Source organism: Cellvibrio sp. KY-GH-1 (assembly GCF_008806975.1).
Classification (GTDB): Bacteria; Pseudomonadota; Gammaproteobacteria; order Pseudomonadales; family Cellvibrionaceae; genus Cellvibrio.
The window spans coordinates 4416967-4474637 of record NZ_CP031728.1 but is presented as its reverse complement, the minus strand read 5'-3'; the positions used below and the strand labels follow the sequence as shown (position 1 = coordinate 4474637).

The 57671-nt window shown below is 48.2% G+C and carries 46 protein-coding genes (1 of these 46 running past the window's edge); 17 read left to right on the top strand and 29 right to left on the bottom strand.

The genetic code is table 11. From position 1 onward, the window contains the following. Positions 1-355 precede the first annotated feature (355 nt). The gene (locus tag D0C16_RS18825; protein WP_151033785.1) at positions 356-1237 is read left to right on the top strand and encodes a hypothetical protein; all 882 of its coding nucleotides are present in this window, start codon (positions 356-358) and stop codon (positions 1235-1237) included. Positions 1238-1427: 190 nt separating this feature from the next. Next, positions 1428-1664, top strand: a complete 237-nt coding sequence (locus D0C16_RS18820) for a DUF2789 domain-containing protein (protein ID WP_151033784.1) — start codon at positions 1428-1430, stop codon at positions 1662-1664. A gap of 5 nt (positions 1665-1669) precedes the next feature. On the opposite strand, the gene D0C16_RS18815 is transcribed toward D0C16_RS18820, so the two are convergent. Then, positions 1670-2161, bottom strand: a complete 492-nt coding sequence (locus D0C16_RS18815) for a TIGR02444 family protein (protein ID WP_191968550.1) — start codon at positions 2159-2161, stop codon at positions 1670-1672. A gap of 49 nt (positions 2162-2210) precedes the next feature. Between D0C16_RS18815 and abc-f the strand changes: the two genes are divergently transcribed. Then, complete coding sequence (gene abc-f / locus D0C16_RS18810; RefSeq protein ID WP_151033782.1) at positions 2211-4127, top strand: ribosomal protection-like ABC-F family protein; 1917 nt, start codon at positions 2211-2213, stop codon at positions 4125-4127. Positions 4128-4177: 50 nt separating this feature from the next. On the opposite strand, the gene D0C16_RS18805 is transcribed toward abc-f, so the two are convergent. After that, the gene (locus D0C16_RS18805; protein ID WP_151033781.1) at positions 4178-4741 is read right to left on the bottom strand and encodes a hypothetical protein; all 564 of its coding nucleotides are present in this window, start codon (positions 4739-4741) and stop codon (positions 4178-4180) included. A 243-nt stretch (positions 4742-4984) separates the two neighbouring features. Further along, entirely contained in the window at positions 4985-5635 is a 651-nt protein-coding gene (locus D0C16_RS18800) for an exopolysaccharide biosynthesis protein (RefSeq protein ID WP_225318756.1), read from the bottom strand. Between the two features lie 113 nt (positions 5636-5748). On the opposite strand from D0C16_RS18800, the gene D0C16_RS18795 reads away from it, so the two are divergent. Next, a complete protein-coding gene (locus D0C16_RS18795) occupies positions 5749-6903 on the top strand; it encodes a GNAT family N-acetyltransferase (protein ID WP_151033780.1) in 1155 nt (384 codons plus the stop codon). Positions 6904-7016: 113 nt separating this feature from the next. Then, positions 7017-8495, top strand: a complete 1479-nt coding sequence (locus tag D0C16_RS18790) for an IS1182 family transposase (protein WP_225319008.1) — start codon at positions 7017-7019, stop codon at positions 8493-8495. A gap of 91 nt (positions 8496-8586) precedes the next feature. On the opposite strand, the gene D0C16_RS18785 is transcribed toward D0C16_RS18790, so the two are convergent. From D0C16_RS18785 to glnA, 5 genes are all read right to left on the bottom strand, one after another. Further along, positions 8587-10077 (bottom strand): methyl-accepting chemotaxis protein, encoded by a 1491-nt coding sequence (locus tag D0C16_RS18785; protein WP_151033779.1) that lies wholly within the window; start codon positions 10075-10077, stop codon positions 8587-8589. A 302-nt stretch (positions 10078-10379) separates the two neighbouring features. Beyond that, positions 10380-11816 (bottom strand): nitrogen regulation protein NR(I), encoded by a 1437-nt coding sequence (gene ntrC, locus D0C16_RS18780; protein ID WP_151033778.1) that lies wholly within the window; start codon positions 11814-11816, stop codon positions 10380-10382. Beyond that, complete coding sequence (gene glnL, locus D0C16_RS18775) at positions 11800-12876, bottom strand: nitrogen regulation protein NR(II) (RefSeq protein ID WP_151033777.1); 1077 nt, start codon at positions 12874-12876, stop codon at positions 11800-11802. Before glnL ends, ntrC begins: the two co-directional genes overlap by 17 nt. A 153-nt stretch (positions 12877-13029) precedes the next feature. Then, complete coding sequence (locus tag D0C16_RS18770; protein WP_151033776.1) at positions 13030-13566, bottom strand: DUF4124 domain-containing protein; 537 nt, start codon at positions 13564-13566, stop codon at positions 13030-13032. Positions 13567-13699: 133 nt separating this feature from the next. Next, positions 13700-15100 (bottom strand): type I glutamate--ammonia ligase, encoded by a 1401-nt coding sequence (glnA, locus tag D0C16_RS18765; RefSeq protein ID WP_151033775.1) that lies wholly within the window; start codon positions 15098-15100, stop codon positions 13700-13702. A gap of 570 nt (positions 15101-15670) precedes the next feature. On the opposite strand from glnA, the gene D0C16_RS18760 reads away from it, so the two are divergent. The 6 genes from D0C16_RS18760 to D0C16_RS18735 all read left to right on the top strand — a co-directional run bounded on the left by D0C16_RS18760 (position 15671) and on the right by D0C16_RS18735 (position 22640). Continuing rightward, a complete protein-coding gene (locus tag D0C16_RS18760; protein ID WP_151033774.1) occupies positions 15671-16879 on the top strand; it encodes a cation:proton antiporter in 1209 nt (402 codons plus the stop codon). Between the two features lie 131 nt (positions 16880-17010). Continuing rightward, positions 17011-18486 (top strand): tRNA uracil 4-sulfurtransferase ThiI, encoded by a 1476-nt coding sequence (gene thiI, locus D0C16_RS18755; protein ID WP_151033773.1) that lies wholly within the window; start codon positions 17011-17013, stop codon positions 18484-18486. 252 nt (positions 18487-18738) lie between these two features. Continuing rightward, complete coding sequence (gene typA / locus D0C16_RS18750) at positions 18739-20487, top strand: translational GTPase TypA (RefSeq protein WP_255482112.1); 1749 nt, start codon at positions 18739-18741, stop codon at positions 20485-20487. Positions 20488-20590: 103 nt separating this feature from the next. Then, on the top strand, positions 20591-21133 hold the full coding sequence (locus D0C16_RS18745; RefSeq protein ID WP_151033772.1) for an NUDIX hydrolase: 543 nt from the start codon (positions 20591-20593) through the stop codon (positions 21131-21133). A gap of 39 nt (positions 21134-21172) precedes the next feature. Beyond that, the gene (locus tag D0C16_RS18740; protein ID WP_151033771.1) at positions 21173-21979 is read left to right on the top strand and encodes a sulfite exporter TauE/SafE family protein; all 807 of its coding nucleotides are present in this window, start codon (positions 21173-21175) and stop codon (positions 21977-21979) included. Between the two features lie 4 nt (positions 21980-21983). Next, positions 21984-22640, top strand: a complete 657-nt coding sequence (locus D0C16_RS18735; RefSeq protein WP_151033770.1) for a hypothetical protein — start codon at positions 21984-21986, stop codon at positions 22638-22640. 81 nt (positions 22641-22721) lie between these two features. On the opposite strand, the gene D0C16_RS18730 is transcribed toward D0C16_RS18735, so the two are convergent. Further along, complete coding sequence (locus tag D0C16_RS18730) at positions 22722-23417, bottom strand: PEP-CTERM sorting domain-containing protein (RefSeq protein ID WP_151033769.1); 696 nt, start codon at positions 23415-23417, stop codon at positions 22722-22724. Between the two features lie 145 nt (positions 23418-23562). Then, positions 23563-24582, bottom strand: a complete 1020-nt coding sequence (gene hemH / locus D0C16_RS18725) for a ferrochelatase (RefSeq protein ID WP_151033768.1) — start codon at positions 24580-24582, stop codon at positions 23563-23565. Positions 24583-24669: 87 nt separating this feature from the next. Here hemH and D0C16_RS18720 point away from each other — a divergent pair, with 87 nt between their 5' ends. Both D0C16_RS18720 and D0C16_RS18715 read left to right on the top strand, forming a co-directional pair. Beyond that, a complete protein-coding gene (locus D0C16_RS18720) occupies positions 24670-25044 on the top strand; it encodes a thiol-disulfide oxidoreductase DCC family protein (RefSeq protein WP_151033767.1) in 375 nt (124 codons plus the stop codon). 2 nt (positions 25045-25046) lie between these two features. Then, a complete protein-coding gene (locus D0C16_RS18715; RefSeq protein WP_151033766.1) occupies positions 25047-25352 on the top strand; it encodes a DUF6482 family protein in 306 nt (101 codons plus the stop codon). 26 nt (positions 25353-25378) lie between these two features. On the opposite strand, the gene D0C16_RS18710 is transcribed toward D0C16_RS18715, so the two are convergent. The 4 genes from D0C16_RS18710 to D0C16_RS18695 all read right to left on the bottom strand — a co-directional run bounded on the left by D0C16_RS18710 (position 25379) and on the right by D0C16_RS18695 (position 28470). After that, positions 25379-25768, bottom strand: coding sequence for a gamma-glutamylcyclotransferase (locus D0C16_RS18710; RefSeq protein ID WP_151033765.1), 390 nt, complete (start codon positions 25766-25768; stop codon positions 25379-25381). Between the two features lie 54 nt (positions 25769-25822). Beyond that, entirely contained in the window at positions 25823-26950 is a 1128-nt protein-coding gene (locus D0C16_RS18705) for a PQQ-dependent sugar dehydrogenase (protein WP_151033764.1), read from the bottom strand. Positions 26951-27131: 181 nt separating this feature from the next. Further along, positions 27132-27725: a DNA-3-methyladenine glycosylase I gene (locus D0C16_RS18700; protein WP_151033763.1), complete on the bottom strand. Its 594-nt coding sequence runs from the start codon at positions 27723-27725 to the stop codon at positions 27132-27134. Between the two features lie 19 nt (positions 27726-27744). After that, complete coding sequence (locus D0C16_RS18695; RefSeq protein WP_151033762.1) at positions 27745-28470, bottom strand: YafY family protein; 726 nt, start codon at positions 28468-28470, stop codon at positions 27745-27747. A 245-nt stretch (positions 28471-28715) separates the two neighbouring features. Here D0C16_RS18695 and pip point away from each other — a divergent pair, with 245 nt between their 5' ends. The 4 genes from pip to D0C16_RS18675 all read left to right on the top strand — a co-directional run bounded on the left by pip (position 28716) and on the right by D0C16_RS18675 (position 32053). Further along, positions 28716-29687, top strand: a complete 972-nt coding sequence (gene pip / locus D0C16_RS18690; protein WP_151033761.1) for a prolyl aminopeptidase — start codon at positions 28716-28718, stop codon at positions 29685-29687. 243 nt (positions 29688-29930) lie between these two features. Continuing rightward, positions 29931-31127 carry an AraC family transcriptional regulator gene (locus tag D0C16_RS18685; RefSeq protein ID WP_151033760.1) on the top strand — a complete coding sequence of 399 codons (1197 nt, stop codon included), beginning with the start codon at positions 29931-29933 and terminating at the stop codon, positions 31125-31127. Between the two features lie 21 nt (positions 31128-31148). Then, positions 31149-31589, top strand: coding sequence for a D-aminoacyl-tRNA deacylase (gene dtd, locus D0C16_RS18680; protein WP_151033759.1), 441 nt, complete (start codon positions 31149-31151; stop codon positions 31587-31589). A gap of 41 nt (positions 31590-31630) precedes the next feature. Further along, positions 31631-32053 (top strand): GNAT family N-acetyltransferase, encoded by a 423-nt coding sequence (locus tag D0C16_RS18675; protein ID WP_151033758.1) that lies wholly within the window; start codon positions 31631-31633, stop codon positions 32051-32053. Positions 32054-32129: 76 nt separating this feature from the next. Here the strand turns inward: D0C16_RS18675 and D0C16_RS18670 are convergent, their stop codons facing one another. The 15 genes from D0C16_RS18670 to D0C16_RS18600 form a co-directional block, all read right to left on the bottom strand. Further along, entirely contained in the window at positions 32130-34730 is a 2601-nt protein-coding gene (locus tag D0C16_RS18670) for a hypothetical protein (RefSeq protein WP_151033757.1), read from the bottom strand. 75 nt (positions 34731-34805) lie between these two features. After that, positions 34806-37967, bottom strand: a complete 3162-nt coding sequence (locus D0C16_RS18665) for a TonB-dependent receptor (RefSeq protein ID WP_151033756.1) — start codon at positions 37965-37967, stop codon at positions 34806-34808. A gap of 592 nt (positions 37968-38559) precedes the next feature. After that, the gene (locus D0C16_RS18660) at positions 38560-39090 is read right to left on the bottom strand and encodes a glutathione peroxidase (protein ID WP_370458190.1); all 531 of its coding nucleotides are present in this window, start codon (positions 39088-39090) and stop codon (positions 38560-38562) included. Between the two features lie 295 nt (positions 39091-39385). Beyond that, the gene (locus D0C16_RS18655; RefSeq protein ID WP_191968547.1) at positions 39386-41005 is read right to left on the bottom strand and encodes a glycosyl hydrolase family 18 protein; all 1620 of its coding nucleotides are present in this window, start codon (positions 41003-41005) and stop codon (positions 39386-39388) included. A 611-nt stretch (positions 41006-41616) separates the two neighbouring features. Further along, on the bottom strand, positions 41617-43131 hold the full coding sequence (locus tag D0C16_RS18650) for a tryptophan halogenase family protein (protein WP_225318755.1): 1515 nt from the start codon (positions 43129-43131) through the stop codon (positions 41617-41619). Positions 43132-43162: 31 nt separating this feature from the next. After that, complete coding sequence (locus tag D0C16_RS18645; RefSeq protein WP_151033754.1) at positions 43163-44179, bottom strand: cupin-like domain-containing protein; 1017 nt, start codon at positions 44177-44179, stop codon at positions 43163-43165. Between the two features lie 53 nt (positions 44180-44232). Then, positions 44233-45741, bottom strand: coding sequence for a tryptophan halogenase family protein (locus D0C16_RS18640; RefSeq protein ID WP_151033753.1), 1509 nt, complete (start codon positions 45739-45741; stop codon positions 44233-44235). 159 nt (positions 45742-45900) lie between these two features. After that, positions 45901-49188: a TonB-dependent receptor gene (locus D0C16_RS18635; protein WP_191968546.1), complete on the bottom strand. Its 3288-nt coding sequence runs from the start codon at positions 49186-49188 to the stop codon at positions 45901-45903. A gap of 162 nt (positions 49189-49350) precedes the next feature. After that, positions 49351-49887, bottom strand: coding sequence for an AraC family transcriptional regulator (locus D0C16_RS18630; RefSeq protein WP_151033752.1), 537 nt, complete (start codon positions 49885-49887; stop codon positions 49351-49353). 172 nt (positions 49888-50059) lie between these two features. Then, a complete protein-coding gene (locus D0C16_RS18625) occupies positions 50060-52516 on the bottom strand; it encodes a family 20 glycosylhydrolase (protein WP_151033751.1) in 2457 nt (818 codons plus the stop codon). Between the two features lie 30 nt (positions 52517-52546). Beyond that, a complete protein-coding gene (locus D0C16_RS18620; RefSeq protein WP_151033750.1) occupies positions 52547-52936 on the bottom strand; it encodes a RidA family protein in 390 nt (129 codons plus the stop codon). 223 nt (positions 52937-53159) lie between these two features. Beyond that, positions 53160-54623, bottom strand: coding sequence for an amidohydrolase family protein (locus D0C16_RS18615; protein ID WP_225318754.1), 1464 nt, complete (start codon positions 54621-54623; stop codon positions 53160-53162). 27 nt (positions 54624-54650) lie between these two features. Beyond that, the gene (locus D0C16_RS18610) at positions 54651-55523 is read right to left on the bottom strand and encodes a MurR/RpiR family transcriptional regulator (RefSeq protein ID WP_151033749.1); all 873 of its coding nucleotides are present in this window, start codon (positions 55521-55523) and stop codon (positions 54651-54653) included. Between the two features lie 100 nt (positions 55524-55623). Continuing rightward, complete coding sequence (locus D0C16_RS18605; RefSeq protein ID WP_151033748.1) at positions 55624-57003, bottom strand: GntP family permease; 1380 nt, start codon at positions 57001-57003, stop codon at positions 55624-55626. A gap of 9 nt (positions 57004-57012) precedes the next feature. Further along, a protein-coding gene (locus tag D0C16_RS18600; RefSeq protein ID WP_151033747.1) for an amino acid deaminase crosses the window boundary here: on the bottom strand, positions 57013-57671 show its 3' portion. It continues 649 nt past the right edge of the window; the window shows 659 of its 1308 coding nt (coding positions 650-1308); its start codon lies off the right edge, out of view; the stop codon is at positions 57013-57015.

Below are 57671 nucleotides of genomic sequence, written 5' to 3'. Positions count from 1 at the left end.
CTCAAGCCCCGGAAGTGTGGGCTGTTGCCCATTTGCACGATTCACGCGTAAATGCTGGCGATTGCTTATTAGTGCCTCCTTGCGCTCCAAATTCAGGCGCTTATGACCCCAATACTGGAATAAAAGTTCAACATCCAGCGGATCAGTACAGCGGGCATAAAGCAAACAGCAGCTGGATAGAAATATTGTTATTTAAATACCGGATTGCTTGCCCGCAGGAATACACTTTTTGATAAGGCACAGCTACAATTCGCCCGAAATGTATTCCGCTTAGTTCCGGCATTCTTTTTTATTTTCCGACGCATATTAATTTCTGACGCGCTCCTCTAACGCACTTATTGAACAGGTACTTTTTATGGCTGCCTCCAAAACCCCAAAAAATTCTGTTGCTGATCTGGAACAGCAAATTGCCAAGGTCACCGCTGCACTGGAAAAAGCGCGTGGTCAAGAACTGGCTACTGCGAAAAAAACGGTCGCTGCAGAGCAAAAAAATGTCGCTGCAACTGAGAAAAAGCTAGCGGCACTGTCAGCCAAAGACGCCGGCAAAGCCAAGTCCCAAATCGCACAATTAAAGAAAGACTTGAGTGTACAAAGTAAAAAGTTAGCGGATGCGCAAGCACAAGTAGACGCTTTCACTGCACAAGTGAGCGCTGCCGCTGAAGTAGCCAAGCTGTTGGCTGAAGCAGCCAACAGCAAACCCGGCAAAGCAAAAAAATCAGCAACCAAGAAGACCTCCCCAGAAAAAGTATCAAATGAGAAAAAAGCGGCTAGCGAAAAACCAGTCAAGAAAGAAAAAGCCGAAAAGAAAGCTGGATCAGTTAAAACTAAAAAAACAAAAAAGACTGCTACAGTTGAAGCACCTCAAGCCGCCGCAGAAGTGAAAGCCAAACCAGTCAAGGTGGCGAAGCCCAAAGTGGCAAAAGCTAAACCAGTAGTAACCGCTGCGGAAGCTCCCATTGCTGCAGAAGCAGAAGCCAAACCAGTCGCTGAGAAAAAGGTTGCGAAAAAGCCAGCTGTTAAACGAGCGCCGAAAAAAGCAGCGCCTGCGCCAATAGAGGCAGCGCCGGCAGCACCGATAGAAGCGCCTGAGGTAGAGGCGTCCGTAGTTGCAGCACCGGCAGAAGCCGTTGTGGTCGACGCTCCCGTGGTGGAAGCTCCTGTAGAAGTTGTAGAAGCCGCACCAGCACCTGTTACCGAAACTCTGCCCTTTGATGATGATCAAGGCGCATTAAGTTAAGCGAACACTCCATGAGAGTCATTCAAGGCTCTCTAACCACCCAATAAAAAAGCGAGCCTTAAACAGCTCGCTTTTTTATTGGGTGTTTTGCTGCTTTAAGCATTTTTTATAAGAAGAAAAAATTGCAATCTTCAGAGTGCTGATTCAGGCATACTTCTATAACCCCTCATCGCACAACGAGGCGTATACCATGCATACAGCTACCCCTAACATGCCCGAACTCTTCGCTCAGTTGGGCTTGGATAACAGCAATCTAGCCATTGCGCGCTTTATCCAGTTTCATTATCTGCCGCCGCAAACAGCCATAGTGCAGGCTCCCTTCTGGTCTAGCTCACAGCGACGCTTTCTGGATGAATGTCTGGAGCAAGATTCGGAGTGGTGTGAGCTGGTGGATCAATTGGATTCGCGGCTGCGGCGTCATCACTAGCGTTATCAGTTAATGATCAATTCCAGCAGTGCATCGATAAGAGCTTCACTGCATGGCAAAGTGCGCAAATACACGCGCAGGTTGTTTGCCATTACCGATGCATTGTCGGGTGCACTTTGCTCAAGGCGTCCGGAAACGGATTCCAATAACTGCTGTAAATGCTTTTCGGCAAGTAGCTCCGCTTGCTTTATCTGGGTACGCACTGCCTCTATCGAATTGTCCTCAGTGCCGAATTCAACTTTGAGGCGGCGCCGTAACTGGCGCAGAGGCAGTATGTAATGCTGATCCCAAGCGTGAACTTTCCGCTGCGCCTGCGCTAAATGCGCGGCATCCAGTAATTGCCCACGAAAGCCAAGCCACAACGTCCAAAACACAATATTTACGTTGGCCCCGTGCTCATCCTGCAAGCGTAAACACAGGTCGCTAACGCCCTGGCGAGCATAGTGATGCAGGGAAAACGCCCATAGGTCACAGTTGGGAAGGAGGGGTGAAGACATACAAATTCCGCTGGCAGGATCTTGCTCCAAGTCTGCTAGAATGCGCGCCATGATTCAATTACAGAATGTCTCCGTCCAGCGCGGTGCCAAATTTTTATTGGACTCCGCCGAACTTACTATTTATCCGGGCCAGAAAGTCGGTTTAATCGGCGCCAATGGCTGCGGCAAATCCACCTTGTTCCAGTTATTGCTGGGTAGCCTGCACAGTGATACAGGCTCAGTCGACATCCCCAAAAACTGGCGCATAGCCCACATGGCGCAGGAGGTTGGGCACACCAATCGCAGTGCGCTGGATTATGTGCTGGATGGCGACAGCGAACTGCGTCGCCTGGAGCAGGAAATCGAACTGGCCAATAGCAAGGGCGACGGTGAAAAACTCGCGCATTTGTATAGCGAGATGGAAAATATCCACGCCTACACCGCGCCGTCACGCGCACAACAATTGTTAAATGGATTAGGATTTTCCGCCGGCGACGATCAGCGCCCGGTGACGGATTTTTCCGGCGGTTGGCGCATCCGCCTCAACCTTGCGCAGGCACTTATGTGCCCGTCAGATCTGCTACTACTCGACGAACCGACCAACCACCTGGATCTGGACGCGACCCTCTGGCTGGAGGAATGGTTAAAGCGTTACCCGGGCACGCTGATTATCATCTCGCACGACCGCGATTTTCTCGACAATATTGTCGATAGGATCGTCAGTATTGAGCAGCAAAAACTGGAAAATTATTCCGGCAACTATTCTGCCTACGAGCGCCAGCGCGCTGAAAAATTGGCGCAACAACAAGTAACTTACGAAAAACAACAAGCGCGTATTGCGCACGTCGAAAACTATATTCGCCGCTTCCGCGCGCAAGCAACCAAAGCGCGTCAGGCCCAGAGCCGCATTAAAGAGTTGGAGCGCATGGAAAAAATTGCGCCCGCGCACATAGATTCGCCCTTCACATTTACCTTTAGCTGTCATGACAAGATGTCTACTCCGCTGGTGCATATCGCACGCGGCGAAATTGGCTATCCAGGCAAAAGCGTATTAAAAAATGTCGAATTGGCGATTCGCGCCGAAACGCGTATTGGCTTGCTCGGGCCCAATGGTGCGGGTAAATCCAGCCTGGTAAAAACCCTTGCCGGCAGCTTGCCGCTATTAGCAGGTGATCGCACTAACGGCGAACACTTTAAACTGGGCTATTTTGCGCAGCATCAACTCGAATCGCTCGATATGAATGCATCGCCTGCCCTCCATGTGCAGCGCTTGTCCCCTAGCGCACGCGAGCAGGAAATTCGTGATTTCCTCGGCAGTTTTGATTTTCACGGCGACCGCGCCTTTGAACCTATTACGCATTTTTCCGGCGGTGAAAAAGCACGTTTGGCACTGGCATTAATTGCGTGGGAAAAACCCAACGTCCTCTTACTCGACGAACCCACCAACCATCTGGATCTGGAAATGCGCCATGCATTGACCATGGCACTGCAAGAGTTCGAAGGCGCAGTGATTGTCGTTTCGCATGATCGCCATTTGCTGCGCAATACCGTCAATGAATTTTTGCTAGTGGCAGATGGAAAGGTCGAAGAATTTGATGGTGATCTGGAAGACTATTACAAATGGTTGTTGCAACAGCGACAACAAGCGGCGGCACAAGAAAAACAAGCGGCCGTATTGGAAAAGTCGGCCAATAGCGACGGCGACAAACTGGATAAAAAAGCCCAGCGCCAACAATCTGCCGCGCAGCGCGCGCAATTAAAACCACTCACCAATAAATTAAAATCACTTGAAAGCCAAATGGAAAAACTCCAGGCTCGCTTGGCAGACGTTGAAAACCAATTAGGTGATAGCGATATTTACGACGAAAAAAATAAAAACAAATTGCGTGATTTATTGGCGGAGCAAAGCAAGCTGCAAACGCAACTGGAAGAAACAGAAGAGAATTGGTTACAGGTTAGCGAAGAACTGGAAGCGGCCAATCAATAAAAAGTGGAAACAAAAAAGCCAGCAGTCGCTGGCTTTTTTGTAACGCGGTTTTAGAAATTCATTCGTACGCCCAACGCAATTTCAGAGGCTTCAGAACCAATACCTACGTCACCGGTTACCGAAAATTGTGACGAGAACCAATAAGCCAAACCGCCACCCAATACGGTATTCCCATCGTGCGCAGTATGATGAGAAAGCTCTACTTTGGCTTCAACATTGTTATTGATAAAGCCACGAACGCCTCCTGCAACCACCAGCCCTGAATCACTTTCGCCGTGATCCACTGAAACATTTTCAAAACTCAGTGCGCCGTACATACTCGAATCAGCCCCAAACAAAGCGTGATAGCCAATACCAGCGCTGATCGTTTGGGAACCGCAGCGGCCACCACTCACATCACTGAGCGACCCCAGTGCAAAGAAGTCATCGTTTAATTCCAGACTGCCACTTAAACGCAAACCATCCTGGTTACAATCGTAATTGTCCACATCCTGATCAACAAATTGCAATGCTGCATAGTTATAGCTAATGCCAGGCGCAGCCATTGTGCCTGCACTGAAAGTTAATCCGGCAGCTGCAAGTAACAAGCTGATTTTTTTGAAAGAATTGGTCATGATTTTATCTCCAGTAAGGTCTTCCAGCGGAATACTAGTTTTGTTGAATGAATAGATCCTGAACACAGGATCGCGGAAGAATGAGTGCGCGCATTATCAGACTAAGTTGGGATTTGATGAGTGCGTTAGTTCTCGAATACAAGCAGGGTTATTTCAATTTTTGTGGAATTTTTTGATGCACGCCGTAAGCCTTGGCGCTCAGTTTTCAATTAATAAAATGGGTATTGGTTGTAAAAAAATGAACTAGACCAGTTTATCCAGCATCGCCACTACTGTTTGCACGGCAATCCATACCAGCCCGCTGAGAAAAAACCAAGCCGCAATACCAATGCCTATTCCAACCAATACACAAACACCATCGCTTTCTATGAGACCTAGCGCGATAAATAAAATCCCCAGCGCAGGGAGCAAGTTCCCCAGAGGAATAGGTAAAGCCAGTAGGAATGCCAACAGCACGCAAAATGCACCCAACCATCGCTCGGCATTACTCTGGGTTAGAAAGGTGATGCGCGGCTTCATCAGCTTTTCAATTCGCTGCAGCCAGGGAATGACTTTCCGGATTAATGCCTGAAAACTGACAGTAGGGAGCGAACTATCCGCTATCCAGCGAGGCAGATACACTTTTTTCTGCCCGAGCGCCATCTGCACCGCCACAAATAACATCGGCAACCCCGTGATGGTAGACACGCCGGGAATTCCGATGATAGGAAGTGAATTTGGTAGGGCGAAGATCAGTAGAATAAACCCGAAGGAGCGCTGCCCAAGGGACTCAGTAATATCGCGTACGCGCACGCGCTCATTGCTGAAATTTTCAGCAAAGCTCAATAACAGGGTGGATAAGCTGACGCTGGCATGACGCTGGGTCGTTTCGCCGGTCTGGTGTTCGGAAGGCATTAAGCAACCAAAAGTAATCGAAGTAGCGTGATTTTACTGTAGTCACAATTACAAAGACTAGCGTAGTGCTACTCAGTTGCGTAACTTTACGCAAATGTGATGCAAACGGGAAAATGATTGTGCAGATTCGTTTTATTGACTCTATTCACCAGCTAAAAGCGCAAGACTGGAACCAACTGTGTGACGATGGCTACCCATTTTGCCGCTTTGAATTTCTGGCCGCACTTGAGGACTGCGGATGCACAACGACCGCATCTGGCTGGAAAGTCGCCCATGCGCTAGTGTATGAGCAAGGGCAGCTCATCGCCGCGCTACCTGGCTATGTGAAAACCCACTCCTACGGTGAGTATGTATTTGATTGGGCGTGGGCCGATGCCTATAACCGCTATGGTTTTAGTTATTACCCCAAGTGGATCAATGCCATTCCTTTTACGCCTTGCTCAGGCCCCCGACTGTTAACCCGCGGAAAAATAACCGAAGCTTTAATCGATGCTCTGAGTCACGCACTGAGCCAATTCTGCACATCCCATAGTTATTCAGGTTGGCACTGCCTATTTCCCTCCGCCGATCTTAGTGAGTTATGGACAACGACGGGCGCCGCGCAGCGGGTCGGCTGCCAATTCCATTGGATTAATCATAGTTACGCGAGCTTCGATGATTTTCTCACACGTATGGCATCGCGCAAACGCAAAAATATTGTGAAAGAACGCCAACACGTCAGAGCACAAGGAATTAGTTTCAACGTGAAAGAAGCAGCACAAATAACGGCTGCCGATATGGAGCTATTTTATGCACTCTATCGCAACACTTATTTAAAACGCAGCGGGCACAGCGGTTATTTGTCGCAAGATTTTTTCCTGCGCCTGGTAGAAACCTTCAGTGAATGTTTGGTTTTGGTTTGCGCTGTCGTGCAACGCGCAGAGCATGATCCAGTTATCGCTGCTGCACTTTTCTTTCGCGACCAGCAAACTCTTTATGGTCGCTACTGGGGCTGTTTTGAGGAATACCAATTCCTCCATTTTGAAACCTGCTACTACCAAGGCATTGACTATGCCATCGCTAATCACCTGCGGCGCTTTGATGGAGGCGCTCAAGGTGAGCATAAAATCGCACGCGGATTTGAACCAACAATGACCTTTTCCAATCATTACTTACAAGCAGAAGAATTTCGCCCAGCGATTACTAACTTTTTACAACAAGAAGCGAGGCAAATTCAGCAGTACATAGTAGACGCGCGGGAGCTATTGCCATTTAAACGGGAGCACTAGCTTTTCTCAATAATAAAAAAACGGCGCATGAGCGCCGCAGACCGCTGACAAACCCCTAGCCAAAAGCTGGGGGTTTGCGTTTAATGGCAGCACACTTTCTTGTGATGACTGCCATGCTCAAAGAACCTGCGCCGCGCCAACACACACTGGAAATGGTGATCCTTGAGGATCTCGTTCCGGCTGACCATCTACTGCGCAAAATCGACAAGTACATCAACTTCGAATTTATCCGCGACCAAGTCCGCCATTTATATTGCGATAACAACGGCCGCCCTGCAGTTGATCCGGTGTTGTTATTTAAAATGCTGTTTATTGGTTATTTGTTTGGTGTGCGCAGCGAGCGGCAGTTAGTGCGCGAGGTGCAAGTGAATGTGGCATATCGTTGGTTTTTGGGGTTGAGTCTCACGGATAAAATCATTGATGCCTCCACCTTTAGCCAGCAACGTCGGCGCCGGTTTTTAGCGACTGATATTGAGCAACAAATTTTTGATGAGATTGTTCGCCAAGCAATTGGCCACGGCTTGGTGGGCGGCGATGTGCTTTACACCGACAGCACCCACATGAAAGCCAATGCCAATAAAAAGAAGTTTGAAATTCACACCGTCACGCAAACGCCGACGGATTATTTAACCGCGTTGGAAGTGGCGATTGATGAAGACCGAATTGCCAACGGCAAAGCCCCACTAAAAGAAAAAGCGGGCGATACCGAGCCAAAAACCCGCGACATTAAAGTCAGCACCACTGATCCCGATAGTGGTTATTTAACACGCGAAGGCAAGCCCCAAGGATTTTATTATCTCGACCATCGCACCGTGGATGGTAAATACAACATCATCACGGACACCCACGTCACACCGAGCAACGTGCATGACAGCAAACCTTATTTGGCACGCCTGGATCGCCAATTAACGGCCTTCAATATTTATCCGTACACGGTGGGATTGGATGCAGGCTACAAAACTGCAGGCATCTGCAAAGGTTTGGAAGATCGCAATATTGAGGGCGTTATTGGCTATCGCCGCCCCAACAAAGCGGAAGGCTTATTTGCCAGGCGCAAATTTGTGTTTGATGCCGATCAGAATCATTACACCTGTCCGGCGGGTCAGTTGATTTCATATAACACCACCAACCGATTGGGCTATCGCGAATACCGCTCCGATTCAGAGCAATGCAAACGCTGTCCGTTTTTGGATCAATGCACGCGCAGTCGCAACCACACCAAAGTCATCACACGCCATGTGTGGCAAGACAGTGTGGAGCGCACTGATGCGCGACGACTCACCGAGCAAGGCAAACGGATTTATCAACGCAGAAAGGAAACGGTGGAGCGCAGCTTTGCCGACGCGAAACAATTGCACGGTCATAGATATGCACGTTATCGCGGCTTGCGTCGCGTGAGTGGCCAGTGTTTGTTGGCGGCTGCGTGCCAGAATATGAAGAAGATAGCGCTGTTGCTGGCGCGTTTTTATAATCCATTGGTGGTGTTAGGCCTTGTTCAAGCGCTGTGGATACTTATATCGCGTTTTATCGAGAAAAATGAACGGATTGGAAATCAATCGCCAGAAATGCGGTTGATGCACAGCGCGAGCTAAAAAAATAAAACCCCACTTTTTTAGGGTGGGGTTTGTCAACGATCTGCGGCGCATGAGCGCCGTCGTTATTGTTGAACTGTAACAGCAATATTTACACTTTAAAGCTATCAATTTGCTTTTTCAGTTCGCTGGTTTCATTGATTAACTGGCTACCGCTGTGATTAACAACCTGCGCGTTTTCCACCACATTTTCTGACAAGCCATGAATGGCAGTGATGTTTTTGCTCACTTCATTCGCGACAGAACTTTGCTCATGTGAGGCGGTGGCGATTTGGTGGTTCATGTCGTTAATGATACCGATATTTGCGCGGATTTTATCTAATGCACCACCAACTTTGGAGGCGGTATCAATAGTCTCACGCGCTGACGCGGTGCTGGTGTTCATCGCTTGGTGAGCCTCATCGGCAGCGCGTTGCAATTGCACGATGATCGATTCAATTTCTTCAGTGGATGAGCGGGTTTTTTGCGCAAGTGAGCGAACTTCATCCGCAACTACGGCAAAGCCACGACCCTGCTCACCCGCACGCGCAGCCTCGATTGCCGCGTTGAGCGCGAGCAGGTTGGTTTGCTCGGCGATGGTTCTGATTACCTCCATTACCGACCCGATATTGACCGAGTTATTTTTTAATACCTGAATTTTTTGCGCAGTAGATTCTATTTGCCCGGTTAGGCGATTCACATTTTCGAGTGACAGATTAACGATGGTGTTACCTTCTTCCGCCAAAATACTGGTGGCATTGGTACGCTCGGCGGTGTCCCCCGCGTGACGTGCGATTTCTGTTGCAGATGCCGATAGCTCTTCCACAGCGGTTGCTACCAATTCAATTTCGCGCAATTGCTGAGAGGTGGAGTTTACGGTGCTCTCGGTTGCGCTACTCATTTTATTAACGTTGGTGCGCACCTTATCGTTCACTAGTACTACGTTGCGAATGATAGAGGCAATATGCTCCATCACCAGATTAAAATTGTGTGCAAGCGCGGCAATTTCATTTTGACTGTCAGTCGGTAAACGACGAGTAAGGTCACCACCACCACCCGCAATGGACGCGAGTGAGCGAGTTACTTCATCTACTGGAGCCAACACCAGACTGCGAATCAACACATAAACAGTCACCAGACTCGCAACCAACAGTGCCAACACCGTCCAAACACTCGTCCACACTTGCTGGATTAGCGTCTTCTGCAATTCCTGAGTGGAGAAACTGATGTCATAACTCCCGATAGTATTGCCGTTGTAAACAATAGGCACGGCTGCACGGGTAATCTGGTGTTCGCTGCGGTCATCATCTGCTGCCTTGGCGAGTGATTGCCCGCGATGATCAACAACGCTGACGGTAGTGACCAACGAAGTATTTACCAGAGATTTGGCAATAGCTTCAATCTGTTGGAAATCGTATGCAAATACCGCCTCCAATATTGAGCTGTTGGTCAGCTCGATCATCGCTGCTGTCTCTGCTTCCAATTCTTTTTCCAAATCACTGGATGCAATTTTGTAATTGGTGAACGCCACCAATACGGCAATGGCAACCATCACAATGGTTAATACCATCATTAGTTTGGTAAGTAATGATTTTTGTACCATGTTTTCCCCCGAAAGCATTCGGATTCAGTTTTTATTAGCATCAATTGTTGTTGGCGGCAGTTCAGTCAATTTCTTGAATCGATTGAGCGACTACCGACCCCGTGCCGTGTGTACGGTGTTACAAACTTGGGGTAATAAGGCTGTAGTAGTGGTTGCCAAGTCAGGTTCGCTACCCGGTTAGCTGAGTATAGACACAGGTTTTAAAAGCTGCCCTATGGAAAGGTAAAGAAGTTTTATGCGCCAACGGCGAGGTGATGCGAGCCTGTAGTCAGGCTCGCGGAAGGGATAAAAGAAAGGAGAGTTTAGTCGTCAATATCATTGTCGGGGTCGTTACCGCCGGCCATACCCAGCTCTTTCAGCTTGCGCGTAAGGGTGTTGCGCCCCCAGCCCAACAGATTTGCGGCATCGCGCTTACGCCCGGCAGTGTACTTGAGAGCCGTCTCGATCAATGCGCGCTCAAACGTAGGCACGGCCTCACTGAGCAACTGGTGTTGACCGCGGGTGAGCGCTTGGTCCGCCCAATGACGCAAGGCCTTTTCCCAATCGTCTGCGGGGGTACTTGTTTCTTTGTTTTCCAACAGTTCAGGCGGCAGATCTTCCACATGAACCTCGCGACCCGAGGCCATTACGGTGATCCACCGGCAGGTATTCTCCAGTTGGCGCACATTACCGGGCCATTGCAACGAGCAGAAGTATTCTTCGGTTTCAGGCAATAGCACCTTGGGATCAACGTTCAATTCGGTCGCGGCCTTGTGCAGGAAAAAGCGCGCCAACTTGGGAATATCTTCACGGCGATTGGCCAGCTTGGGGATATGAATGCGAATTACATTCAGACGATGGAATAAATCCTCGCGGAACCGGTTGTCTGCCACCAGGGTTTCCAGGTTTTGGTGGGTAGCGGCGATGATGCGCACATCCACTTTAACCGGAGTGTGGCCGCCCACTCGATAGAACTCGCCGTCCGCCAATACGCGCAACAAACGGGTTTGAGTTTCCGCCGGCATATCACCGATTTCATCAAGGAACAACGAACCTCCGTTGGCCTGTTCAAAGCGCCCCTGACGCTGTGCGGCGGCACCGGTAAAAGCGCCTTTTTCGTGGCCGAAGAGTTCAGATTCCATCAAGTCTTTAGGAATTGCCGCCATATTCAACGCAATAAACGGCTCATTGCGTCGCGGACTGTGACGGTGAAGCGCACGGGCTACCAGTTCTTTACCAGTGCCGGATTGACCATTGATCAATACCGTGATGTTGGATTGCGACAAGCGGCCAATCGCGCGAAAGACTTCTTGCATCGCTGGGGCTTCGCCAATGATTTCAGTGTTGGTTTCCACACTGTTTTCCGGCGCGTGCTCGCTTTTCTGCTCTTGAGCATGGGCAAGTGCGCGTTGGGTAACAGCCACGGCGTCGTCCACATCAAAAGGCTTGGGCAAATATTCGAAGGCTCCGCCCTGATAGGCAGCGACTGCGCTGTCCAGGTCTGAATGGGCAGTCATGATGATAATTGGAATCTGCGGATGGGTATTGTGAAGATTGCCCAGCAAAGTAAGGCCATCAGTTCCCGGCATGCGAATATCACTGATAATGGCATCGGGCGTGTCCCGGTTGAGCTGACTCATGGCACTATCGCCCGAGTCAAACACGCGAGTTTCTATATTGGCTTGTTGCAGGGCCTTTTCCAGCACCCAGCGAATCGAGCGATCATCATCGATGATCCAGACTTTATTGGACTTCTGCATGTTGCGCTTCCATAGGTAAGTAGAGTGAGAAACGAGTTTTGCCCGGCTCACTTTGGCACTCGATGAGGCCATGGTGTTGATGAATCAGGTGCTGCGAGATGGTCAAACCCAAGCCGGTACCTTCGGCACGGCCGGTGATCATCGGGTAGAAAATGTTTTCGATTATTTCCGGCGGAATGCCAGGACCGTTATCGATAATGTCGAGACGACAAACCAGCGAATGGTGCTTGCGACCAATAGTGTATTGGCGTTGGATGCGAGTGCGCAGTTGAATCACCCCATTAACCACATGAGCTTCCAACAACGCCTGCATGGCATTGCGCACTATGTTAAGCAGTGCCTGTATCAGCATCTCCTTATCGCCCTGCATATTGGGAATACTGGGGTCGTAGTCACGCACAATGCGGATCGCATCATTACTTTCCGCTTTGATGATGTTAGCAACCCGCTCAATCGCCTCGTGAATATTTAACGACTGCCACTTGGGCAACTGATTAGGACCCAGCATACGGTCGACCAGGTTGCGCAGGCGGTCCGCCTCATCAATGATAATGTTGGTGTATTCACTCAACCCGGGGTTGGGCAGCTCCCGCGCCAGCAATTGCGCCGCACCGCGAATTCCGCCCAGCGGGTTTTTAATTTCATGCGCCATGCCACGCACTAGATTACGTGTCGTCTCATGGGAAGTGGTAAGCATCTCTTCGCGACTGATGCGCAGCAGCCGATCGATCGGCTGAATTTCAATAATCAATCCTTCATGATCACCGAAAGGGGTGACGGTGTAATCTACCGTCAGGTTGCCCCCACTTAATAGCCGCCATTCTGCATGGCGCTTGGTGTAGTGATTGGCCTGAACAGCCGCAAGCTTTAATTGGCGGTCAGTTTCATCGGATTCATAAAAAAAATAGGTGATGGGCTCACCGGTATTGCTTTCACAACTCATTGCGAGCAGCGCTTCGGCGGCCGGATTCATATGGCAAAGCAGCAAATCAGTATCCACCAAAACGATGGCAGTACTTAGGCTATCCAATATGGGTTTATAGATATCGCGCGGACTCACCGGGTTATGCTCTCCTGAACGCCTCGACAATGGGCACTTGGCTTACTGCAAAAACCAAACCAAGTAAGAAAACAGCACTATTCAGCTGATTTAGCTGGTAAAGCTGTCCATTATGGGGATTTTCAGAAAAATCATAGCACCGAATTGGTGCAACTATTTTGGAGTGGGCGTTGGTGGGGCAGGTTTTTTAACAATTGGACGCATAAGGCTCACGCTGACCGGAGCGGACGTGCCCAATGATTGACCATTGGCGTCTATAGCCTCCACCACCAGATTGTGGCTACCGCGCGGGACATCCTTAACAATGATATTGGTCATTGAGGTTTCCTCCAGCAGCTCACCATCCATAAAGTATACCAACAGATGATCTGGCTGAAGCTCAGGCTCGACCTTGATTGCAATAGCCAAATCCCGCTGACCGACAGGAATAATTAACTCATTGCGTGGACTGATGATTTCTATCTGGTAACTCATAGCCGCAGGCTGCGACTGGAATGACTCAACCGGGGTGGACTCAGGCAACGGCTGGGCACCGGGCACAGTGTTTATTTCACGCAGCTCCACTTTTTGAGCGTTGTCGCTTTTAGGTTTGTCAGTGTAGATAACACGACCATCTTTATCGACCGTCTTGTAAACATCAGCCACCACCCAGGGGGCAAGCGATAATAGCAACAGCAAAAACACACGCATGATTTTTCCCTCTCCAACTCATTCCCCAAGAGTAGCCTTACAGCCCTTAAAGAAAAAGCCCGAGCAGTTCCCTGCTCGGGCTTTTTCTGGAGCGATTCACGGTTTTGCCGGAAAACCGGCAAAACCTGACTTATTACACGCTGTAGTAGAGTTCGAATTCTACTGGGTGTGGAGTCATGTTTACGCGTTGGATATCAGCCTTCTTCAGCTCAATGTAAGCTTCGATGAAGTCTTTGCTGAACACACCACCGGCCAACAGGAAGTCGTGGTCCGCTTCCAAGTGATTCAGCGCTTCTTCCAAAGATGCACACACTTGTGGAATCAGTGCTTCTTCTTCCGGCTCCAAATCGTACAGGTCTTTAGTTGCTGGCTCGCCCGGATGAATCTTGTTCTGAACACCATCAATACCAGCCATCAGCAATGCAGCGAAGCACAGGTATGGGTTAGCAGTTGGATCAGGGAAACGAGTTTCGATACGCTTGGCTTTTTCACCAACAGTGTAAGGAATACGGATAGAAGCAGAGCGGTTACGAGCTGAGTAAGCCAGCATTACTGGAGCTTCGAAGCCTGGAACCAAACGCTTGTAAGAGTTGGTAGATGCGTTACAGAAAGCGTTCAGAGCTTTAGCGTGCTTGATGATACCGCCAATGTAGTACAGGGCAGTTTCAGACAGGCCAGCGTAAGCGTCACCAGCGAATTGGTTTTTGCCGTTCTTGGAGAAAGACTGGTGAACGTGCATACCTGAACCGTTGTCGCCGATCAGTGGCTTAGGCATGAAGGTAGCGGTTTTGCCGTACTGGTGAGCAACGTTGTGTACGCAGTACTTCAGGATTTGTACTTCGTCCGCCTTCTTAACCAGAGTGTTAGCACCTACGCCGATTTCACACTGACCAGCATTAGCAACTTCGTGGTGATGGATTTCGATTTCCAGGCCCATTGCTTCCATCGCGTTACACATTGCACCACGGATGTCGTGCAGAGAGTCGATTGGTGCAACTGGGAAGTAACCACCTTTTACGCGTGGAGCGTGGCCGTGCTTGCCTTCAACATCATCACCTGATTGCCATGCAGCTTCTTCAGATTTGATTTTGTAGAAAGCGCCACCCATGCTTGAGTTGAAGTGAACACTGTCGAAAATGAAGAATTCTGGCTCTGGACCGAACAGAGCGATGTCACCCAGACCGGTAGACTTCAGGTACTCTTCAGCGCGCAAGCCGATAGAACGTGGGTCGCGGTCGTAACCCTGCATGGTCGCTGGTTCAACGATGTTACAGCGAACAATGATGGTCGCTTCGTCGTAGAAAGGATCCAAAACGGCAGTTGAATCATCCGGCATCAGAATCATGTCTGAGTCGTTAATGCCTTTCCAGCCAGCAATAGACGAACCGTCGAACATTTTGCCGTCGGTGAAGAAGCTGTCGTTAACAACGCTTGATGGGAAAGTTACGTGCTGCTCTTTACCTTTGGTATCAGTGAAGCGCAAGTCGATCCAACGAGCTTCGTGTTCTTTGATCAGGTCTAAAGTCTTAGACATTGAATGCCTCCAAGTTGTAATAGCCCGAAGGCTACGATGATGAAAATGTTGTTATTACAGTCGGCTGGTAAGCTTTTCTGGCGAAAAACTAACCGGAAATGGCTCCCGGTGTAAGTTGTGAGCGACTCATTTCGGTGAATCGATCAACTTTGGGTGTCAGAAAGGGGGCAAAATATATGCCATCCAAGGAAAATAGCAATAAGCCGCAAAAAATAAGGCTCTTGAGCAATAAGAGAAATTATTTTAAACGCACAAAGCACCAAATGTGATCACGAATTTTTCAAAACGCGCAATTATGGTGCACACTGTTTCACGCTTTTCTTCCTGAACCTTCGCAAGTACCGCAAGGCTGCTAGTGTGCCAGCAGCCTGCTCCAAATTGCACCACTTTTTACCTGTTCTTTATTTAGCTTTTACCTAATGCATCCATAGCCAATACCTATAGGGTTGCTGTCGATTGGCGTTAAAAATCACTGTAGCCTCGCTCCCTTCGTCAATCCCATTGGGCGGCGAGCACAGGGTGACATTTAAAAACAGTAACAATAGCTATAAAAATGAATGAGTTAGCACTATGCATATGACAACTACAGAAGTTTTCCTGATCGCGATGGTGATCATTTTCACCATTCCTTACCTAATCTGGCGCTGGGGGCGCACTGATTATTGGGCACCATTGGTAGTAGTACAAATTATTATGGGGATTGTGCTGGGCCCGGGAGTACTGGGTAAGGCTTTTCCCGAATACTACACCTTTGTCTTTACCCCGGATGTCATCAAATCGCTCAACGGTATTGCCTGGTGGGCGGTGATGATTTTTGTGTGGATTGCCGGAATTGAACTGGATCTGAAAAAAGCCTGGCAGTACAAACGTGAAAGCAGCATCACCGCAGGCTTGGCCCTGGGTACACCGCTGCTCTTTGGCTGCGCAGCGGCAGTAGCGCTTATGTCATTCAGCGACGGATGGATGGGGCCAAAAGGGATGACCTGGCAGTTTATTCTCGGTGTGGGTATGGCCTGCGCAGTGACAGCATTGCCGATTTTGATACTGCTAATGGAAAAACTGGAAATACTGCGGCAGCCAATCGGCCAGCGAATTCTGCGTTACGCGAGTCTCGATGATATTGCCATTTGGGGGGTTCTGGCGCTGATCCTTCTGGATTGGGAGCGCGTAGGCCGCCAAGGAATGTTCCTGCTTGGTTTTGCCATAGCCGCGTATCTGTTTCGCAAGTTGATGGTCGCAATTCAGGAAAAAGACCGCTGGTATTCCGGTTTTATCTGGTTGGCGATTATTGGTTTGGCGGCGGACTGGGCCGGGCTGCACTTTATGGTGGGCGCGTTCCTTGCCGGTGCGGTGATGGACGCCGACTGGTTTAACCAGGAGGACATGGACAAGCTGCGTCACTTTGTACTGATGATCATTATGCCGGTGTTCTTCCTCAGCACCGGCCTGCGCACCAATTGGGATGTGGGCGGGTCTACTGTGTTTATCGCCGCGGCAATACTGTTAGTCGCTTCGGTATCAGGCAAATTGGCCGGTGTTCACGCGGCGGGCAAGATCTTGAAATGGGAAAAAGGCGAAGCGTCGATTATTGGCTGGCTGCTGCAAACCAAAGCGCTGATCATGATCATCTTCGCCAACGTACTGCTTGATAAGCAAATTATCACCAGTGAGACCTTCACAGCGCTGCTGATTATGGCAGTGGCCAGTACCATGCTCACTGTGCCAGTGGTATCGCCGAAACTAAAAAAAATGCGGGAAATAATATTCCGCTCCAAGTAGGCAAGGCAGTTTTAAATAGGGCGCGATAAATCGCTCCCCTGCCGGTATAATGCGGGTACACGGAGGGGGCGCGATTTATCGCGCCCTTTTTCATCGCATCAATACACAGACACCTAGCTCCAGAGCCCGCCATGCATTTCATCGTCAAAGTATTTCCCGAAATCATTATCAAAAGCCCACCCGTGCGCAAAAAGTTCATCAAGCAACTGCGCGATAACCTGCGCGTTTTGCTGGCTAATGTCGGAGTGGCGATCGATGTACAGCGCGACTGGGAAAAGATTGAAATCCGCTGTCCGGAAGCGGATACACAAGTGACGGCGCAAGTGTCCGATGTGCTGGCACGCACCCCTGGTATCGCAAATTTCGCCTTGATTCATGACTACCCTTTGGGTGATCTGGATTCGATTTTCCAAAATACGTTGCGCCATTGGCGCGATCAACTCGCCGGCAAAACCTTCTGTGTGCGCGCCAAACGCGTGGGTAAACACGAATTCAGTTCGGTGCAGGTGGAGCAGTATGTCGGCGGCGGTTTGCTACATAACTCGGAAGCCAAAGGGGTCAGCCTGCATAAGCCGGACATTATCGTCCCGCTCGAAATTAAAGATGGTCGCCTCTGGGTGCTCACCAGCAAAACCCAGGGGCTGGGCGGCTTCCCATTGGGCGCTCAAGATCCGGTATTGTCATTAATTTCCGGTGGCTTCGATTCCACGGTTTCTACTTATCTGTGCATTAAACGCGGCCTGCGCGCCCACTACTGCTTTTTTAATCTCGGCGGTCGCGCCCATGAAATCGGCGTGAAAGAAGTGGCTTATTATTTGTGGAATAAATACGGCGCGAGTCATCGCGTAAAATTTGTCACTGTTCCCTTTGAAGACGTTGTGAAAGAAATTCTGGAGAAAGTGGATAACCCCTACATGGGCGTAATCCTCAAGCGCATGATGCTGCGCGCAGCGGAAAAAGTGGCGGAATCATTAGAGATTCCCGCATTGGTTACCGGTGAAAGTGTGGCTCAGGTTTCCAGTCAAACCCTCATCAATTTAGGTGCGATTGATCGCGTGATTGATACCTTGGTACTGCGCCCACTCGCCACTATGGATAAAGGCGATATCATCGATCTATCACGCAAAATCGGTACCGAAAGTTTTGCCGCGAGCATGCCCGAATATTGCGGCGTGATTTCGGTAAACCCCACCACCAAAGCGCGCATGCATAAAATTGAACGCGCGGAAAATAGGTTCGATTTTTCGGTGCTGGAGCGCGCAATTGAAGAGCGCCGCGCGCAAAATATCGATGAGATTGTCGATGAACTGGATGCAGATTTATCGGTGCCAGTGGTCGGTGATATCAATCCCGGCCAAATTGTTATTGATATACGTCACCCCGATGAACAGGAAAAAAATCCATTAAGTCTGGCTGGCGTTGAAATTAAAGTTATTCCCTTCTACTCGCTCAACAACCAATTCGCCCATCTGGACATGAGCAAACAATATTATTTGTATTGCCAGAAAGGCGTGATGAGCCAATTGCACGCTGCCAATTTAAAAGATGCCGGGCATTTGAACGTAGGCGTATACCGCCCTGAGCCGAAGAGTGCTTGCGCCATTTAACGAGATTTGGCCGGTAGATTTCGTGAATTTTGCGCCCATCTTGACGATGGGTGCTTAAAAAACCGGCAACTTTTCCCCGATTGTCATATCCGCGCCATGTCCAGATAGGTATAATGCGCGCCTTTTTACGTATCCCCTTTAGCCTTTTGCAGGCGCATACCCAAGAGAAATCCCACAGTGACAGATCAATCAGCAATCGAAAAACTGCGTAATATCGCGATTATCGCCCACGTTGACCATGGTAAAACCTCTATGGTTGACCAGTTGTTGCGTCAATCCGGCACCCTCGACCGCCGCGATGACACCGGCGACCTGATCATGGACAGCAACGATCAGGAACGCGAGCGCGGTATTACCATTCTGGCGAAAAACACCGCCATTAAATGGAACGACTACCGCATTAACATCGTGGATACCCCCGGACACGCCGACTTCGGCGGCGAGGTAGAGCGTGTTCTGTCGATGGTTGACTCGGTACTGCTGATCGTGGACGCCGTTGGCGGACCAATGCCACAAACCCGATTCGTAACCTCCAAGGCCTTCGAACAAGGTCTAAACCCGATTGTGGTGATCAACAAGATCGACCGTCCGGGCGCTCGCCCTGAGTGGGTTATCGACCAGGTATTCGACCTGTTTGACCGCTTGGGTGCGACCGAAGAACAACTCGATTTCCCTATTGTTTATGCCTCTGCACTCAACGGTGTGGCGGGTTTGGATCCGGACAATATCGCTGAAGATATGACCCCGCTGTTCCAGATGATCGTCGACAAAGTGCAACCGCCTAAAGTTGACGTTGACGGCCCATTCCAAATGCAAATCTCTGCGCTGGACTACTCCAGCTACGTGGGCGTTATCGGTATTGGCCGTATCACCCGCGGCAGCCTGTCACCCAACCAGCAAATTGTTGTGGTTGATCACGAAGGCAACCAACGCAAAGCCAAGGTGCTGCAAGTGATGGGTTACCACGGCCTGCAACGTATCGAAACCGACAAAGCTTTCGCGGGCGATATCGTGTGTATCACCGGTGTGGATAAGCTTGGCATTTCCGACACCCTGTGCAGCCCCGACTGCGTAGAAGCACTGCCGGCATTGTCGATCGACGAGCCAACCGTAAGCATGACCTTCCAGGTAAACGATTCGCCGTTTGCCGGTAAAGAAGGCAAATACGTGACCAGCCGTAACATCAAAGACCGTCTGGATCAGGAATTGATTGCCAACGTGGCGCTGCGCGTACAACAAGGTGAATCTCCGGACAAATTTATCGTGTCTGGCCGCGGTGAATTGCACCTGTCGGTATTGATCGAAAATATGCGTCGCGAAGGCTACGAACTGGGGGTATCCCGCCCTGAAGTAGTTCAGAAAATTGTGGACGGCGTGGTGCACGAGCCGTTCGAGCAAGTAGTTATCGACGTTGAAGAAGAACATCAGGGTAAAGTGATGGAAGAACTCGGCCTGCGCAAGGGCGAGTTGACCAACATGGAGCCGGATGGCAAAGGCCGTATCAAGCTGGAATTCCTCTGCCCATCGCGCGGATTGATCGGTTTCCGCGGCCAGTTCCTGACCATGACTTCCGGTTCAGGCATCATGACCAGCATCTTCGATCACTACGGTCCCGTGAAAGAAGGTGAAGTGGCCAAGCGTCAAAACGGCGTACTGGTTTCTATGGTGAAAGGTAAAACGCTCGCTTATGGTTTGCACCCGCTGCAAGACCGCGGCCGTTTGTTCCTGGGCGCCGGTGTAGAAGTTTATGAAGGTCAAATCGTGGGTATTCACTCGCGCTCAAATGACTTGGTAGTAAACCCAACCAAAGCCAAGCAATTAACCAACGTGCGTGCTTCCGGTACTGACGATGCACTGACTCTGTCACCGCCAATCCGTCACACTCTGGAGCAGGCGCTGGAGTTTATTGAAGACGACGAGCTGGTAGAAGTAACGCCACAATCGATTCGTCTGCGCAAAAAACTGCTCACTGAAAACGAGCGTAAGCGCGCAAACAAGTGATGCAAGATTGATGTGTGAAATAAAAATCCCCGAAGTGAAAACTGCGGGGATTTTTTTTAACGGCAAATTTTCTGTAGCGTAACTGGAAACCGGAGTGTCAACTATGACGGAAATAAAAACCCTGGCGAGTAAAACAGTTTACGAAAATAAATGGATGCGGGTACGCGAAGATAGAATCCAACGTCCCAGCGGCGCCGAAGGTATTTTCGGAGTCGTGGAAAAGCCGGATTTTGTGGTGATTATTCCCATCAGTGACGGTTGCATCCATCTTGTTGAGCAGTATCGCTATCCGGTACAGGGCCGCTACTGGGAGTTACCGCAAGGAAGCTGGGAGGAAAATTCAGATACAGATCATGCCATTATCGCCGCGGGCGAATTGCACGAAGAAACCGGATTAATTGCCGGGCAGATGCAATATGTAGGGCATCAATATCTAGCCTATGGCTATTCAACGCAGGGCTACCACATTTATCTCGCTACCGATTTGCAGCAGCACAACACCGCACTGGATCAAGAGGAAGAGGGCTTAATTGCCCAATCATTCACATTGGCACAATTCGAGGAGATGATTGTTTCCTGTGTTATTAAAGATGCTACGAGTGTGAACGCATACAACCTCGCGCGTCTGAAAGGTTTTATTAAATAGTTATCTCTTGTAATAAACGCATTACGAGCTACCAAGGCTATGGATTTTTCGTTTCTGTTTTATTTTTTATTGCTCGGCGCCCTTACCGGTATTTTTGCCGGTCTGTTCGGTATTGGCGGCGGTGGCATCATGGTGCCGGTGCTCACGTTTATATTTGCTCAGCACCAATTTCCAACTGAGCATGTGTTACATATGGCGTTAGCGACATCTATGGCAGCTATAGTACCGACCGCAATCGCCAGCTTGCGCGCACATCACCAACACAATGCGGTTATTTGGCCAGCTGTACTAAAAATCACACCGGGAATATTACTCGGAACATTCGCCGGAACATTTGTCGCGAGTTATTTATCGGCCAAGCCGCTAGCGATTTTTTTCTCCTGTTTTATGGCCGGCGTAGCATTACAAATGGTACTGAATCGCAAGCCTCATGCTTCACGGCAATTACCAGGGATGATTGGTTTGAGTTCTACTGGTGCAGGTATTGGCGTTATTTCTGCCCTGGTGGCGATCGGTGGCGGTACCTTAACGGTTCCGTTTTTGGTGTGGTGCAATGTGAGTTTGCCTGTGGCGATAGGAACTTCTGCAGCCATTGGTTTGCCTATCGCAATTTCCGGTGCGCTGGGCTACATCCTGAATGGATGGAATCAAATTAACTTGCCAGACTATACACTGGGTTATGTTTATTGGCCGGCCGTTATCGCTATGGCGTGCATGAGTTTTTTCACCGCTCCATTGGGCGCAAAACTCGCACATCGCGTACCAATCCCGCAACTTAAAAAACTATTTGCCCTTTTGCTGCTCGGGCTATCAATACAAATGTTAATTACGGTCTTTGGTCATTAATGCTATGAATATCCGCGAAGCTATTGCCGCTGCGCTCAGGAAAAATATAAAACCGGGCCTGGTGTTACAGGTTTTTGCGTTAGCCGTCTTGCTGGTTTATTTTTTTGTTCCTGCGTCAAAACCAGTGTTCGTTTGGTTTGGTGATTTAAAGGCACGCCATGGCTTTAGCTATTCGTTTATCTCTACAGCGATTTTTGGCGGCTTGATTCCATTTTTATATCTATGGCTTAGCAAAGCCTTCGCCGGTAGAAATGTATTTGTGCTGCTGGTTTTTTATCTGCTCTTCTGGGGTATTAAAGGTATGGAAGTGGATTTGTTTTATCGCTTTCAAACTGAATGGTTCGGCAGCGACAATGATTGGCAAACCATACTGATCAAAATGGCTGCGGATCAATTTATTTACAGCACCTTTTGGGCTGCACCAGGCATCACTATTATTTATTTGTGGATGGAGTCCGGCTGGAGTATTTCGCGTTGGCGCGCCGCCATGAATAAACAATTTTTCTGCGTAAAAATCCCCACGGTGATTTTCTCCAACTGGCTGGTATGGATCCCCGCCGTCTGTGTGGTCTACGCCATGCCTGCAGAATTACAAATACCGCTGTTTAATCTGGTGTTGTGTTTTTGGGTGCTACTGTTGGCGGTGCTCAATAAAAAATAACACCTGATGAGTGGCACTAGAGCGGGGACTTTCTTAGCGAAATCGATTGCCCCAAACGGGGCAATCGAAAATCAGCCAAACTTACTTCGCTTGACGTCTTCTTGCTGCGCCCAGGCCCAACAAGCCTAAACCGAGCAGCGCCAGACCTGCAGGCTCTGGAACTTCACTAGCACCCACAGAAATACGGAAAATCAAGTACTCGTCGTGATCATGACCACCGAGGGTAGGATTGCTGCTGCCATTGTTGTTGTACCATGCCCAACGTGCAGCGGCATCAATCTCAGGGCGCAAACCCCATGGTGCAGCGCCGTTGGCCTCGCCGGCACTGGTAGCAACCCAACCACCAGATGCATTGCTACCCGCATTAGCCAATACGACTTGCGCGCTTAATGCGGACAAATCAGTAGCAGAGCCTGTATAAGGAGCTGAACCATAAAGCCCGGTTGCAGTTACCTGCCATTGCGAATCATGGCTGTAAAAGCGGCTGTTATTCAACAAGTTGGTAAATTGTGCGAGGAAGCCCTGTGCAACCGCCAAATCCGATTGGGTAACTACATAAATGAAATTGCTGGTCGGCAAATCAAAGGTGTAAGTTTCTGTGTTGGTCCAATCACCATTGCTACCCACAAAGTTTGTCGCAGCAGTGCCAGTACCGTAGTAAAGCGCGTAGGAGTTATCAACAGTAATATCTACTTCGAAGGGAATTGCGTTGGCTTGCAGTGCGCTAGCGCCCAGCACCAGACCTGCAAACGCAGAAGCCAGTTTTGCGATTTTCATAAGCTGATCCTTGATATAAGAAGGTAAGTTAGAAGCCGTGCTTGCTCCCGATAGTTACCCCTATATCGGATTCATTACATAACGGCGCGGCCATTCTAGAGGGATCCGCTGATGAAAAATAGTTGTCGAGTTTTCTTACAAAGCGCTATTCATTTTTCACCAAAGCAACCAATGCCGCAATGTGATCAGCGCGATCATTCAGGGCGGCAATGTAGTCATATTTTTCACCGCCGGCATTGATAAAGATATGGCGATTTTCCACCATCAACTCTTCCAGAGTCTCCAGACAATCCGCGCTAAATGCGGGCGATAAAATGGCGATATTTTTAATACCTTCTTTGGGCAAATTTTCCAGGGTTTCATTGGTGTAGGGCTTTAACCATTCAGCCTTTCCAAAGCGCGATTGAAAACTGGTAATGCAAATATTTTTATCCAGCTGTAGTTTTTCCTGCACCAGACGCGTTGTTTTCTGACAAAAACAAAAATAAGGGTCACCGGCGTTAAGGAAAAGTTTTGGCATGCCGTGATACGAAAAAATAATTTTTTGCGGCAAACCATTTTTTTCTATATGTTCGCGCACCGAATTGGCTAATGCGTCGATATACAAAGGGTGATCACAATAATTATTGATAAAGTGCAATTCCGGCACCCAGCGCCAGCGATTTAATTCTTTGGCCACTGCATCAAAACTGGAGCCCGTTGTAGGACCTGCATACTGCGGGTAGAGCGGCAGCACGATAATTTTGCGCACACCTTCTTTTTGCAATTCCTGCATCGCAGAGGCAATGGATGGGTTGCCGTAACGCATACCCAACTTCACGCTGTAACCCTCTCCCAATTGCTGCTGAATAGCGAGTTGTTGTTGCTTGCTAATCACCAACAACGGGGAACCTTCACTGGTCCATACTCCTTGATAAAGTGCTGCGGACTTTTTTGGACGCACGCGCAAAATAATTCCGTGCAAAATCAACAGCCACAGCAGACGGGGGATTTCCACAACGCGAGGGTCGGACAAAAACTCTGCAAGGTAGCGGCGCAATGCTGGTGTCGTTGGCGCGTCAGGCGTTCCCAGGTTAATCAGCAACACACCTATTCGCGGCGCAGTCCTGTTTGCCGCATGAAAAACGGGGTCGATATCGTAATGTAAAGCGGTAAAGCGACTCATGCCTTGCTCCAGAGAGTGATCCAACCCAATTATGCTACGTAAGTATATCTGGAAACTACAGGTTCCCAGCGATTAAGGACGCACATTATGCCATTACCTTTGCCCATCCATTGCGCCCAACTCTTTTACGATGGCCGCTGTAGCCTTTGCGCAAGGGAAATGGCTTTTTTACGCAAACACAAAAGCAATCGATTAGTGCTGACAGATATTCATCACTTGCTCCAGATAAATGAGGGGGAGCGTGAAAGATTTTTGCTGGAGTTGCATTTACTCCAGCCCGACGGAACCTGGTTGCGCGGCGTTGATGCGACTGTTGCCGCCTGGAGTTTTACCGCCTTCGGGTTCCTTGTGCGCCCACTGCGTTGGCCGCTGGTGGCCCCATTGGTAGACAAGCTCTATCGTCGTTGGGCGCAGAATCGCTACTGCAAACTTTATCGTACCTGTCACATCAAGGAGACTTAATCATGCCGCAACTATTTTCTTCGGCCGGACAAAGCCGTGCATTGGTTTTTAGTTTTAGTGATTGCGCACAATATCTCGTTGGTTTCACCGAAGAGCCGGAGGGGCAGTCCAATCGCGTTCAGTTGTTGCGTGATGGCAGTGGGAAACCGCAAAAATTTCCCAGTGCATATCGAGCGCAGGAAACATTGAAATCCATGGGGTTCGAGCGCGCGTGGCTGGTAATGCAGTCACCCTACGATGAAATGATTGGCAACGACGGCGGTCAAAAGTGTGAAATGCCGCTGGTGCTAAACAGAATCGATGCCTAAAACAACTGTGGTCAGTCAGGGCGCAACTAAGGATTGAGAAAATCGCCCGAGGCAATAAGCGGTAAATTCTCCAGCGGACGTTGCCAGGCATACACCCAGACCTTGAACGTTTCGCCGTTGGCGGTCTGTGCGTTAATCACACAACGCTGGTACTCCTGCTCTGGCGATGCGGGGTAGGTGCATTCTTCGTAGGCATCCAGCCGAGCAAGTTGCTGCTCGTTGTGCAGACGATAAATCTCCCCCTGAACCCATCCACCATCATCCAACACCAGCGCGGGATAATAGCTGACGCGATAGAGCTTTCCTCGTACTTGCGCACTGGTGATAAATTCCGCGCCGGCTAAATATTGCGGATGTGCACCGTTGGGGCAATCGCGTCGTAAGGTGCCATAAACAAAAAGCAGATCAGTGATCATAAGAGTATTCGACCGAGGTAAAAAAATCCCGCCAGAGCGGGAGTTTTTGTCAATTTATTGCGGTGATAATTGCAGGATTTTACCCTTGCTTTCATCGGTTACCAGATAAATTAAACCATCTGGCCCCTGCACTACCGAGCGCAAGCGCTGCCCTAACTCTTTTTTCAACAAGCGCTCCTCTTTAACAATTTTGTCCCCATCCAGCACCAGTCGCACCAGTGTTTGCTCTTTCAAGCTACCGAGCAGAATATTATTTTTCCACTGCGGGAATTTATCGCCAGTGTAAAACATAAACCCCGCAGTCGCGATCGATGGAACCCATTTGTATGCGGGTTGTTCCATTCCTTCCTTATGGGTGCCTTCACCAATTTTTCCACCACCGTAATTCTCGCCATAGGTAATCACGGGCCAGCCATAATTTTTTGCCGCTTCATCGATATTTAGTTCATCGCCACCTTGTGGTCCATGTTCGCCAGTCCATAGTTTTTTAGTGAGCGGATTGATTGCAGCTCCCTGCATATTGCGATGACCATAAGACCATATTTCCGGTAAAGCGCCCGGAGTTTTTACAAAGGGATTATCCTTGGGAACTGTTCCATCCGCATTAACGCGAATGACTTTACCCTGATGGTTGTCCAGGGTTTGGGCCTTGTCTTTTTCGCTGTAGCGATCACCCAGAGTAATAAACAGTGTGCCGTCTTCTTTCCATACCAGACGCGAACCGAAATGCGCGCCGGAATCTATTTTTGGCTGCTGACTGAATATGCGCGTGACGTTTTCCAAGGTGTTGCCATTAAGTGTGGCAAAACTTACCGCGGTACTGTTTTTACCTTTTTCGTCCGGCTCTGAATAACTGAAGTAGATTTTTTTGCTGGTGGCGAAATCCGGTGCAAGTACCACATCCAGCAAACCGGCCTGGCCCTGATTATAAATTTTTGGCAACCCCTGCAGTGGCTCACCTACTTTTCCCTGCGCAGTTACTATGCGCATGCGACCGGGTTTTTCCGTCACCAGCATATTGCCATCGGGCAAGAAGGCAAGGCTCCAGACATTCTCCAACCCTTCGGCAATGGTATTCACCTGGATATTGCCGGTATCAGTTTTTATATCAAGCGGTTTGGCCTCAGCCAAGGGCTGCGCCAGCGCAAAACACAGTGAGGCACCTAGCAGGGAATATTTCATCGATAAGCTCCAACGAATGGCTACAAAAATGAACAACAATAAATTGAGGGGATGTGCTTGTGCCAGGCATGACCAATCTTGCGCTCGATTGCTGGAATCCAGCGATTGAGTCTATAGTGAGGAGAGGGTAACAAGCCTGCTCAGGGCAGGCAATTCAAGGAATGTTAAGCAGACTGCAGTATCAGAGTTTTTTGGCCAGCGTTGCACACTCCTTGTATCGGTAACAGCCGGCAATGTGGTCGTTGACCATGCCACAAGCCTGCATAAAGGCGTAGCAAATCGTAGTGCCCACAAAGTTAAAGCCCTTTTTCTTTAACGCTTTGCTCATGGCATCGGATTCGGGGGTACTGGCGACAGCATCCTGCATACCTTGCAACTTATTCTGGACAGGCTTGTGATTAACAAAGCTCCACACAAAGTCGCTAAAGCTTTCGCCATTTTTCTTCATGGCGAGCAACGCCTGAGCATTTTTTATCGCGCTTTCTATTTTTAATCGATTGCGAATAATTCCTTCATTTTGCATCAGCTTTTCAACCCTGGCGGGAGTGTAGCGAGCAATTTTTGCGGGATCAAAATCATCAAAGGCGGCGCGATAATTTTCCCGTTTGCGCAATACGGTAATCCACGACAAGCCAGCTTGCGCCCCTTCCAGAATAAGAAATTCAAACAGCTTGCGCTCATCATGCAGCGGCACGCCCCATTCTTGATCGTGATATTCGCAATACAAGGGATCATCGCCGCACCAGCTGCAGCGGCATTTTTGTTGTTGTGACATACCCAATTTTCCTTCAAGGTTAAGTGAGATCGGTTTGGATTTGCTCCGGTTCTTGTTCGCAGCGTTCTTTCATCAGGTTTAGAAAATGCTTGAGACTTTTTTGATCGCCCGTCGCAAAACTGTTATCGGTTATTACGGTGGATTGAATACGGTCCAGGCGAAAGGTGCGATAGTCGTTGCGCAGCTGGCACCAGGCAACCAGCGTCCAAACCTTACCCCAGAAAATTAACCCGAGAGGTTCTATGGTGCGCGAACTGTGCTCTTCATCGGCGCGCACATAATCGATAATGACACAGCGATGCAGGCGAATGGCTTCGCGCATAGGCTGGCTGTGGGCGGTGTAATATTTCTGCACCTCTTCCATATTGGGCACCAACAACGGCAAGGTTTCATCGCTGTGGCGCAGATGGTCAGGCAATACCGCGAGAATTTTCTGGATCGCCTGATTGGCGTGGATTGCCATATCTGTATCGCCCCAGCTACTAACCATGCGCGCGCCCAACAACAATGCCTCTACTTCTTCGCGATCAAACATCAAGGGCGGCAGTTGGTAGCGATGGGACAAACGATACCCGACCCCCGCCTCGCCCTCGATGGGAACGCCGGACAGGCTCAGGGATTGAATGTCGCGGTAAATAGTGCGCTCAGACACTCGCAAATGGTCGCTCAACTGCTTTGCAGTCAGCACTGTGCGGCGGTTGCGCAATAAAGTGGTCAGCTGAAAAAGACGTTCCGCACGATGCATATAAGCTCCGGGGCCAGGGGTTTTGGGCATGCTAATCGAGGTTACTGACAGTTTATGGCAGCAAGACTGAAAGTACCGCAGAAAAACCGGGTCACGATTGAACAATAAATCGCCGTGGCGCCAGAATTTGTGGCATCTCACTGCTTTTCCCTGCGAAAATAACGCGCTTAAAGCAGCCCCTGTGCTACCTTTAGTGGACGTTATACCCGCACCCTCTATGCGATTGACCCGAACAAGGCGAGTTTATGCAGATTTTTTATCCCGAGATAAAGCCCTACCAGCGTCACCAAATTGCCGTAGAACCACCCCATGAATTGTACGTTGATGAGTCAGGCAACCCCGACGGAATTCCCGTCTTATTTGTGCATGGTGGCCCGGGTGCCGGTTGTGGAAAATACGATCGCCGCTTTTTTGATCCCGAGGTTTATCGCATTATCCTGTTCGATCAACGCGGAGCCGGACGCTCTCGCCCACACGCAGAACTTCAGGGTAATACCACCCAAAAACTGGTTGAGGACATTGAAGTTATTCGCACCACCCTCGGAATAGACAAGTGGGTATTGTTTGGCGGCTCCTGGGGTTCGACGCTAAGCCTGGTTTATGCACAAGCCTATCCCGAACGTATATTGGGGTTGATTCTGCGCGGTATTTTCCTCTGCCGCCGCGAAGATTTGTTGTGGTTCTACCAGGAGGGCGCGAGCCGTCTGTTCCCGGATTACTGGGACGATTTCATCGCCCAAATTCCTGTGGATGAACGCAGCGATATGATGCAAGCCTACTACCGCCAGCTCACCGGTGAAAACCAGATCATGCAAATGTCAGCCGCGAAAACCTGGGCTGGCTGGGAGGGGCGCACCGCCACTCTCAAGCCCTGTCAGGATGTGGTGGATTCCTTTACTGAACCCCATCGCGCGCTATCACTTGCACGTATTGAAGCCCATTATTTTGTGAATGATGCATTCCTGGAGACCAACCAGATCCTGCGCGATGCGCACAAGCTGGCAGGTATTCCCGGGGTGATTGTGCACGGTCGCTATGATGTTATTTGTCCGCTCGACAATGCCTATGCCTTGCACAAAGCCTGGCCAGGGTCGGAGCTACTGATTATCCGTGAAGCCGGCCACGCATCGCGCGAACCCGGTATTGTTGATGCGCTGATTCGCGCAACCGACGACCTCGCCAAGCAGCTGCTTAAAACCGGTGACCAATTAGCCTGATTGCCCAAATGATATACCAAACTATAAATTTCAAATAAAACGGGGCCTGCAGGCTCCGTTTTATTTTGGGCGGGCTATTTCTGGCTTTTTTAGTTCGATGATATGATCCCAATACTATAGCGCCCGGAACTCCCTTTTATCCGGGCCAGTGAATCCGAAAGTGATGCACCATAACAACAATAGCAACGCATCTGGCTGAATTAGAACTCTAATAATGTTGTACAGCCCTAGAGGAGCGATCCCATGTATGAGGTCATTTTTAATACTCACGATGTAGTGCTGTTAATGACAGCCTATCAGTGTATTTTATTTGCGCTCCTACTTCTGACTATCAAACGCGAACACTATAGTCGCAATGTGTTTCTCGCATTTTTCCTATTACAGCAGGCAGCCATTCCGCTCGACATCCTGATCAGTTTTGGCGCGGAGTTTCGTCATATTGCCATTGATTGGTCTCCCAATTTATTTTACGTATTCGGTTTTGGCTATTGGTTGGAAGGACCGCTATTGCTGTGGTACACACGCTCGCTGATTTATAAAGAGTATCGTTTGAAATTAACCGATCTCATGTATTTGCTGCCGTTTATCCTCTATGTCGGTTATCAACTGTTGTTTTATTACAGTCTCGATGTAAGCGATAAAAAAACAATCCAGGAACAATATGATCTCGCACTCGCGCCTGAGGTAATGAATTACGTCACTCTGTTCCGCGAGGCTTTTCGCGTGGCGCTGGGAGTTATCTGCCTGATTGAAATTAAACGGTATACCCAACATATTCGCACCAATTTTTCTGACATCGACAAAATCGATTTAACCTGGCTGCGGATTCTGGTGATCGGTTTTCTGGTAATTCGTTTCTGGGCAGTATTGGTGGCGGCCATGATTATCCTGTCCATCAGCTTTGGTATCACGACTGATTTTGAAACCATGGGCCTACTGGGCAACTACACCACCTTCCTACTGGTTAGCGTGCTGATATTTTTTGGCCTGGGCCATTCCAGCGTGTTCGAAGGCTTGGAGCAAAAACCCGCCAGCGAGCCGGAGCCAGTAAAAGATGAGCAAGAACCGGAGCTGCAAAAAGATAAAATCAAACCGGAAATGATCGAGCAAATCCGCAAATATATGGAGAAGGAAAAGCCCTACCTGACACCGGCGTTGACCCTGGAGAAACTGGCCGGGCAACTCAAAATGCAACCGCGTTTGCTATCCAATATTATCAACCGCCATTTCGATTGTAATTTCTTTGAGTTTATTAATTCCTATCGCGTGGAAGAAGCCAAACGGATGCTGGCCGACAGTGCCCATGCCGACAAAACCATGCTCGATATAATGCTGGATGTAGGCTTTAACAGCAAAGCGACCTTTAATACGCTGTTCAAGAAAAAAGCCGGCATGACACCGAGCGAATACCGCAAAACGGTTCAACCCGTGGCTTCATAGCCCCATTAAACAGGATTCCGAATGCTCGGCCTTATTCAACGCGTTAAACATGCATCAGTCACTGTCGATAATAAAATTGTCGGAGAAATTCAGCAGGGCATACTGCTCTTGCTTGGTATTCAAAAAGCCGATACTGAAGAAACCGTGAATAAATTAATTGATAAATTACTCAGCTATCGTATTTTTTCCGATGCGGACAACAAGATGAATTGCAATGTGCAACAAATCGATGGTGGAGTTTTGGTGGTTTCACAATTCACCCTGGCCGCCGACACAAAAAAAGGCACACGCCCCAGCTTCTCCTCCGCTGCACCACCTGCGCAAGCGCAAGCACTCTACGATTATTTTGTGACGCAATTACGCACCAAACATAACAAGGTCGCTACGGGAATCTTCGCTGCCGACATGCAGGTCAGCTTGCTCAATGACGGGCCAGTTACCTTTATGTTGGAGATGGAATAGTTGTTAGTGACCGAGTGTTGATAGTTAAAGGAATTACGGATATGTACATCGAGTTTGCTACCACACCCAATGAGGTTAATGCCTGCTATCCAATCATAGCTCAGCTGCGCCCACACCTTGACCGGGAGCAATTTCTCGCATTGGTTGCACGCATGCAAACCAATCACGGATATCAGTTAGTTTATCTGCGCGATAAGGATGCCATTAAAGCCGTTGCCGGTATTCGCACTGCAGAATGGTTATACGCGGGAAAATATTTGGAAATTGATGACCTGATTACCAATGCGGACGATCGCTCACAGGGTTACGGCGGCAAATTATTTGATTGGATCTGCAATTACGCGCGCGAATTAAAGTGCGATCAAGTGCGTTTGGTATCCGGTGTACAACGCGAAGCCGCGCACCGGTTTTACCTTGCAAAAGGGATGAAGTTTGAAGCCAAGTATTTTTCGTTGAATATTTAAAACGACCTAAAAATACTGTTCACCCCCTTCATTTAGTTTAAAAAAACGGCTCCACTTAGGAGCCGTTTTTTATCTATTAAGGCTTAACAAAGCTAGCCGGCAAACTTGTCATTTTTATTCCAAACTCCCCATTCGCAATTTCTTCTCCTCTTGGCGTTAGGGTCACAGCACTTTCCGATGTCGACATATCGTAACCGCCATCACCAATCCAGCTATTGGCAATCCAGCCGAACGGTAATGTGCTATTAACCCAAGCTTTGGCATTCGCGCCTGCCAATACACCTTCACTTAATCCGCCACTGGCATAGTCAAATTTAAACACATCGGCTTCAGCTTGGGATTCAAAACCAACAGTAAGGATGGGTTGGGAGTCTTCAACTTCAACGTTGCCGTATATCTCGACATCGTCAACTTTGATAGTGCCATTAACGTTGCCGCCAAACATGATGACAAAATTATTCATAATACCTTTTCTATTAAATCCATCAGGGAAAGAATCTACGGTGTAGGTGAATTCAGTCCAGTCGCCGGGGGTAAATTTATCGATCTTCCATTGCACAGTAAAATCCGGAGACCAGTCGGAATCTTGTATCAATGTTTGGAAGTAAAAATCTGTCCCGGCAAAACTTTCAGGTACAAACACTTTCATTTTGACAGTGACCGGGCCTTCAAAGTTAAGTGATTTGTTGGCGATATCTGCTTTCCCAATAGCGACGTCCGCTGTACCACTAGTATTGGTATTGGTAATTTCCATCACTCCATTAACAATCGCCATATTCGCCATCTTGTCCCAATAAACCGAATAGTTATCGGCGCTTCCATCATTAAAACTGGAGCCTAATTGCAAGGCATTTACAATTTTGGTATTGGTTTTATTCGGATCATTAATTTCAACAAAATCAACCAAAAGCGGTTCAGATTTCGCACCACTAAAACCACCCAATTGAATACCAAATGCTTGCGATGGGCTTACATCACTGAAGTCGACATTAAATTTCACCGTATTCCAGGCACCTGCAGTGAGTCCCGCAAAACTCTGTGCAGGGACATCCCGCCAAAATTCCCACGCGGGACCAAACTGGCCAAATATTTTCATCCAGGCGTTAGTTTCATTTGCATAGGAAGCTGGAACAAATACGCGCAAAACCACTTCCAATTCTGTGCCCAGTGGAATCGAGTACAAACTTGGCGCTTTCCAACCTTGCAGGTCTACGGCGCCGTCACCCCCACCCGTCGGTAGAATTGTTAATTTTCCATCGGCAGCAGCGCTAGTGAATGGTCCCCAATGGGTTTCCCACTCTTCGTTAGTGGTATCAAAATTAGCGATATAAACTGGTGGAATACCAGGGAATACCGTGAGGTTGTCAAAAATTAAATTACCACTGACATCTGCCGGTTTTCCATTGGCGACAATTTCAAAACCAATCTTTTGTACCGCTGTTAAATCAAAACCGTCTTCTACATAAGCGCCAATGCCTTTTAAATAATCCACACTGGTCAATTTAAAGTTCAGTTTATTCCAGGCATCAAAATTCATGCTGCTGGCCTGATTCCATCCGGTATTCGCGTAGCGTCCATTAGCATCTTTTAAATACATGACAATACCTAGCTTACCGTTATCTACGTAAGACTTGGGTACAAATACATCCGTGCGAATACTGGCTCCACGTAGAAATAATGGTTCATCCAGTGTCATTGAATAGGCAGCTTTATCTTCTGCTGATTGCCAGGGAATAGCGAACCCCAAACCACCATCACCATAACCTTTTCGCATGATACCCAAGTGATCCACTTCATTTTGCGCAGCAACAGCAGAGCCGCCAAAACCACTCATCACGATCGGCATATTGGTTTTTGCCAAACTGGTCAGGGCTGTACGAACCTTGTCGTTACTGCTCCAGGTTTCACCAAACCCGTGAACCGATAGCACCAGGTTTCCCTGTGTATCGGCTGCTTTGAGTTCACGCGCACGTCCGGCAGTAAATGAATAATAATCCTGACCGCAACCAGCGGCATCGATAACCAGGGGCACTTTCAAACCCGCTTTACGGAACTCGCGAATTACCAGCTTATGCGCCTCCAGATAATCACCATAACCAACAGTATTTTCTGTGAAAACGCTTTTGGGGCCCCATTGATTAGCCACGTTAATCATAAGATGCGGTTGAAAACGGTCTTGTGCAATAACTTCCAACCATGAACCCAACCACAAATCAGTAACCACTTTATCCAATTCGTCCGCATCATCTTTACAAGTCAGCGAATCATCAACCAGGCTAACCAACGCCACCATATTTTTGCTGACGATATCGACAAGCGCACCTTCCAGCTCTTCTTTACGTGTCGTTTTCTTCACTTGCAGACGCACAACGTTTGAACCAATTTCTGCTACCGGAGTAATATTTTTGATTCGATCCAGAGGTTTATCGCCAAATAAAATATTGGCGCCGCGCAAAAATATTGATTGCCCCGCAACATCCTTCAATAACCAGCCATCTGCCTTAATAAAAGGGGTTGATTCCGATGGACGCGGACGATCAGAACCATCATCAACAACCGGCTCAGGAATTAATGGATCGGTACTGTCTTTTTCATCGCCCGCCAAACCACCGCCACCGCATGCCTGCAACAGCAAGCTACTCATAAAGAGCGCCATGTAACTAAATTTAAATTTCATAATAAAACTCCAAACTGTATTAAAAGGTTGCCGTGTTTAACTGCGCTTTCGATTTATTTTTTGCAGCGGCACTCATTAAAGTTTTACAGTCATACCCAAGGTATAACGACGCTCCTGTACCCACAGCGACTGGAATTGATCCGTCATCTGTGCGTAGCTTCGACGGTTCTGGCCTGTCAGGTTGGCCCCGTTAAAACTGAATTCAAGGTGGTCGTTAACCCAATAGTTAGCGGAAAAGTCCAGATAGCCAGTTGCTTCCAACCAGTTACCCAGATTGAGTTCTGCAGCATTGGTATTCAAACCAACGCGCCCCAAATATTCCTCACTGCGCCAGTTGTACGCCAAGCGCAAGTTCAAGCCATCGCGGTCATACCAAAGGATCAAGTTGGATTGATGTTCTGAATTGGAAGGTAATGGCAATGCATTGCCTTCAATATCAATGTTGTTGGATTTACTACGTGAATAGGTGTAGTTGAACTCCACACCGGTAGAGCTCAGGATTTCACCGGGCAGGAAAGAAAATGGCTGCTTATAACCCATTTCAAATCCGTACAGATCAGAAGCACCCACGTTTCTGGTGGTGTAGATGTTGGCTGTGCGACCGCGATCAATACCATCGCCATCGGTAAATGAACGCATCTCCTGGGTTTGTTCAGTAGAAGTTTCTACTTCAATCAAAAACAAACCTGCTGCAAGCATGGCATTGTCATCAAAATACCACTCAGTAGAAGTGTTATAGACGTTGGCATACCAGGGCTTGATATAAGGATTGCCATCGTCATTACCGCCACCCACACAACTCACTGATTCATTGCGAGTTTGACCGCCGCCAACAGGAATCTGAATGGGATTGCCATTTTCATCCAACTTGTCGCACTGCTGATACCAGAGCACCAAACTCGAGCCCACATTATTCAAATCATTACGTGAAGTGGTTTTTGAGGCACCAACACGAACCACCACATCATCATGTGGGAAGAAGTTCAAGTTGAGTGAGGGCAACACATCATTAAAGGAGTGTTCGATAGTTTCTGTTTCAGCAACAAAAGCAATTTTTTGCCAGTCGTCATAACCGATGGAATTGTATTTATCCAAAACATCGGGTACTACAGCGCGAATAACTGTGCGATCAGTCCGAACAAACTGGGCACCAAAATTTCCTTTAAAAGGAATTCCTGCAATGCCTTCCTCGCTGTTGAAATTGACTTGTGCAAATGCTGTTGTGGTTTCTTCAGTTACATCATAGGTGTAGCCAGGGTCATTGGCTGTTTTAGTGCCCGGGTACAATTTATTAAGGAATGCCAGCGGATTGTCCCACTCGGAAGGATCCAGAGAAGAAACACCATTTTCAAAACCTTTAATGGGACCGAAATCGGTAAATACCGTAGTGTTAGCAGCTGAGAAACCATTATCGACCAAACCGTTTTCCAACAATGCGGTTGGCTCTTCAGCAAATTCAAACTTGCGCCACTCTGGATATTTTTGCCAAATCTGATTGCCCGTTCGCAACTTGTAACGCTTGTCTACCGGAACACGAGGATCATCCCAGTTGGAGTAGCGCGCAGTCGGTGTGACGTAATAAAACTTTGTGTAATCGGCCTGACGTTCACCCCAGCGCAACCCGCCCTCAACTGATTCCCAGAAATTGTCATTGAAAGAATATTTGGCATCGACGCGTGCAACGTTTAACGTTGCATTAGTGTCACTGCCGTCCGCAAAGCCCTGGTATTGCTTCAGCAAATTTGCGTTGGAAAGATCATCGTCAAATGCAAAGGAAGGAATATCGCGCGAGTAATCAACAGTGATGTTATAAATATTGAGCGGATCTTTCCCCGGAGTACCATCTTCATCGACCCACAACCACGCAGGAGTTCCCTGCTGGAAAGTTGCTTTTCGATAATGTTTTTCTGCTTCCGCATAAATGTAACGCACACTTGCATCAAAGTTATCACCATTGGTGTATTTCAATTGCAAGTTGGTGTTAAGTGCGCCAGTACGATTACTTTCGTTGGTAGAACTTGTTTGGAAATCTGCCGCATCAACGCGTGCAACTTTCAATGCATGTAAACTTCTATTTTGCGTCACACCATTTTTATCGACATAGCTAAAATCGACGCTATCGCCAAACTCACTTTCTGGCAGCAATACATTGTACAACTGCTCGTCATAGCCAATGATGGTGTCATTGGTTCCAGGGCGAGGAGCGCGAACGCCATTAACTTCGTAATAATTAGGATTGGTAGATGCATTAAATCCTACACTGACGCCGCGATCATATTGCGCCATGCTGGTATAGAACACATCGCCGCGCAGGGTAAAACCTTCTGCGACATTGGATTCAAACGTAAATGCACCGCCTTCACGTTCGCGATCCATATAATTGCTTTTTGCACTGAAAGATTCCGGGGTTAAATACCAATCACCAACAGTATCGCCGTCACCATCAAAATCCAGCGGGTCGCGCGGAGTTCCACCGCGACGATCAAGGAACGCCAAACGCGCATTTTCCCACATGGAATAATTGGCGTTATAGGTCGTTGAATTAAATCCGGAAAGAGTAAACGCAAACACATCATCAAAATTATTGCCAACGAAAATACTGACATTGTGATCAGGATTGCGCGTACTGGTAGAGCCATCCTTATTAGTTTCTTTATCAGACATATCGCCGATTGAACCTTCAATGCGCGCACGCACCATCCATTCCTTCAACGTCAAAGGGCTCAAGGTTTTTAAATCCACAAGACCAGAAATACCACCAGCCAATAAATTCGCGGATTGAGATTTATACACATCTGCCCCGGAGATCAATCCCGCTGGAACATCCGAATAATTGGCTCCCACTCCGGTAATTGTCCATGGGCTAAGAAATTGTTCGCCGTTTAACGTCGTCAGCACCTGCGGCATACCACGCACGTTCAAACTGGTACCTTCATTGGCCTCACGTGTAATTTGCACACCGGTAACCCGCTGCAGCGAGTCGGTGATGGTGGTGTCTGGCAGTTTGCCGATATCTTCGGCCACGATTGAATCCACTACGGTGGTAGATTCACGTTTGATATCAATCGCTTTAGCCTGGGAGGCGCGTACACCTTTTACCAGTACCTCTTCGATTGCCTCGTCTGTTTCGGGGTTGGTGGTTTGATCTTGGGCATAAGCCTGGACGCCAGCAAGCGCGCAGCCTATGGCCAACACCAACGCCTTTTTGCGGGTAGTGATACCTCTGGTTTTGATCATCTTGAGCTTCCTCGTTTTGTTATCTTTTATAAATTTTTTAGATCAGACCCAGGTGCGGGGTGCAGCAGAAATTGGAGGCAGAGGAATAAAAGGCACTGACGTCATCAGGCGCAGCCAGTGGTATCGCTTTTATTGTTTTAAGCCGCCCAGGCGGGAATGCCCAAGCGTTGTATCTCGTCTCCGGCGCAGCGTCGCAAGTTCGGACCTGTCAAATTAAGTAATATTTATGTAACGGATTACGCGACAAGGATAATGAATCAAAATGTAATCGGTTTCAAGAAAATTTTGTGATTGCCAACATAGATGTGGTTTTTCTAAATCAGGCTTAAAAGTCAGTCTAAATTGCCAAAAAAAGCTATTTTTATGCCAATTTGTACGATTAATGGCGGTTTATCGCTAAAAATAAGAAGGATGTTGTATAAAAACCATTTATGCGCAGATGGGTGACGGGCAAGAGGCAATGCTTATCAGCTGATAAAAACCCCAAAAAAAGATACCGTTTTCATTGGTTTGGGCAATACTGCCGCTGAAACAGGCGAAAAAAAACCGGCCTATAACGCCGGTTGTTTTTCGGATCTTAATGGCAAACGTATTAGAGCTGGGCTTCTATCGCGGCGGCCAACTTGGGCGAATCCGGTTTGGTCATACTGCCGAAATACTCGACCAGCTTGCCATCCTTACCGACCAGATATTTATTGAAGTTCCACTTGGGTTCTTTCGCTTGTTTGGCCAAGGCTTTGAACACCGGGTTGGCTTGCTCACCGGTCACATGGGTTGGTGCCAACATGGTGAAGGTTACGCCGTAATTCAGATAGCAGATCTCCGCTGCCTTTTCCTCGTCATCATCCTCCTGCTTAAAGTCATCGCTGGCAAAACCGACCACCACCAACCCCTTATCCTTGTACTTTTTATGCAGGGCTTCGAGTTCTTTGAATTGGGAGGTAAACCCGCAGTGACTTGCCGTATTAACCACCAACACCGTTTTGTTTTCCATCAACTCGCAAATATTGACCGAATCTTTAGAGTGCAATTTGCGGTATTCCCCTTGCAAGTATTCGGGGCAAGCAAATGCCGATGTGGTCACCATAGTCATCACCAAGCCTAATAAGCGGTTCAGTTTCACAGTCAATTCCTCGATTTAAAAAACGTGCTGTATCAAACGTTAGTTACGCAGTCTACGTCCTTTTAGATGCTCGATTAAATCAGCATTCACCGAATTAACGAATAATTACTCAAAAAGTGCATAGATAAACTTAAAAAAATATAGGTACGCGTAAAAAATATAGGTACGCGTATAAAAAACCAGGTGCGAATCAAAAGGATAGGTACGAATAGAAACTATAGGTAGGAATAAAAAAGCGGATCTATAGTAGATCCGCAAGTCGGGGAGGAAAACTGAAGGCTAGCGAGCAGTAAAATTACAATTTAGTGAATCGCAACCAATTGATATTCCAGCCACCCTGCGCGGCAAAAATCCCCACACTATAGGTGCCGGCATTGATAGTGACCGTATGGGAAACAGTGGTCCAATTTTGCCAACCGCCAGTTGCCGGAATAGTGACTTGCCCCAACTGGATAGAACCGGCATTTAAATCCAGCGACAGGCTCGCTCCACTCGGGCTAGCTACACGATATTCCACGCGGTAGGTGCCACTGCTGGGGAAATTAACGTTGGCGTGGGCCATCCAGTCATTCGCATCAATCCAACCTACATTTTGCCCACCGCCAGTATCGGTAGTAGTTTCAAGTTGCACGCCGCTCATAGAGGTGTAGGCTTCAGCTTGAATTAATTTGGTAAATACAGCAGTTGAAGAACTGGAGGAGGAAGTACCACCGCAAGCGCTCGCACTAATGGGCTCCCAGAAATACGTGCTCACCGTAGGAATGTAGCCGGGGTTGTCGTATTCAGCGATGTAATAACCGCCCTGATAACTGACTTTATTGCCCGCATAATATTGTTTGCCGCTTACCCAGGCCGGGCAGCCACTCGCAGTTGATGAGCTGCTGGAGTTGCCTCCGCCTATTTGGCTGTGAATGGCCGCGAGCAAACTATTAGCTCCCGCCACATCTTGCGACAACTCCCAGATCATCACTCCCGCCCCTTCTTGCAACGCGAGTTGGGTTTTACTACGAATAGTGGGAATACCGTTGTACGTAATGTAACTGCAACCGGCGCAGCGTGTACCAATCACATCTGTTTGCGCAGCGCTTGCGCCGAATTGATTGACGATTGAATTGTAATCATAAGCAGCGGCATAACCATTAAATCCATAACCGTAAAATGGCACACCCAAGACCAATTTTTGTTTGGTCAGTCCGCGCGCTTTCCAAATATTAATATCCGATACTGCCATGGAATAAGGTGAATGCTCTGCACCAGCCTGCCCCCAGCCCGGACCAATCGCGTCATAGGACATGATGTTTACAAAATCAAAATATTGCAGTGATGAGGCGGGAACCATACCGCCAACATAAGACGCCGTTGCCGAGGTCAATAATTTTCCTGCTGGCAAGCCATTACGTAGCGCCTGAATAAACGGAGTGTAATTGCCAGCGTTATCAATGTTGGTTAACACCACGCCTTCAATATCCACATCCAACCCATCTAAATTAAATGTGTTAACAAACTGCAATAAATTATTCACCACTGTGGCGCGATTGGCCGGTTGCAATAAGGTTTGCCAATTGCCCGAACACGCCGGCAAAACACCACCAGCAATGGACACCAACACTTTGACGCCGGCCTGATGTGCTTTATTGACGACATAATGCAGATCGTTAGCGCTAGCGCCCTCCATACACACAGGGTTGCCGCCACTTAACACCAGGCCACTGGCATTGGGATTCAGAAACGATAAATTCAAATGGGTCAGTTTGGTTAAATCTGTGCGATCAATAACCGCCGGCATATTTTTGTAGGATGGAATATAGCCAACCACTTTGGTGGTCTGCGCACAGGCGAGCAGCGAACTGGTAATGAATAAGCACGCGGTGCTTGCACGAAATAATTTGCGCGCAATATTTTTGGAAAAAGTCATGATCGTTTGCCTCAAGGTGTTGTTATTTGCCATTGATTACCTCACAACGACGCAAATCCACGCTAACACCCGCCATATCACAAGGCAATTTATTGCTAAAACTCGTACCATTTCTATTATCAGTCCCACAATTAAATCGCCAAGTGGGATTATTGATGTTGATTGATCCGCAAATTTTCACCGAAACAGCAAGGAACATTAGGTTCAAACTTCTATTCCCATTTTAAATAAAGGGAAAAATGGGAAGCCATACGCGAATTAACGCTCACCGGCACTTTTCAACGGGCAAAAAAAAGCCAGAACAAGTTCTGGCAAGTCACGGGAAGACTATAAAATTCATGTTAGTAAATAGCGGCATCGCTAAAGAACAAAATGGCGATAAAGCCTATGAACAACACACCATTAATTGCCAGAAAGTAGCTCTGGATTTTTGTTGTGTTACCCTGCCAAAACAGCATTTCATTCCCCAAGCATCAAATCATATGGTCGAGGTAAAGTATCACTGTGGAAATCACGAGAGCAATAACGTTTTTTGGATACTACAAAAGTCGAACTTGCCAGTTAAAGGTCGAACCATTGCTAAAAATTTCCTTAATTTATCTTTACATACGCTAGCGAATATTCAGTTGCTCGTTGTGTGATTTGAAATTCAGACCACATCGACGAATAAAATCCGCCAACTGCGCCATGTTTTGCGTTGACGCGTATTGATCGTTCATTGAATTCTGGCTCAATGCAGGAAAAACGCCATAGCCCGCCAATAAGCAAGCCCAGGATTTTGGCTGATAACTCCCTGTCAGATTATTCATATACATGTCTTTTGCAAAATCTTTACTGTTCCACCAGAAATGTAAAATTTTACTAAGGCTATCTGAGAGATGCATGTTAGCAGCATTGTTTCGCCAATAATCAGTATCGCGCCGCTGATTCACTTTGTAATGACAAACAATGTAATCTCTAACGCCATCAAACTTTGCATTAATCTCTTTATTAAAAGCATCTGCAAATTCATTGGTAAATTCACCACGCTCATAAAAACTCATAAAGCGCGTAATCGTTTCCAGCGAAAGTGCGAGCGCCGTAGCCTCCAAGGGCTCTATAAAGCCTTGCGATAAACCGACTGCCAGACAATTTTGCTCCCAGTGTTTTTCTACGCGCCCAACTTTCATTTGCAAATGTCTGGCGTCCACATCGCTGTCGAGCAGCCCCAAATGTCGCCGTAATTCTGTCTCGGCCTGATCCGGTGTCAGGTAGTCTGCGCTATAAACATAGCCATTTCCGAACCGGTTGGTTAACGGAATTTTCCATGCCCAACCATTTGATAGTGCGGTTGATTTTGTCTCAGGAGGAATAACAGCAGAAATTTCACTGGGCATCACTACGGCCGCGTTGTTAAACAAATTATCGCTGAAACTTTTGTAACTGGCCTTCAATGCCCCTTGCATTAGTAGGGATTTAAAACCCGAGCAATCGATAAATACATCGGAATCGATAAAACTCCCATCATCCAGACGAAGCGACGCGATCGCGCCATAGGGTCCGAGCACAACCTCAGTTACAGTACCGATAATTCTTTTTACCCCGCGACTCACGCCAGTCTCTGCAAGAAACTGCCCCAACAGAGTTGCATCGAAGTGGTATCCATAGGCGACACCAAATGGAAAAGTTTCATTCGGTATCGGGCCTAAATTTTCTCGGGTGAGATAGGTTTCTAAAAAATAGTGGTCTGGATGTGCGACTGCATCATGCCCCTGCATACGCGCATTGATGCTGCTAAAAAAATGAGGAACGGTGAGCATGTCATCAGTCTGCGCCGGAAAAGGATGAAAATAAGATTCATACCCGGGAATCGCAGACCAGCCTGCAAAAGAAATTCCATTCTTATAGGTCGCATTGCAACGCGGCATCCATTCAGATTCAGCGAGTCCCACCGTATCAAAAAAGAATTTCAAATGCGGTGTTGAACCTTCGCCCACACCAATAATACCAATATCCGCCGATTCCAACAGACTAACTTCAATATCCCGCCAGCGGGAAGCCATTAAATTTGCCGCCATCCAGCCTGCAGTCCCGCCGCCGACAATAAGGATTTTTTTTGGCTTTTGCTGTTCGCTATTCATATTCATTAATTCACTATTGGGCGATTAGACTGCCTGCTTACTTCTTTAATTTTTCAATAAAATAGTCTTTGATAGCACGCACATAGTCCAGCGAGACTTTTCCTAGTAAATGTTGTTGATGCTCGGGAATATAAGCAGCAGGATCAACACCCTGTTTGAATAAGTAGTGATCAAAAAGGCACCGCCAGGCATTGCGCTGTTTTGGTGTTAAATCGCGCATGGCAAGCAGTGCGATATTTAAACTATCAATGGGGCTGGGTGGGATTGCATTTTTCGCAGCGGAGCCATTCCACCAGAAATTCATCAACGCATTTACTTTTTCCAGTGATTCCACATGGTGCCACCAAAGCATGGGAATAAAAATGGCGTCGCCAGGATCGAGTTCTACCGAATAGGCATTGTCCAATGCGATTTGGAACAGTGGATAGCGCTCGAAATCCGGCTCGTTCAAATTGACCATACTGGTGGGCGCGCCGGCAGGCGTAAAATTTAGCGAACCGGGGTATAAATTACCGACTTGATCCGGGGCGAATAGCACAAAGCGCCGACGCCCTGCCACAACACATGCAATATTGTCTGCACCGTCGTAGTGAGCGCTGACAATGCCCTCATTGCCAACCCAAAGGTGGGGCTCTTCATCGGGGAAAAAATCGGACTTATTTTCGGCAATCAATCCCGGCAATATGTCCGCCGGTGAAGAATTTTGAATGGAGATAGCCGGGTAGACGTCCCGATCCATCAACTCCAGTAAACGACCTAAAAATAAATCCACACGCTCTTCCCCGCGCAGATAATTCACATCGGTCATATCATTGTTGTAATAAAAACGTTTGTTAGCCGCCGGAGGTGCAACGAAAATCCTGGCTTTTTTACCGGTGTAAAAGCGCAGCAGGTAAGCTGCAAAATCCTGCGGTGACTTTTTTGCCGCTGCAACGACGGGCCAATACTGGACAAAGTTTCGAATGACGATAGGCTGCTGAGCAGGCGCTATTTCTGCAAAAAATTGCTGCGCGCCAAGTTCGCGGTATTCTGGAATAGGTTTATACGCCGTCATATTGTGTTACTCACCAAAGCAACATCCACAGTTGCATCATTTTATTAGTGGCGCTACTTTTTAGCAGGGCAGTGTTGCTGAATATAGTCATAGTGATTCGGCATTTGCATTACCGTCTGGTAAACATTTTGTGCGGTTTCCTGCAAGGTTCTTGCTAACATCTTGCTATCAAATGCATCCATTAACGGATGGTATTTTTTCGGACGCACACTCATCCCCTCTAAAATCGAACACCAACTGTCGCTGGTAAAAAATTCTCCTGGTAAATGATCTATTTGCCCGCGCTCGCGGAACAAGCGAATTTTTTCCTGCAACGAATCAGGGACAGGCATGCTCTGGCACCAGCGCCAGAAGTCAGTGTCGTCACGCTGGGTTGTGCAGTAATGCAAAATAATAAAATCTCGAATTTCTTGATAGTCGGCATTTATTTTCTGATTAAATGCCTGCTCGGTGTGAGACTCAAAATCCAAATCAGGAAAATATCGGATAAAATGAACTAGTGTTTTATACACCAAATGAATCGCAGTCGACTCCAAGGGTTCCAAAAATCCGGATGCAAGCCCTAGCGCCAAACAGTTATTGTGCCATATTTTTTTTCGGCGCCCGGTCGTAAATGGAATCACGCGCGGGTCGCTGAGCAATTCGCCGTCTACCGCGCCTAACAGGGTATCAATCGCTTTGTCATCAGAACAATATCGACTGGAATACACATAACCATTGCCGGTGCGATGCTGCAACGGAATTTTCCAGGTCCAACCTGCATCACGCGCCTTAGCTTGCGTGAAAGGTGAAGGTTCACCGGTATTGGTCGTTTGTACCGCAATTGCGCGATTGCAAGGTAAATAATCGGTCCAATCCTCGTAACCGACCTTTAACGCCTCTTCAATCAAGATGCCTTTAAAGCCAGTGCAATCAATAAAGAAATCGCTGGTAATTGTATCGCCGCCTGTTAATTCCAGAGCGCTAATAAACTGTCGCTCGTCAACGACAACATTCATGACAGTTGCTTCGATTCTTTCTACACCGCGCGCCAGCGATAAATCACGTAAATAACGCGCCGCTAAAATTGCATCCAGATGCAGGGCATGTGCATAGCTACGCAACACCCAGTTCTGATGTTGCGGCGGACGCAACATAAAACGGCGGTTTTCGGCCATGACTGCGCAGGGTGAGTGATCGACCCAACGGGTGCGATTGCCATCAGCACAGGTTTTTAACCAGGCTTGATAGAACTCAAAACCGTGGATACTTTGACCAACTGTACCAAACGGATGAAAAAATTGTTCGCCGGGTTTTAACCAATCGTCAAAGCGAATTCCCAGCTTGAAGGTTGCCGAGGTTGCTTCCACAAACTCTTTCAGGTTGATTTGACAAACACGCAGAAAATCCATGATTGATGGAACGGTAGATTCACCCACGCCAATAGTGGCGATATCCGGCGATTCAATTACGGTAATGTTTATTCGGCTACCTTGTAACGCCGACGACAATAGACTTGCTGCCATCCAGCCCGCCGTGCCGCCACCAACAATACAGATGGAATTCAGGGTGTTCTTTTGCATAGTCAGTGCCTAATTGGCTGGCTCTTGAATACTACTCTAACGAATGTTTATCTACCGATTTGTGTCAGTATTTATGTAGCATAAAAAAAGCGCGCAGAACAAGGCTGCGCGCTTTTTTATACAGTCTCTAGTTAACTGTTTCTAAATAGAAACGGCTAATTAGAATTTCGCACGAACGCTCAGCGCATAACGACGGTCAGTAGTGAAGTTCAACGCGTCAGTTCTTACCCCCGCCTGGTTCATTTGATACTCGGTTTTGGTCTCTGTGTTCAGCAGGTTGCTGCCTTCGATACCAACTTGCCAATTCTCATTGATGCTGTAATACAAGCTGGAATCCAGCATACCGGCGGCCTTGGCATAAACCGGAGAGAAGTCCTCAGATTCACGCAAGGTCAACAAGTATTCAGAACGCCAGGTATAAGCCAGACGGAACGAAATGTCGTTGTATTCGTACATACCAACCAGGTTCAGGTTCTCGTCAGAGTAACCTTGCAGTGGCAAACCGCTGAATACACGGAAGGTGTTGCGCTCGTCCACCACTGGCTCACCAGCAGAGTTAAAGCGAGTGCTTGGCGGTAACGCACCATTAGGATCTTCCAATCCATTTTGGTCAATATAGGTGAAGTTAAACTGCAAACCTAAACCACTCCAGGCACCTGGCAGCATGTCGTAGAACTGTGAGTAAGAAAATTCTACACCGCGAATGGTGCCCGAACCGGTATTCGCTGGACCATAAGCAGAGAGGGTATGCGCCGCACCACCTTGGGTAATGTCCAAATCAAACTGTTTGTTGCGAATTATGTTATCCAGTTTTTTGTGGAACAGACCAACGCTTACAGAGCCAGCCTTCGCAAAGTACCATTCGGTAGTCAAATCCAGGTTAACCGATTCTTCCGGTTGCAGGTACGGGTTGCTGGCTGATGCATCAAGAGCAACGCTGTCAATGCCAATAACCGGGTTAGTGGTATCGCTTTGTGGTTTGGATTCGTCTTGCAGTTTTGGATCCACAGTCAAACCAACGATCACGCGATTGCGAGTGTCGGTCAAGCTTGGGTAGAACAAACCTTGCGATGCACCAAAGCGCACAATAACATCATCGGTCACACCGAAGGTCACGTTCAAGCTTGGCAACACTGTGTCGTAGTCAGTGCCGTCAACCGTGCTTGGCATGGATTCGCCATTAGCCAACGCATAAATACTTGGGTATTGGGACTGCAGGAATCCAGCGGTTTGCGCGCCGCCACGACTGGTCTCTGGAGGTAGTACCACAAAGCCGGAAGATTCCAGTTGATAGTTCACGTAGCGCAGGCCGAAGTTACCTTTGATAGGAGTCGACAGGTCTGCAAATTCGAAGTCACCGCGCAGATAAGCTTCTGTGCGTTTTTCGTTGGATTCACTTACGTCGTGATCAGCAAAGTGACTTGTGCGACCTTCCATATCTTCGTAAGGAATCGCACAACCACCGCTACCATCTGCGGCGTTACCCGCGCTATCACCCACTGTTGACCAGCCATCGGCACAACCATCACGCAGCGATTGCGGATAATTTTTTACCAACTCAAGTGAGGGGAACATAAAGCTCTGCACGCCGCCACTCAGAACGTCGCCATTGTAGTAATCCGAGAAATCAAGACGGTCATACAAATCCGGGCGATTCGCTGCAGCCGAAGCAACGCGTTGCTCGTTTACCCAGGGAGTAGAAATGGGAGACCAGCCGGCGTATTCGGTATCGCGCACAGTCAGAGTTTTATCGGTGTAATACACACCACCTTTAACCGCTGTAATTACGCCGTCCAACGCATATTCCACATCAACTTTAAAGCTGTCGGAATCGGCATTGTTAAGCTCTTCCTGTTGCATACCTGAACCGATAAATACTTCCGGTTGGAAAGCCGCTTGATCAATCCAGCCAGTAAAATCGGTATCGCTCAGGAATTCGATTGCAGGGCGACTGCCAGTCAAATCCAGATAGTAAGGCAACAATTTACCTACCGCAGCAGAACCGCCACGAGTCTGGCCAGACATGCTGTAGTTATGCACCAGTTTTTCAGATTCTATGTGCTGGAAATCAAGCTCAACTTTCAAACGATCATTGGGAGTCAGCGTTACATTGAAAGAGGTATCTTCAACGGTATTTTCGTTGTAGTTCCAACGGGTGATGTACAACAGCGGCACATCACCGCTAATGCCTACACCAACACCTGAAGTCAGGAAGCCATTTGAATCAAAGGTGCGAGGGTAACCATCAGCAGACTTATCCAGCCAGTCGTGTGAGCTAGCCATAAAGCCTTTAAAACCCTGGGCCGCTTGACCAACACGGTGCTCCTGCCATTCCAAAGACGCTTTGGAATTAATATGCTCCAAGGTCGCAGTCACCGTCTCATCCGCGTTAGCCCATTGCAGCGAGGTAGTAAAACCGGTGCGCTCGCGGTCATTTTCCGCGGTGCTCAGGTGGATCTGTGCCGGAGTGTAGTAAGTCACACCATCAGGCTGACCAGTAATCGCAGTACCTTCATATTTCGGAACGTAAGCTGCAGCATCGTCTGCGGTGAACTTCTTAGCACCATCAGCAAGTTGTGCCGGGGTACAGGCGCGCCAATCGGTTGCCTCTGGCATACAAGGATGCGAATAACTGTCCTTAACAACACCCGGAGCAGGAGTACCCCAGACATCATAAGAGAAGGTATCAACCGGGCCACGGCTGTGGAAGTTACCTACACCCACACCGTCACCACGAGATTTATATTCTGATTGAGAACCTGCCACCAGGAAGCCGAACTTACCAGCACTGGTTTCCCAACTATCCGCAAAAAGTGCAGAGAAAGATGGTGTCACTTCTTCGCGGAAATCGCCGTAGTTGGCTTTAGCGCTGAAAGAAAGTAACTGTTCATCTGAATCAAATGGCTTGCGAGTTACCAGGTTAACAGTACCGGCGATACCACCAGAGATCAGGTCAGCAGTTTGGTTTTTAACAACCTCCACTGCACCCAACAATTCTGCCGGGAAATCTTCGTAGCTCAAGCCACCCCAGGGGTTAGCACTGAACGCATCGCGGCCGTTAATTTCCGAGCGCACGCGGTCAAGGCCGCGCACCAACACGCCAGTACCTTCATCCGCATAGTGCTTGGGGTCATCAGAAGAAGCAAAGCGCTCGATGGTTACACCAGGAACACGTTGTAATGCTTCAGTAACCGATTTATCCGGTAATGCACCTATGTCGGTTGCAGTAATTACATCTTTTACGGTATCCGCATTACGCTTCAATTCTTGTGCAGAATCGATACTGCTTTTCATACCGGTAACAACAACTTCTTCCAGATTTTCATCGGCTTTTTTGCTGTCTTGTGCAAATGCTGGCATGGTGAATGCCATGATCGAAACAGCCAGCAAGGATTTTTTAAATCGCTTACCCGACATGTCTGTCATTTTGTTTTTACTTGTAAACATATCTAACCCCTTGGTTTTTTCTCTCGTATTAAATCTCTGATCACTTATAACAAACCGCGTTATACGTAATTCTGTGGACACTCCATTTACATCATTAACAACTAAAATCGAATTAACCTGCATTTCCATCAAACCGTTAGTCACACGGAGCGTGCAGCGGCTTTAGTGCAAATGCTGTTGGCGATAATGGCTGGGCGTAACACCAACAGATTTTTTAAAGGCCTGATTAAATACCGACTTACTATTAAAGCCGCAGCTTTTCATAATTTCGCTGATAGATTTTTGGCGCAGCTCTTCATCGGCCAACCGCTTTTTGGCTTCCGCCACCCGGTAATTACCTATCAACTCAAAAAAATTCACATGAAGCTGGCTGTTAATAGTGCTGGATAACAATTTGGGCGAAACATTTAATTTGTTAGCCAGACGTTCAACCGTGATATGGGATTCCAGATAAGGCTTGTTCTGCTCCATAAACACCACCAACTTTTCAACCAGTTCCTTTTGCTGCACATCTGAAGGATTAGGCACCTCCTGAATCAAATGTGCTACCGAATTCATTTGGATTGCAGACCTTGTATTCTGCAATGCTCGACTCAAATTGCGATTGCGCACTAACAGAAAAGCAACCGCAATCGCCGCCAAAACGCCGCTGATGATCAGCGCCAAAATGTGTTTGTTAGCCAGTGCTACCTCTGTCATAGCAACCTACCCATTAAGAACAATGTTCTAATTATTTTTCTATCCTGGGAGCAAGTAACAACAACTACTGCTTGATCAATTTCAAGCCTTTGGCAGTTTAACTGTGCGCCACATGGACAACGTTGTCAATAGAATTTACAAAAAACCCGACCAATATTTCCACGGTCAGGTTTTATGTAAACGAATACAGAATTTTTTCCAGCGAACCAATCAGGGCTATTATTATTTCCTGGTCCATTTGTCGCAGCTGGTGCAGCAAATTTTCAATTTTTTCACGCTCATCATCTGGCAACTTGCTGCTGTGCGCACGCTTATCCAGCAGCAAAATAGTCGCCGTAACCAGACGATCTGCATTGTCTGCCAACGAACGCCATTGCGGGTGCTTTACCAGCAAGGATTCCAGCACACGGCGGTTCTCCGCCCAGACCAGTAATTGGGTTTTCAATTCATCGCCTTGTGCATTGGCAGCAGGATTGATTAACCACTGTTCCAACCGCTGATTAAACTGCTGTAGACCTTCATTTTCTACGGGTAAGGCATCAACCAAACGGTTAAGCGGGTCAGCTTTCGAATAACTTTCATAGACTGACTTTTCATGGTGGCGATGATAGTAATGCGCCGGTTCCAACAATTGCATAAAAGTTTCCAAAGCTTGTATTTCAGTTGCACCTGCCTGTTCCCCTAACAAACGCTTCAACGCCATTTGCTGTTGGAGTTTGTGCTGCAACGCGACCGACTTCTCTGCCCATTGCGCTACAAAATTCAAGCGGTAATACATACGGGATTCATCTTGCAAACTTTGGGCCGACCAGAGCCGTTCACCCACAACAAATGCACGCGGCCACAATCGCAAGTCAATACTGTGTTCGTCGACGATTTCAGCCCAAAGTGCCGCTTCGCCACCCAAGATAAGTTGCTCTTGTTGTGCACTCAAATGAGCCACTTGTTCGCTAATAGGCAACTCTTTTTGTGCAGATTTATTTTTTTCTTTTTGTTTAATTTTTTGTGCATTTTTTCGTTCGCTTTGTAAAGAAACGTTATCTACAATTTGCTCACCACTAATCGCATAAGGCGCATTGCCCACCAGCATGATACCTTGCAGTTTTTGCGCAACAAATTGGACATTGAAAGCTACTGGACCCATCCAGGTATCCAATGAAAAACGAGCAGATTTATTATCGTAACTCTGTAATTTTGCTTCGCGACGTGACTTGCCAGTGAAATCTACCACTACACGGGCAGCATCACCTTTACCGATTACACTAAATATTCCTGTGACCGGCTTCCCCCGTTTGCGCGGCATTTCAAAACGCCAACTTGCTAACGCATCTTGAGGCGCAAGTGCAATCGCTACCGGTTTTGGCGGAATAGGATCATTGCGGTAGTGATAAGACGCATATTGCGGTTGATCCAAATAATAACCGGTCGATAAAATTGCTTGAAAACCGTGGCTCACCGCATCGCTCACACCATCTGGCCCGCGCCAAGAGTGAATAACAATGTCGTTAGGCAAATTTTTATGCTGGATTTCATCCCAACCAATCATTTTGCGCTGGTGCAGTTGCAATATTTTTTGCACCCGCTGATTAAAGTAGGCTTGTAGCGCACGCGCGTCTTTTATGCCTTGCTCCTGCATAAATGACTGGATTTGCATGTTCGCATTCCAATGTTCCGGGTCTACTTCGTCGCCACCAATATGCAAATACTCAAACGGAAATAATTCCGCCACTTCGGCAACCAGAGCATCAACAAACTCATAGACTTTTTCATTGGCTGGATTTAATAACGGCTTAAGCACACCCCAGCGGTATTCCATGGCATAAGGACCCGGCGCCGACATCAGTTCCGGGTAAGCCACTGCAATGGCACTGGCATGACCGGGCACATCAATTTCCGGCAATACCTGGATACCGCGCGCGCGCGCATAGCGAACCACCTCGCGAATTTGCGCGCGAGTATAAAAATCGCCATCCGATGCAAGCTTATGCAACTTGGGATATTTTTTTGATTCAAAGCGCCAGCCCTGATCATCCGTTAAATGCCAATGGAAAATATTGTATTTAGCCGCCGCCATGGCATCGATTTGGCGCTTAATGGTATTGACCGAAAAGAAATGACGCGAAGTATCCAACAACAATCCACGCCATTTAAAACGCGGATGATCTTTTATGCTTACCAGCGGCAATTGAATATTTTGTTGTTGATTGCCGATTAACTGCAACAGGGTTTCCAGACCGCGTAGAATTCCGAGGGAGTGATTTGCCGATAAAGTCACAGCCTGGGCAGAGCTATTTAATTGATAGGACTCATCCCAATCTTTAATGTAATTGGAAATCAGCCCTGAATTTTTGCTGGTGATTATAAAATTGGCTTTTTTTTCCGCCACCAGTTTCAGTGTAATTTTTTGCCCGGTTTGTTGTTGCACGCGCGCAATCACACGCTTTAACGCCGTTTTGATTTCACCCTGTTCAGGAGCGTCAATGGCAACCCGCCATATATTACCCAACATCAATTGCCCTTGTTGTTGCACTACCAATTGCGGCCATGGCATTAATGACAAAGGCTCTGCCTGCGCGTTGGCGCAAACAGAAAAAATCATGCTGATAAGGAGTAACAAATAGCGAATCATTTTTTAATTATTAATGTTAGTGTTTTGTGATTAAGGTTTTTTATAGGCCACGCAATCTACTTCAACTTTGCAATCCACCACCATGCTGGATACTACACAGGCGCGCGCTGGTGGGTTTGCGCCAAAATATTCCATAAATACGCGATTGAATGACATAAAATCGCGCGGGTCATCCAGCCATACACCGCAGCGCACTACGTGTTCAGGGCCGTAGCCGGCTTCGGCTAAAATGGCGAGGACATTTTTGATGGTTTGATGAGATTGCGCGACAATACCGCCATCGATGATTTCGCCGTTAACCATAGGTACCTGACCGGAAACAAATAACCAGCCATCCGCACCGGCAGCACGCGCAAAGGGCAAATGCTGCCCACCGGTTCCCTTACCACCTTCAACACCATAACGTTTTATTTCAGACATGTTTAAATCCCCCTAGCCCCCTTTTTTTAAAGGGGGAACTGAACACAACACCCCTGGCTCTTTTTCAAAGAGCGGGACTTAACACAAATCCCCCCAGCCCCCTTTTTCAAAGGGGGAGTTAACAACCAAGCACTCTATTTTTTGTGCGTGGCTCACCAAGAGGATAAAGTTTAGATCTAGCGATTTTCTAATCCCCCCTTTGAAAAAGGGGGGCTAGGGGGGATTAATAAAATCCAACCCGCAAATCACGCTGTCTTTCCAAAAATTTTCCGGCGCGCTCGCCCGTCATTTTTTTATTCTGGTAACTCAACACACCATTCACCCACACCGAGTGAATCCCTTCCGCCAATTGTTGCGGCTGTGAAAATGTGGCGGAATCTTTTACTTGTGCAGCATCAAACAAAACGAGATCTGCCGCAGCACCGACAGCGATACGGCCGCGATCTTCCAAGCCAAAACGATCAGCGGACATGCGCGTCATTTTGCGTACTGCCTCCGGCAAACTGAATAATTGCAAATCGCGACTGTAATGACCGAGCACACGCGGAAATGCGCCCCACAAACGCGGATGAGGCAACGGATCAACCGGCAAACCATCGGAACCAACCATGGTCAGCGGGTGCGCAAGAATTTTTTGCACATCCTGCTCGCTCATGCCGTGATAAACAGCGCCCGCGGGCTGTAATTTTTTCGCAGCATCCAACAAACTCATGTTCCATTCGCTGGCAATTTCGGCGAGCTTTTTTCCGCCTTGCTCTGGATGCGGTTCACTCCAGGTGATCACAATATCGAAATCGCTGGTGACCTGTTGCAAATCAAGGGTCGATGAACTGGCACTGTAGGGATAGCAATCGCAACCCACCGGGTGTTTGCTTGCAGCGCTTTCAATTTTTTGCAGCACTTCACCACTGCGCCCCCAGTTGCCCGCACCCGCACATTTCAAATGCGACACAATCACTGGGGCTTTGGCTTTTTCACCAATGTCAAAGGCTTCATCCAAAGCCGCTAAAATCTCATTAAATTCCGTGCGCAAATGGGTGGTGTAAACAGCACCAAATTCATTGAGCACTTGCGCCAAATTTTTTACTTCATCGGTCGTTGCCGAAAATGCTGACGCGTAGGCAAGACCGGACGACAAACCCAGCGCACCTTCTTGCAAGCTTTCACGCAGCTGGACACGCATCTGCGCGATTTCATCCGCGTTAGCGGCGCGATCCAATCGATCCATATGGTTATTGCGCAACGCGGTATGCCCAATCAACGCAGCAACATTGACCGCCGGTCGGGTTTTATTCACTGCCGCTTTATAGCTGGCGAAATCGGCATACTGAAAATCATCAGTGGTACCTAATAAATTCATTGGATCAGGTAATTCACTTTTTAAACTGACCGGGCTGGCACTGATGCCACAATTACCCACTATGACGGTAGTAATTCCCTGAGAGATTTTGGGTAACATCTCCGGCGCGCGAATTACCTGTAAATCATCGTGGGTATGCACATCAATAAAGCCCGGCGCGAGAATTAATCCTTGCGCATCTAACACGGCCAGGCTTTCTGCATTTTCCAGCGATCCAAGTGCGGCAATTTTTCCCGCCTGAATGGCAATGTCCGCACGCATCGGTGGCTCACCTGACCCATCGATAACCTGTGCGTTGCGAATTATCAAATCAAACTTCACTGCCATTCATCCTGCAAAATAATAATGTTGTTCTTAATCGCCTAACGGTAAACGATTGTCACCGCCGCGATATTCGTCGAGCGCAAATTTCACGCGACGCAACAATTCCTTGCTTTCGGTTTTTCGTGCTAACGCCAACTCAGTTGCCAAAATATCAATCGCCAACAACATGCCGTAGCGGGAGGCCGATGGTTTGTAAATGAAATCCGTTTCTTCAGTCACCAATGGAATGACTATGTCGGCTTTTTGTGCGAGCGGTGAGTTCTGTGCTGACAGCACAATTAACTTGGCACCGTATTCGCGTGCTATGTCCGCCACCTCCAATAACTCGGGCGTTACACCGGTAACGGATAACAGTACCAACACATCTTTTTCGGTAAGTGTGGCGGCAAACATGCGCAACAATACCGGATCATGATATGCAGTTACGGCTATACCTAAACGCGCGATGCGGAATTGCACCTCGTCGGACAACATAGTGGATGCACCACCCATACCGCCGATGTAAATCAAGCGCGCGTTATTAAGTAAATTCGCCGCGGTGCGAAAATCATTCTCCACAAAACGCGCCAAATTTGCGCGCAAAGTAGATTCAATTTCACTGCAAATTTGCGCATAAAAAGCGCTCTCTTCCAGCACCGGAAGCTCTGCTAAAAAGCGGGTTCCCACCGCGCTGGCCTGCGCCAATTTTAATTTCAAATCGCGGATATCTTCGCAGCCCACGGATTTGGCAAAGCGCGAAATAGTGGCAATGCTGACGCTAGCCTTGGTGGCCAGCTGGTCAATACTTGCACTTGCCGCGAAGGCGATATCCTCCAAAATTGCGTCAGCCACTTTTTGTTCTGTCGCTGACAGTCGATCGCGACTGGCGCGAATGTGATACACAATATCGAATAATGCTGTCATGAATGTTTCCCGTGCTAACACCCGTTTTCGTCAGTCGTATTAGCTTTTTTTCGAATTTAATTTTTTTAATTACGTTTCTTAATGTCAAACGTTTTACGTTTTAAATCACTGCCGCCAGAAGCGACACAAAACCGAAAGCAACTAGCGATATCAGCGTTTCCAGTACCGTCCAGGTTTTTAGTGTCTGGGTTACGGTCATGTTGAAATATTCTTTAATTAGCCAAAAACCACCGTCATTCACATGCGACAAAATGAGTGAGCCTGCCCCTGTGGCAATAACCAGTAATTCGGGGTGCGGATAATTGGCTGCCATGGCAATCGGCGCAACGATACCTGCCGCAGTACTCATGGCCACAGTGGCAGAACCGGTGGCTATACGCATTAACGCGGCAACCAACCAACCCATCGCCAAAGGCGTTAAGGCCATACCTGATGACACAGTAACAATTTCTTTGGCGATTCCCGCTTCCACCAAAATGCGATTGAGGCCACCGCCAGCGCCTACCAGCAAAGTAATACCCGCCGTGGGTGCTAAACATTCGTGGCTGAATTTCAAAATCGAATCGCGATTAAACCCGCGCGCCAAACCCAATGTGTAAAAGCTGACCAAGGTTGCGATCAACAGTGCTACGACCGAATTACCCACAAAGATTAAAAATCCATTGAGTCCCGTTCCCGGTTGCGCTATTTGATTCGCCCAACCGCCGAGCAACATCAACACCACTGGCAACATAATTGTCGCCAGTGTTATGCCGAACCCAGGTAATTCACGCTCCTGATCGGCGCGAATGGATTCTTGTTGGTCTTTGTTAATGAATTCACGTTCAAGGGGATTTACTGCTGGCAATTGAATGCGCGGCGCAATCCATTTTGCGAAAATAGGCCCCGCAATAATTGCGGTGGGAATTCCCACGACCAACGCATAAAAAATTGTTCGGCCAACGTTTGCCTGATACTCCCCCACCGCAATCATCGCCGCAGGATGTGGCGGAACCAATCCATGCACCACCGATAAACCTGCCACCATCGGCAAGCCCACTAATAACATCGAGGTTCCCGTACGGCGCGCGACGTTAAACGCAATCGGAATCAGCAACACAAATCCGACTTCGAAAAAAATCGGCAAGCCCACCAGGAAGGCGACAAACACCATCGCCCAATGCACATTTTTTTCGCCGAACCAGCGAATCAGTGTGCGCGCAATTTGCTCCGCACCGCCCGACTCGGCCATCATTTTTCCGAGCATGGTGCCCAGCGCAACCACCAGTGCGATATGACCCAGGGTTTTACCCACTCCCGCTTCGTAAACGAACACCACATCCTTTGCGGGAATACCCGCCATCAACCCTAAACCCAACGACACCAGCGTGAGCGTGATAAACGGATTCAGGCGGTAGCGAGCGATCAATAAAATCAGCGCGATAATGCTGATCAGCGCATACACCAATAACCAATGCCCGGGGCTAAGTAAGGCTTCCACAGTGGCCCCTTAAAAAAACGTTTCTACGGCGTCAACCACCGCGAATTTATCGTTAACCACCAGCAATTGCCGCCATTTGTCGAAGGTCAGACAGGGGTGGGAAATATCCAGCACCAGCATATCGCCCACGGCCAGATCATCGTCCGTAGCGATTTGCATAAACGCGTGCTGGTCCATCATGGCGGTCAGTTTCCACTCGGCTGGCGCAACGGCAGGCGCTGTATCGCGCCCGGGGCGGAAATGGAATGCGGGAATGGGTAGACCAGCGTCAAAGGCAGCGTCGCGCTTACCCAGACCGAGAATCGCGAGCCCAGGCTCGGGAATGGAAAGTACGTACGCCCAAAGTTGCAGGGCAGGCAGCAAACTGGTTTGCATCGCGCGCGCCACCGGGTTATTGGTGTGGATGCGTGTTTCTGCCGCTTTGTAGATGCCCACGTCATGGGTGAGGTAACAGCCGGGACGCAGGACTATGTCCAAGGGGCGCGCCATCTGGTCGCCGCTCCAGGCTTTATCAAGGCCGGCCCACTCTTCCGCCACCAGATCAAACCAGGCAGACCCAGCACCGGTCAGAATGGCTCGTTTACCCTGCAGATGACCACTGGCCTCCAGCGTCAGCAATTCACGCACCGCCAAGCGCAGGAAGTCGCGGATGGCGGCCTCCTCTTTGA

What these genes read in the sequence shown, in the direction of transcription:
- D0C16_RS18825 (WP_151033785.1), top strand. Translation starts at nt 356, where the DNA reads ATGGCTGCCTCCAAAACCCCAAAAAATTCTGTTGCTGATCTGGAACAG.
- D0C16_RS18820 (WP_151033784.1), top strand. Translation starts at nt 1,428, where the DNA reads ATGCATACAGCTACCCCTAACATGCCCGAACTCTTCGCTCAGTTGGGC.
- D0C16_RS18815 (WP_191968550.1), bottom strand. Translation starts at nt 2,161, where the DNA reads ATGTCTTCACCCCTCCTTCCCAACTGTGACCTATGGGCGTTTTCCCTG.
- abc-f (WP_151033782.1), top strand. Translation starts at nt 2,211, where the DNA reads ATGATTCAATTACAGAATGTCTCCGTCCAGCGCGGTGCCAAATTTTTA.
- D0C16_RS18805 (WP_151033781.1), bottom strand. Translation starts at nt 4,741, where the DNA reads ATGACCAATTCTTTCAAAAAAATCAGCTTGTTACTTGCAGCTGCCGGA.
- D0C16_RS18800 (WP_225318756.1), bottom strand. Translation starts at nt 5,635, where the DNA reads ATGCCTTCCGAACACCAGACCGGCGAAACGACCCAGCGTCATGCCAGC.
- D0C16_RS18795 (WP_151033780.1), top strand. Translation starts at nt 5,749, where the DNA reads ATGATTGTGCAGATTCGTTTTATTGACTCTATTCACCAGCTAAAAGCG.
- D0C16_RS18790 (WP_225319008.1), top strand. Translation starts at nt 7,017, where the DNA reads ATGCTCAAAGAACCTGCGCCGCGCCAACACACACTGGAAATGGTGATC.
- D0C16_RS18785 (WP_151033779.1), bottom strand. Translation starts at nt 10,077, where the DNA reads ATGGTACAAAAATCATTACTTACCAAACTAATGATGGTATTAACCATT.
- ntrC (WP_151033778.1), bottom strand. Translation starts at nt 11,816, where the DNA reads ATGCAGAAGTCCAATAAAGTCTGGATCATCGATGATGATCGCTCGATT.
- D0C16_RS18770 (WP_151033776.1), bottom strand. Translation starts at nt 13,566, where the DNA reads ATGCGTGTGTTTTTGCTGTTGCTATTATCGCTTGCCCCCTGGGTGGTG.
- glnA (WP_151033775.1), bottom strand. Translation starts at nt 15,100, where the DNA reads ATGTCTAAGACTTTAGACCTGATCAAAGAACACGAAGCTCGTTGGATC.
- D0C16_RS18760 (WP_151033774.1), top strand. Translation starts at nt 15,671, where the DNA reads ATGCATATGACAACTACAGAAGTTTTCCTGATCGCGATGGTGATCATT.
- thiI (WP_151033773.1), top strand. Translation starts at nt 17,011, where the DNA reads ATGCATTTCATCGTCAAAGTATTTCCCGAAATCATTATCAAAAGCCCA.
- typA (WP_255482112.1), top strand. Translation starts at nt 18,739, where the DNA reads ATGGTTGACCAGTTGTTGCGTCAATCCGGCACCCTCGACCGCCGCGAT.
- D0C16_RS18745 (WP_151033772.1), top strand. Translation starts at nt 20,591, where the DNA reads ATGACGGAAATAAAAACCCTGGCGAGTAAAACAGTTTACGAAAATAAA.
- D0C16_RS18740 (WP_151033771.1), top strand. Translation starts at nt 21,173, where the DNA reads ATGGATTTTTCGTTTCTGTTTTATTTTTTATTGCTCGGCGCCCTTACC.
- D0C16_RS18735 (WP_151033770.1), top strand. Translation starts at nt 21,984, where the DNA reads ATGAATATCCGCGAAGCTATTGCCGCTGCGCTCAGGAAAAATATAAAA.
- D0C16_RS18730 (WP_151033769.1), bottom strand. Translation starts at nt 23,417, where the DNA reads ATGAAAATCGCAAAACTGGCTTCTGCGTTTGCAGGTCTGGTGCTGGGC.
- hemH (WP_151033768.1), bottom strand. Translation starts at nt 24,582, where the DNA reads ATGAGTCGCTTTACCGCTTTACATTACGATATCGACCCCGTTTTTCAT.
- D0C16_RS18720 (WP_151033767.1), top strand. Translation starts at nt 24,670, where the DNA reads ATGCCATTACCTTTGCCCATCCATTGCGCCCAACTCTTTTACGATGGC.
- D0C16_RS18715 (WP_151033766.1), top strand. Translation starts at nt 25,047, where the DNA reads ATGCCGCAACTATTTTCTTCGGCCGGACAAAGCCGTGCATTGGTTTTT.
- D0C16_RS18710 (WP_151033765.1), bottom strand. Translation starts at nt 25,768, where the DNA reads ATGATCACTGATCTGCTTTTTGTTTATGGCACCTTACGACGCGATTGC.
- D0C16_RS18705 (WP_151033764.1), bottom strand. Translation starts at nt 26,950, where the DNA reads ATGAAATATTCCCTGCTAGGTGCCTCACTGTGTTTTGCGCTGGCGCAG.
- D0C16_RS18700 (WP_151033763.1), bottom strand. Translation starts at nt 27,725, where the DNA reads ATGTCACAACAACAAAAATGCCGCTGCAGCTGGTGCGGCGATGATCCC.
- D0C16_RS18695 (WP_151033762.1), bottom strand. Translation starts at nt 28,470, where the DNA reads ATGCATCGTGCGGAACGTCTTTTTCAGCTGACCACTTTATTGCGCAAC.
- pip (WP_151033761.1), top strand. Translation starts at nt 28,716, where the DNA reads ATGCAGATTTTTTATCCCGAGATAAAGCCCTACCAGCGTCACCAAATT.
- D0C16_RS18685 (WP_151033760.1), top strand. Translation starts at nt 29,931, where the DNA reads ATGTATGAGGTCATTTTTAATACTCACGATGTAGTGCTGTTAATGACA.
- dtd (WP_151033759.1), top strand. Translation starts at nt 31,149, where the DNA reads ATGCTCGGCCTTATTCAACGCGTTAAACATGCATCAGTCACTGTCGAT.
- D0C16_RS18675 (WP_151033758.1), top strand. Translation starts at nt 31,631, where the DNA reads ATGTACATCGAGTTTGCTACCACACCCAATGAGGTTAATGCCTGCTAT.
- D0C16_RS18670 (WP_151033757.1), bottom strand. Translation starts at nt 34,730, where the DNA reads ATGAAATTTAAATTTAGTTACATGGCGCTCTTTATGAGTAGCTTGCTG.
- D0C16_RS18665 (WP_151033756.1), bottom strand. Translation starts at nt 37,967, where the DNA reads ATGATCAAAACCAGAGGTATCACTACCCGCAAAAAGGCGTTGGTGTTG.
- D0C16_RS18655 (WP_191968547.1), bottom strand. Translation starts at nt 41,005, where the DNA reads ATGACTTTTTCCAAAAATATTGCGCGCAAATTATTTCGTGCAAGCACC.
- D0C16_RS18650 (WP_225318755.1), bottom strand. Translation starts at nt 43,131, where the DNA reads ATGAATATGAATAGCGAACAGCAAAAGCCAAAAAAAATCCTTATTGTC.
- D0C16_RS18645 (WP_151033754.1), bottom strand. Translation starts at nt 44,179, where the DNA reads ATGACGGCGTATAAACCTATTCCAGAATACCGCGAACTTGGCGCGCAG.
- D0C16_RS18640 (WP_151033753.1), bottom strand. Translation starts at nt 45,741, where the DNA reads ATGCAAAAGAACACCCTGAATTCCATCTGTATTGTTGGTGGCGGCACG.
- D0C16_RS18635 (WP_191968546.1), bottom strand. Translation starts at nt 49,188, where the DNA reads ATGTTTACAAGTAAAAACAAAATGACAGACATGTCGGGTAAGCGATTT.
- D0C16_RS18630 (WP_151033752.1), bottom strand. Translation starts at nt 49,887, where the DNA reads ATGACAGAGGTAGCACTGGCTAACAAACACATTTTGGCGCTGATCATC.
- D0C16_RS18625 (WP_151033751.1), bottom strand. Translation starts at nt 52,516, where the DNA reads ATGATTCGCTATTTGTTACTCCTTATCAGCATGATTTTTTCTGTTTGC.
- D0C16_RS18620 (WP_151033750.1), bottom strand. Translation starts at nt 52,936, where the DNA reads ATGTCTGAAATAAAACGTTATGGTGTTGAAGGTGGTAAGGGAACCGGT.
- D0C16_RS18615 (WP_225318754.1), bottom strand. Translation starts at nt 54,623, where the DNA reads ATGGCAGTGAAGTTTGATTTGATAATTCGCAACGCACAGGTTATCGAT.
- D0C16_RS18610 (WP_151033749.1), bottom strand. Translation starts at nt 55,523, where the DNA reads ATGACAGCATTATTCGATATTGTGTATCACATTCGCGCCAGTCGCGAT.